Origin of the sequence: Streptomyces colonosanans (assembly GCF_001866645.1) — a bacterium.
In the GTDB taxonomy this organism is placed as follows: Bacteria; Actinomycetota; Actinomycetes; order Streptomycetales; family Streptomycetaceae; genus Streptomyces; species Streptomyces colonosanans.
In genome coordinates this window covers 56,184-113,854 of sequence record NZ_MLYP01000008.1, presented here as the reverse complement: position 1 = coordinate 113,854, position 57,671 = coordinate 56,184, and the positions used below count along the sequence as shown (strand labels likewise).

At 68.7% G+C, this 57,671-nt stretch carries 42 protein-coding genes, 1 tRNA gene and 1 pseudogene (1 of these 44 only partly in view); 16 read left to right on the top strand and 28 right to left on the bottom strand.

Features of this window, described 5'->3' with window-relative positions:
- The 16 genes from BIV24_RS04280 to BIV24_RS04205 all read right to left on the bottom strand — a co-directional run.
- On the bottom strand, window positions 1-646 hold the start of the coding sequence (locus BIV24_RS04280) for an MraY family glycosyltransferase (protein WP_071364830.1). Its footprint begins 680 nt before the window's first position; 646 of the gene's 1,326 nt are visible here — the first part of the coding sequence; it begins with the start codon at window positions 644-646; its stop codon lies beyond the left edge, outside the window.
- A 126-nt stretch (window positions 647-772) separates the two neighbouring features.
- A complete protein-coding gene (locus tag BIV24_RS04275) occupies window positions 773-2,014 on the bottom strand; it encodes a serine hydroxymethyltransferase (RefSeq protein ID WP_071364770.1) in 1,242 nt (413 codons plus the stop codon).
- A gap of 215 nt (window positions 2,015-2,229) precedes the next feature.
- Window positions 2,230-2,907: an arsenate reductase/protein-tyrosine-phosphatase family protein gene (locus BIV24_RS04270; RefSeq protein WP_071364769.1), complete on the bottom strand. Its 678-nt coding sequence runs from the start codon at window positions 2,905-2,907 to the stop codon at window positions 2,230-2,232.
- Entirely contained in the window at window positions 2,904-3,551 is a 648-nt protein-coding gene (locus tag BIV24_RS04265; protein WP_071364768.1) for an L-threonylcarbamoyladenylate synthase, read from the bottom strand. The genes BIV24_RS04270 and BIV24_RS04265 overlap by 4 nt, the downstream gene beginning before the upstream one ends.
- Before the next feature lie 97 nt (window positions 3,552-3,648).
- On the bottom strand, window positions 3,649-4,494 hold the full coding sequence (prmC, locus tag BIV24_RS04260; RefSeq protein ID WP_071364767.1) for a peptide chain release factor N(5)-glutamine methyltransferase: 846 nt from the start codon (window positions 4,492-4,494) through the stop codon (window positions 3,649-3,651).
- Between the two features lie 33 nt (window positions 4,495-4,527).
- Window positions 4,528-5,595, bottom strand: a complete 1,068-nt coding sequence (gene prfA, locus BIV24_RS04255) for a peptide chain release factor 1 (protein WP_071364766.1) — start codon at window positions 5,593-5,595, stop codon at window positions 4,528-4,530.
- A gap of 135 nt (window positions 5,596-5,730) precedes the next feature.
- On the bottom strand, window positions 5,731-5,952 hold the full coding sequence (rpmE, locus tag BIV24_RS04250; protein ID WP_028804216.1) for a 50S ribosomal protein L31: 222 nt from the start codon (window positions 5,950-5,952) through the stop codon (window positions 5,731-5,733).
- Window positions 5,953-6,122: 170 nt separating this feature from the next.
- The gene (locus BIV24_RS04245) at window positions 6,123-7,262 is read right to left on the bottom strand and encodes an LCP family protein (protein WP_071364765.1); all 1,140 of its coding nucleotides are present in this window, start codon (window positions 7,260-7,262) and stop codon (window positions 6,123-6,125) included.
- A gap of 344 nt (window positions 7,263-7,606) precedes the next feature.
- Entirely contained in the window at window positions 7,607-9,400 is a 1,794-nt protein-coding gene (locus tag BIV24_RS04240; protein WP_071364764.1) for a trypsin-like serine protease, read from the bottom strand.
- A gap of 209 nt (window positions 9,401-9,609) precedes the next feature.
- The gene (rho, locus tag BIV24_RS04235; RefSeq protein WP_071364763.1) at window positions 9,610-11,601 is read right to left on the bottom strand and encodes a transcription termination factor Rho; all 1,992 of its coding nucleotides are present in this window, start codon (window positions 11,599-11,601) and stop codon (window positions 9,610-9,612) included.
- A gap of 408 nt (window positions 11,602-12,009) precedes the next feature.
- On the bottom strand, window positions 12,010-12,927 hold the full coding sequence (gene thrB, locus BIV24_RS04230) for a homoserine kinase (protein WP_071364762.1): 918 nt from the start codon (window positions 12,925-12,927) through the stop codon (window positions 12,010-12,012).
- A gap of 242 nt (window positions 12,928-13,169) precedes the next feature.
- A complete protein-coding gene (gene thrC, locus BIV24_RS04225) occupies window positions 13,170-14,228 on the bottom strand; it encodes a threonine synthase (RefSeq protein ID WP_071364761.1) in 1,059 nt (352 codons plus the stop codon).
- Between the two features lie 6 nt (window positions 14,229-14,234).
- On the bottom strand, window positions 14,235-15,524 hold the full coding sequence (locus tag BIV24_RS04220) for a homoserine dehydrogenase (protein ID WP_071364829.1): 1,290 nt from the start codon (window positions 15,522-15,524) through the stop codon (window positions 14,235-14,237).
- Window positions 15,525-15,764: 240 nt separating this feature from the next.
- Window positions 15,765-17,156, bottom strand: a complete 1,392-nt coding sequence (lysA, locus tag BIV24_RS04215; RefSeq protein ID WP_071364760.1) for a diaminopimelate decarboxylase — start codon at window positions 17,154-17,156, stop codon at window positions 15,765-15,767.
- Between the two features lie 25 nt (window positions 17,157-17,181).
- On the bottom strand, window positions 17,182-18,309 hold the full coding sequence (nrtL, locus tag BIV24_RS04210; protein WP_071364759.1) for an ArgS-related anticodon-binding protein NrtL: 1,128 nt from the start codon (window positions 18,307-18,309) through the stop codon (window positions 17,182-17,184).
- Window positions 18,310-18,501: 192 nt separating this feature from the next.
- On the bottom strand, window positions 18,502-18,984 hold the full coding sequence (locus BIV24_RS04205; RefSeq protein WP_079167993.1) for a response regulator: 483 nt from the start codon (window positions 18,982-18,984) through the stop codon (window positions 18,502-18,504).
- Between the two features lie 104 nt (window positions 18,985-19,088).
- Between BIV24_RS04205 and BIV24_RS04200 the strand changes: the two genes are divergently transcribed.
- Together BIV24_RS04200 and BIV24_RS04195 are read left to right on the top strand one after the other, a co-directional pair.
- A tRNA-Arg gene (locus BIV24_RS04200) sits at window positions 19,089-19,160 on the top strand.
- 980 nt (window positions 19,161-20,140) lie between these two features.
- On the top strand, window positions 20,141-20,539 hold the full coding sequence (locus BIV24_RS04195) for a hypothetical protein (RefSeq protein WP_071364757.1): 399 nt from the start codon (window positions 20,141-20,143) through the stop codon (window positions 20,537-20,539).
- Window positions 20,540-20,972: 433 nt separating this feature from the next.
- Here the strand turns inward: BIV24_RS04195 and BIV24_RS04190 are convergent, their stop codons facing one another.
- Window positions 20,973-21,227 (bottom strand): hypothetical protein, encoded by a 255-nt coding sequence (locus BIV24_RS04190; RefSeq protein ID WP_071364756.1) that lies wholly within the window; start codon window positions 21,225-21,227, stop codon window positions 20,973-20,975.
- Window positions 21,228-21,427: 200 nt separating this feature from the next.
- Here BIV24_RS04190 and BIV24_RS04185 point away from each other — a divergent pair, with 200 nt between their 5' ends.
- The 3 genes from BIV24_RS04185 to BIV24_RS31260 all read left to right on the top strand — a co-directional run bounded on the left by BIV24_RS04185 (window position 21,428) and on the right by BIV24_RS31260 (window position 23,877).
- A complete protein-coding gene (locus BIV24_RS04185; protein WP_071364755.1) occupies window positions 21,428-21,658 on the top strand; it encodes a transposase in 231 nt (76 codons plus the stop codon).
- An 811-nt stretch (window positions 21,659-22,469) separates the two neighbouring features.
- A complete protein-coding gene (locus BIV24_RS04180) occupies window positions 22,470-23,054 on the top strand; it encodes a hypothetical protein (protein WP_071364754.1) in 585 nt (194 codons plus the stop codon).
- A gap of 553 nt (window positions 23,055-23,607) precedes the next feature.
- Window positions 23,608-23,877 carry a DUF3761 domain-containing protein gene (locus BIV24_RS31260; RefSeq protein WP_245766666.1) on the top strand — a complete coding sequence of 90 codons (270 nt, stop codon included), beginning with the start codon at window positions 23,608-23,610 and terminating at the stop codon, window positions 23,875-23,877.
- A 387-nt stretch (window positions 23,878-24,264) separates the two neighbouring features.
- Here BIV24_RS31260 and BIV24_RS04175 read toward each other — a convergent pair whose 3' ends face one another.
- The 3 genes from BIV24_RS04175 to BIV24_RS31255 all read right to left on the bottom strand — a co-directional run bounded on the left by BIV24_RS04175 (window position 24,265) and on the right by BIV24_RS31255 (window position 29,249).
- Window positions 24,265-26,817, bottom strand: a complete 2,553-nt coding sequence (locus BIV24_RS04175) for a DEAD/DEAH box helicase family protein (protein WP_071364753.1) — start codon at window positions 26,815-26,817, stop codon at window positions 24,265-24,267.
- The gene (locus BIV24_RS04170; protein WP_071364752.1) at window positions 26,817-28,913 is read right to left on the bottom strand and encodes a site-specific DNA-methyltransferase; all 2,097 of its coding nucleotides are present in this window, start codon (window positions 28,911-28,913) and stop codon (window positions 26,817-26,819) included. Before BIV24_RS04170 ends, BIV24_RS04175 begins: the two co-directional genes overlap by 1 nt.
- 96 nt (window positions 28,914-29,009) lie before the next feature.
- Window positions 29,010-29,249: a hypothetical protein gene (locus tag BIV24_RS31255; RefSeq protein ID WP_079167990.1), complete on the bottom strand. Its 240-nt coding sequence runs from the start codon at window positions 29,247-29,249 to the stop codon at window positions 29,010-29,012.
- Between the two features lie 397 nt (window positions 29,250-29,646).
- Here BIV24_RS31255 and BIV24_RS04165 point away from each other — a divergent pair, with 397 nt between their 5' ends.
- Window positions 29,647-31,485 (top strand): GmrSD restriction endonuclease domain-containing protein, encoded by a 1,839-nt coding sequence (locus BIV24_RS04165; protein WP_071364751.1) that lies wholly within the window; start codon window positions 29,647-29,649, stop codon window positions 31,483-31,485.
- 657 nt (window positions 31,486-32,142) lie between these two features.
- Here BIV24_RS04165 and BIV24_RS04160 read toward each other — a convergent pair.
- Window positions 32,143-32,574, bottom strand: a complete 432-nt coding sequence (locus BIV24_RS04160) for an ATP-binding protein (protein WP_071364750.1) — start codon at window positions 32,572-32,574, stop codon at window positions 32,143-32,145.
- A gap of 209 nt (window positions 32,575-32,783) precedes the next feature.
- Between BIV24_RS04160 and BIV24_RS04155 the strand changes: the two genes are divergently transcribed.
- From BIV24_RS04155 to BIV24_RS04130, 6 genes are all read left to right on the top strand, one after another.
- On the top strand, window positions 32,784-33,635 hold the full coding sequence (locus BIV24_RS04155) for a helix-turn-helix domain-containing protein (RefSeq protein ID WP_071364749.1): 852 nt from the start codon (window positions 32,784-32,786) through the stop codon (window positions 33,633-33,635).
- A gap of 4 nt (window positions 33,636-33,639) precedes the next feature.
- A complete protein-coding gene (locus BIV24_RS04150) occupies window positions 33,640-33,864 on the top strand; it encodes a DUF397 domain-containing protein (protein WP_071364748.1) in 225 nt (74 codons plus the stop codon).
- A gap of 523 nt (window positions 33,865-34,387) precedes the next feature.
- Window positions 34,388-35,164, top strand: a complete 777-nt coding sequence (locus BIV24_RS04145) for a class I SAM-dependent methyltransferase (RefSeq protein ID WP_071364747.1) — start codon at window positions 34,388-34,390, stop codon at window positions 35,162-35,164.
- On the top strand, window positions 35,161-37,830 hold the full coding sequence (locus BIV24_RS04140) for an SUMF1/EgtB/PvdO family nonheme iron enzyme (RefSeq protein WP_071364746.1): 2,670 nt from the start codon (window positions 35,161-35,163) through the stop codon (window positions 37,828-37,830). Before BIV24_RS04145 ends, BIV24_RS04140 begins: the two co-directional genes overlap by 4 nt.
- Complete coding sequence (locus tag BIV24_RS04135; RefSeq protein WP_071364745.1) at window positions 37,827-38,093, top strand: hypothetical protein; 267 nt, start codon at window positions 37,827-37,829, stop codon at window positions 38,091-38,093. The genes BIV24_RS04140 and BIV24_RS04135 overlap by 4 nt, the downstream gene beginning before the upstream one ends.
- Window positions 38,090-39,370, top strand: coding sequence for a hypothetical protein (locus BIV24_RS04130; protein ID WP_071364744.1), 1,281 nt, complete (start codon window positions 38,090-38,092; stop codon window positions 39,368-39,370). Before BIV24_RS04135 ends, BIV24_RS04130 begins: the two co-directional genes overlap by 4 nt.
- 149 nt (window positions 39,371-39,519) lie before the next feature.
- Here BIV24_RS04130 and BIV24_RS35020 read toward each other — a convergent pair whose 3' ends face one another.
- Both BIV24_RS35020 and BIV24_RS04120 read right to left on the bottom strand, forming a co-directional pair.
- A complete protein-coding gene (locus tag BIV24_RS35020) occupies window positions 39,520-40,749 on the bottom strand; it encodes an HNH endonuclease (RefSeq protein WP_245766665.1) in 1,230 nt (409 codons plus the stop codon).
- A 10-nt stretch (window positions 40,750-40,759) separates the two neighbouring features.
- The gene (locus tag BIV24_RS04120) at window positions 40,760-41,383 is read right to left on the bottom strand and encodes a bile acid:sodium symporter family protein (RefSeq protein WP_079167989.1); all 624 of its coding nucleotides are present in this window, start codon (window positions 41,381-41,383) and stop codon (window positions 40,760-40,762) included.
- Between the two features lie 168 nt (window positions 41,384-41,551).
- Here BIV24_RS04120 and BIV24_RS04115 point away from each other — a divergent pair, with 168 nt between their 5' ends.
- Together BIV24_RS04115 and BIV24_RS04110 are read left to right on the top strand one after the other, a co-directional pair.
- On the top strand, window positions 41,552-42,388 hold the full coding sequence (locus tag BIV24_RS04115; RefSeq protein ID WP_071364827.1) for a COG4705 family protein: 837 nt from the start codon (window positions 41,552-41,554) through the stop codon (window positions 42,386-42,388).
- A 1,130-nt stretch (window positions 42,389-43,518) separates the two neighbouring features.
- Entirely contained in the window at window positions 43,519-44,814 is a 1,296-nt protein-coding gene (locus BIV24_RS04110; protein WP_071364743.1) for a COG4705 family protein, read from the top strand.
- 525 nt (window positions 44,815-45,339) lie between these two features.
- Here the strand turns inward: BIV24_RS04110 and BIV24_RS04105 are convergent.
- The 5 genes from BIV24_RS04105 to BIV24_RS04085 all read right to left on the bottom strand — a co-directional run bounded on the left by BIV24_RS04105 (window position 45,340) and on the right by BIV24_RS04085 (window position 55,417).
- Window positions 45,340-46,581, bottom strand: a complete 1,242-nt coding sequence (locus BIV24_RS04105) for a TIGR02679 family protein (RefSeq protein WP_071364742.1) — start codon at window positions 46,579-46,581, stop codon at window positions 45,340-45,342.
- Complete coding sequence (locus tag BIV24_RS04100) at window positions 46,571-50,713, bottom strand: TIGR02680 family protein (protein WP_245766664.1); 4,143 nt, start codon at window positions 50,711-50,713, stop codon at window positions 46,571-46,573. Before BIV24_RS04100 ends, BIV24_RS04105 begins: the two co-directional genes overlap by 11 nt.
- Window positions 50,710-52,179 carry a TIGR02678 family protein gene (locus BIV24_RS04095; RefSeq protein WP_071364741.1) on the bottom strand — a complete coding sequence of 490 codons (1,470 nt, stop codon included), beginning with the start codon at window positions 52,177-52,179 and terminating at the stop codon, window positions 50,710-50,712. The genes BIV24_RS04100 and BIV24_RS04095 overlap by 4 nt, the downstream gene beginning before the upstream one ends.
- Window positions 52,176-53,699, bottom strand: a complete 1,524-nt coding sequence (locus BIV24_RS04090; protein WP_245766663.1) for a TIGR02677 family protein — start codon at window positions 53,697-53,699, stop codon at window positions 52,176-52,178. Before BIV24_RS04090 ends, BIV24_RS04095 begins: the two co-directional genes overlap by 4 nt.
- A 623-nt stretch (window positions 53,700-54,322) precedes the next feature.
- Entirely contained in the window at window positions 54,323-55,417 is a 1,095-nt protein-coding gene (locus tag BIV24_RS04085; protein WP_425442518.1) for an ATP-binding protein, read from the bottom strand.
- A gap of 463 nt (window positions 55,418-55,880) precedes the next feature.
- Between BIV24_RS04085 and BIV24_RS34155 the strand changes: the two genes are divergently transcribed.
- Both BIV24_RS34155 and BIV24_RS04075 read left to right on the top strand, forming a co-directional pair.
- Window positions 55,881-57,005 carry an SMI1/KNR4 family protein gene (locus tag BIV24_RS34155; protein ID WP_071364740.1) on the top strand — a complete coding sequence of 375 codons (1,125 nt, stop codon included), beginning with the start codon at window positions 55,881-55,883 and terminating at the stop codon, window positions 57,003-57,005.
- Window positions 57,006-57,059: 54 nt separating this feature from the next.
- Window positions 57,060-57,275: pseudogene (locus BIV24_RS04075) on the top strand (transposase family protein); the annotation flags it as partial.
- Window positions 57,276-57,671: the final 396 nt, after the last annotated feature.

Below are 57,671 nucleotides of genomic sequence, written 5' to 3'. Positions count from 1 at the left end.
TGTGCGGCAGGAAGCCCAGGCACATGCCCATCAGGATGGCCGAGAACAAGGTCGCGGGGGCGGCGGCCTCCAGGCCGTAGCCGTACCAGATCCGGTACGCGTACATGAAGAACGCGGCTGCCGCGATGCACACCATGCCCGCGGCGAGGCCGTCGAGGCCGTCGACGAAGTTGACCGCGTTGATCGTGATGACGACCAGGGCGACCGTCAGCAGGGTGCCCTGCCACTGTGTGAGCGCGACCAGGCCGACGCCCGGGACCGGTAGCCACAGGATCGTCAGGCCCTGCATGACCATCACGCCCGCGGCGATCATCTGGCCGCCGAGCTTGATCAGGGCGTCGATCTCGAACTTGTCGTCCAGCACGCCGATGAGCCAGATGAGCGCCGCGCCGGAGAGCAGTGCCCGCGGTTCGTTGGAGCTGGAGAAGACCTCGTTGAGGTTCTCCAGGTGGGCGGCCACCAGCAGGCCCGCGCACAGGCCGAAGAACATCGCGATACCGCCGAGCCGGGGTGTGGGTTCCCGGTGCACGTCCCGGGCCCGGATCTCCGGCATGGCTCCGGCCACGATCGCGAACTTGCGTACCGGCCCTGTCAGCAGATACGTCACCGCGGCCGTGATGCAGAGCGTCAGCAGGTATTCACGCACGGGCTTCCCCACAGGTCTCGCTGGGCGTCCTCAACCTCACACCCTAGCTTCGCGTGCATATGGTTGAGGACCAACGGGTAGCGAAGATGGTTGCACGTGCGGCTGTGCAGAGGGCCGCGTCCGCCGTCACCGGCCGGGGTAGGGCGGGAATCTTCCGGTCAGCTCCCGCACCTCCGTACGCGCTCGCGCACCGTCCGTCTCCTCGCGCAGCACGGCCGCGAACAGCGCGGCAATACGTGCCATCTCGGCCTCGCCCATGCCCTGCGTGGTCACCGCGGCGGTGCCCAGGCGCAGCCCGCGGGCGTCGCCGTGGGGCAGCGCGCAGGTGTCCAGGACCAGGCCGGCGGCCATGAGCCGCCCCCGGGCGGTGCGGCCGTCGACACCGAGCGGCGCGGGGTCGACGATCAGCATGTGGGTGTCGGTGCCGCCGGTGACGATCACGAGCCCCTCGGCGGCCAGGCCCGCCGCCAGCGCTCGGGCGTTGGCGACCACCTGGTGGGCGTAGACCGCGAAGGCCGGCCTCGCCGCCTCCCCGAACGCGACGGCCTTGGCGGCGATGGCGTGCATCTGGGCGCCGCCCTGTGTGAACGGGAAGACGGCCCGGTCCACGCGCTCGGCCAGGTCGCTCCCGCACAGGATCATGCCTCCGCGCGGGCCGCGCAGCACCTTGTGCGTGGTGGCGCAGACGACGTCGGCGTACGGCACCGGGCTGGGCGCCGCTCCCCCGGCGACGAGCCCGATGGGGTGAGCGGCGTCGGCGATGAGGTACGCGCCCACCTCGTCGGCGACGTCGCGGAAGAACGCGTGGTCGACATGGCGCGGATAGGCGATGGACCCGCACACCACGGCCTTGGGCCGGTGTGTCCGGGCGAGGGTGCGCACCTGGTCGTGGTCGATGAGCCCGGACTCGGCCTCGACCCCGTAGGCGACGAAGTCGAACCAGCGGCCGGAGAAGTTGGCGGGCGAGCCGTGTGTGAGGTGGCCTCCGTAGGGCAGTCCCAGGGCGAGCACGGTGTCACCGGGCCGCAGCAGTGCGGCGTACGCGGCGAGCATCGCGGACGATCCCGAGTGCGGCTGCACATTGGCGTGCTCGGCCCTGAACAGCACCTTCGCGCGTTCCACGGCGGTGCGCTCGGCCATGTCGACGATCTCGCACCCGCCGTGGTAGCGGGCGCCGGGGTATCCCTCGGCGTACTTGTTGGCGAGCGGGGAGCCGAGGGCGGCCAGCACGGCCGGCGAGGTGAAGTTCTCGGCGGCGATGAGCTGCAGCGTCCTCGACTGCCGGGCGAGTTCCCCGGCCAGGATGTCGGCCATCTCGGGGTCCTGCCGGCGCAGGACGTCGGCCTCGAGGGTGTGGGTGACCGCCATGGTGCACTCCGGGCGTCGGGGACGTACGTCCAATGTAGGCCCGGGGCCCCTGGGACGCCTGGTCGTCGCATCCGCGCAGGTACGCCTGTGAGTGCCGTGACCACGGCGCCCGGCCCGTCATCCCGCCCGGCCGGAGCGGCGCCGCCAGAACGCCGTCCGAGCGCCTCGAACGCGTCCCCGTGCCGTCGGGGGGTACCCGGCCGGGTATCGCGGCGTCAGGCCTGGGCGTGTACGCCCGTCAGTGCCGTCACCACCGGGTCCAGCGCCTGTTGGATCTCGCACCCGATCGACTGGAAGAACGGCAGCGGCGCCCCGTACGGATCGTGCACCTCGTCCGCCTCCGCCGTCGGCGCCAGCAGCCAGCCGCGCAGCGCCGCCGCGGCACGGACCAGGGCGCGGGCCCGCTCGACCACGCCATCCTCCAGCGGGGGCAGGGTCGCCGGGTCTATCGCCCGTACCAGGCGAGTGAACTCCTTCAGGGTGAAGGTGCGCAGCCCCGCCGAGTGGCCCATGGAGATGACCTGGGCGCGGTGGTCGCGGGTCGCCGTCAGCACCAGGTCCGCGCGGATGACGTGCTCGTCCAGGAGTTCACGGCCGACGAACCCGGAGGCATCCGCTCCGAAGTCCGCGAGGACCGCCTCGGCGTTCTCCTCCATGGGGGCGCCCTCATGGCCCCAGGTGCCCGCGCTCTCCACGATCAGACCGCCCCACAGCGGGTCGCCGAGGCGGTCCGCCAGGGCATGACGGGTCAGCCGCTCGGTGATCGGCGAGCGGCACACGTTGCCGGTGCTGACATGGAGAATGCGGAAGGTGTCGTGGCGAGGACCCGGCTCTGTCAGGTCCTCCGTCTCGTCCCCGTTGCCTATGCCACGCCCCGAGTCAGGGGCTGTCAATTCGCCACCTCGAGGTCGGGTACGACCTTGCGCAGCTCATCGGCCGAGACCGCGCCCTGACGCAGCAGGATCGGCACCTCACGCGTGACGTCGACGATCGACGAGGGGACGATGCCGGGGGTCGGGCCCCCGTCGAGGTAGACGGAGATCGAGTCGCCGAGCATCTGCTGCGCGGCGTCACAGTTCTCCGGTGCCGGGTGCCCGGTCAGGTTCGCGGAGGACACGGCCATCGGGCCGACGTCCGTCAGCAGCTCGATGGCGACCGGGTGCAGCGGCATGCGCACGGCGACCGTGCCCCGGGTGTCGCCCAAATCCCACTGCAGGGACGGCTGCTGTCTGGCGACGAGGGTGAGGGCACCCGGCCAGAACGCGTCGACCAGTTCCCAGGCCAGCTCGGAGAAGTCCGTGACCAGGCCGTGCAGGGTGTTCGGGGTGCCGATGAGGACGGGCGTGGGCATGTTGCGGCCCCGGCCCTTGGCCTGGAGCAGGTCGGCCACGGCCTCCGAGGAGAACGCGTCGGCGCCCACGCCGTACACGGTGTCGGTGGGCAGCACCACGAGTTCGCCACGGCGGACAGCGGACGCGGCCTCGCGAAGACCGGTCGCTCGGTCGGTCGCGTCATTGGTGTCGTATCGCCGTGCCATGTCTAGAGGACCTCCTCGTACACGTACTGCTGGATCACGTACTGCTGGCTTGAAGTCTTCGGAAGGGGCGTGCGCCGCGCCGGGCCGCGTGCCGATCTCACGGCAGCGCCTTGCGGGCGGTCGCGAAGCGCGGCCGGTTGTTGAGGTCGGGGTGGTCGGCCGCGTCGGCCCAGCCCCGCTCCTCGGTGAAGATCCACGGCACCTGGCCGCCCTGCGTGTCGGCGTGCTCGATGACGACGACGCCACCGGGGCGCAGCAGCCGGTGCGCGGCGCGTTCCAGACCGCGGATCAGGTCGAGTCCGTCCTCGCCGGAGAACAGGGCCAGTTCGGGGTCGTAGTCCCGGGCCTCGGGGGCGACGTACTCCCATTCGGTCAGCGGGATGTACGGCGGGTTGGAGATCACGAGATCGACCTGGCCGTCGAGGTCGGGGAAGGCCGTCAGGGCGTCTCCCTGGCGCAGGTCGACCCTGGACCCCTCCATGTTCTTGCGGGTCCACTGGAGGGCTTCCTCCGACAGCTCCACGGCGTGCACGCGCGAGCGCGGCACCTCCTGGGCCAGCGCGAGCGCGATGGCGCCGGAGCCCGTGCACAGGTCCACGATCAGCGGCTCGACGACGTCCATAGCGCGCACGGCGTCTATCGCCCAGCCGACCACCGACTCGGTCTCGGGGCGGGGGACGAACACCCCGGGCCCCACCTGGAGTTCCAGGTACCGGAAGAAGGCGCGCCCGGTGATGTGCTGGAGCGGCTCGCGCGCCTCACGGCGGGCGACGACCTCCCAGTAGCGGGCGTCGAAGTCGGCGTCCTTCACGGAGTGCAGTTCGCCCCGCTTGACACCGTGCACGAAAGCGGCGAGCTCCTCCGCGTCATTGCGCGGCGAGGGCACGCCGGCGGCGGCCAGCCGCTGGGTGGCCTGAGCCACCTCCGCGAGCAGCAGGTTCACGCTCGTCCTCCGGTCCTTGTGCGGTGCGGTGTCTTACGCGGCCGCGAGCTTGGCGGCCGAGTCCGCGTCGACGCAGGCCTGGATCACCGCGACGAGGTCGCCGTCCAGCACCTGGTCCAGGTTGTACGCCTTGAATCCGACGCGGTGGTCCGAGATGCGGTTCTCCGGGAAGTTGTACGTACGGATCTTCTCGGAGCGGTCGACGGTGCGGACCTGGCTGCGGCGGGCGTCGGCGGCCTCCCTCTCCGCCTCCTCCTGCGCCGCGGCGAGCAGCCTGGAGCGCAGGATACGCATCGCCTGCTGCTTGTTCTGCAGCTGGCTCTTCTCGTTCTGGCAGGAGGCGACGACTCCGGTCGGAAGGTGCGTGATGCGCACCGCGGAGTCGGTCGTGTTGACGGACTGGCCGCCAGGACCGGAGGAGCGGTAGACGTCGATGCGGAGGTCGTTCGGGTTGATCTCGACGTCGACGTCCTCGGCCTCGGGCGTGACGAGGACACCGGCCGCGGAGGTGTGGATACGCCCCTGGGACTCGGTGGCCGGCACACGCTGCACACGGTGCACGCCGCCCTCGTACTTCATCCGGGCCCACACGCCCTGACCGGGCTCGATCTGCCCGCGGACCTTGACCGCCACCTGGACGTCCTTGTAGCCGCCCAGCTCGGACTCGGTGGAGTCGATGATCTCGGTCTTCCAGCCGACGCGCTCGGCGTACCGCAGGTACATCCGCAGCAGGTCGCCGGCGAACAGGGCTGACTCGTCGCCGCCCGCACCCGCCTTGATCTCGAGGATGACGTCCTTGTCGTCGTTGGGGTCGCGCGGGATGAGCAGGAAGCGCAGCTTCTCGGTCAGTTCCTCGCGCTGCTTCTCCAGGTCCTTGACCTCGGCCGCGAAGTCCGGGTCGTCGGCGGCCAGTTCACGCGCAGTCTCGATGTCGTCGCCGGCCTGCTTCCAGGAGCGGTACGTGGCGATGATCGGGGTCAGCTCCGCGTAGCGCTTGTTGAGCTTGCGCGCGTTCGTCTGGTCGGCGTGGACCGACGGATCAGCGAGCTTCTTCTCCAGGTCGGCGTGTTCACCGACCAGTTCATCGACCGCCTCGAACATCTCCGGCTCCCATGGGGTGTCCCCTGCCCGGCCGGGGCGTGGGGGACGTAGGTACGACTGAAAGGGGCTGCACCGCAAAGCGCCGGTCCCGACGCCCCCGGTACGGGAGCACCGGAGACCGGCGCGGTGGGCTCGCTACTTCTTGGCAGCGGCAGCCTTGCCGAAGCGGGCCTCGAAGCGGGCCACACGGCCACCGGTGTCGAGGATCTTCTGCTTGCCCGTGTAGAACGGGTGGCACTCGGAGCAGACCTCGGCCCGGATGGTGCCGGACTCGATGGTGCTACGGGTGGTGAACGACGCGCCACAGGTGCAGCTGACCTGCGTCTCGACGTACTCGGGGTGGATGTCGCGCTTCAAGGGTGACTCCTAGATTCCTGGAGGGCGCCGGGTCGCAGCCGCGGGATGCGGAAGCGTGAACCGGAGCCGACGTACCAGTCTGCCAGGACTGGCCGCATCCCCCAAAACCGGGGGATCAAGCGATCTATTCCCCTCGGTGCCCGAGGGGCCCGGATCGGCCCGGGAGCGCCTCAGGACCCGGCCACGACGCCCTGGGCCCGGCCCTTCGCGGAGTCCGCGGTCGCGGTCGCCGGGATCGGCCGGTCGTTCTTCAGGGCGTCCCACACGAGCTGGGCCTTGGCCTTCTCCATGAGGACGCGGTTGGGGTTCGCCGGGTCGTACTGGACCGGCATCGTCACCATGGCCATGTGGGACGAGTCGATCCCCTTGAGCCCGCCGGCGAAGGACACCAGGTTCTTGACGGAGGCCAGGTCGGAGTCGGTGGTGACGGCCCTGGTCGCGGTGTCGGCGAGGTCGTACAGCTTGGCCGGGCTGGTCAGGACGCCGATGTGCCCCACCTGGTCGACCAGGGCCTTGACGAAGGCCTGCTGGAGCTGGATGCGGCCGAGGTCGGAGCCGTCGCCGACGCCGTGCCGGGTGCGGACCAGGCCGAGGGCCTGTTCGCCGTCGAGGGTGTGCGTGCCCGCCTTCAGGTGGAGGTGGCTGTTCGGGTCGTCGATGTCCTTGGTGGTGGTCACCCGGACGCCGCCGAGGTCGTCGATCAGCTTCTGGAAGCCGGCGAAGTCGACCTCCACGAAGTGGTCCATGCGGATGCCGGTGACCGACTCGACGGTCTTCACGGCGCAGGCGGCGCCCCCGGTGGAGTACGCGGAGTTGAACATCTCGCCGGAGACCGCCGGGTGCACGGTGCCCTTGCTGTCGGTGCACTCGGGGCGGTCGACGAGGGTGTCGCGCGGGATGGAGACCACGCTGGCCCGCTTGTGGCCCTTGTAGACGTGGATGATCATCGCGGTGTCGGAGCGGGCAGTGCCGTCGTCGGCGCCGCCGCCCAGCTTCCCGTTGCCGCCGGAGCGGCTGTCCGAGCCCAGGACCAGGATGTTCTCGGAGCCGTTGTCGACCTTCACGGGCCGGTGGGTACCGAGGGCCTGGTTGATGTCGACGCTGTGGATGTTGCCATTGAGCTTGAAGTACACGTAGCCGACGCCGGTGCCGCCGAGCACGAGAACACCCGCGGCGGTCCAGGCGGCGACCAGGGCCGCCGTGCGCCCCCTGCTGCGGGGCTTGCGGCGGCGGCCCTTCCCCCGGTGGCGGGGGCCGGTCGTCGTGGCCATGTCGGCTATGCCGGCGTCCGGCGTGCTCTCGGCGGGCATGTGCTCCCTCAGTCCTCGTCCGGTCGAGTACCCCCTCAGGTCAGGACCAGGCCCGGTACGGCCGAGTTTCGACCGATACCGCACCCTCGTCCCTCCGCAGGTCAGACGGGGGAATTCGGCAAAGGGTTGCACAACACCCTGTATCCACCCTGTACGCATAAAACCACTATGCGTAGCGGTACCGTGTCTCGGTGGCGCCTCCGACCTGCGCATTCACGGGGCCCTCCGATTCCGGTCGCGGCGGGCACGGCACGGGGAGCATGTGGTGAAGGTCTCGTACACGGCGAAGGGCCGCCCCCGTCGCGGGAGCGGCCCTGAGCACGGTCGCCGTGGCGCCGGCGGGATCAGCCGAAGAGGTTGAACGCCCCCCAGCCGCCGCCGACCTTGATCCGGCTCCCGAACGGCGCCGAGGCAACGCCGGTGCCCTTGTACAGCCACAGCACGCCGGAGGCGTCCCGGGCCAGCAGGTCGGGCTTGCCGTCGCCGGTCACGTCACCGGAGGCGGCGAAGGCGTTGTACGCGTTCCAGCCGCCGCCGACCTTGATCCGGCTCCCGAACGGCGCCGAGGCAGCGCCGGTGCCCGGGTACAGCCACAGCACGCCGGAGCCGTCCCGGGCCAGCAGGTCGGGCTTGCCGTCGTTGTTGTAGTCGCCCTTGCCGGTGATGGTGTACGCGGACCAGCCGCCACCGATCCGGACGCGGGTGCCGAACAGCCCGTTGCCCTTGCCCGGGTAGAGCCACAGGACGCCGTCCTTGGCCTGGGCGACCATGTCGGGCAGCCCGTCGCCGGAGAGGTCGCCCGGAACCCGGATGTCCTTCATCACGTTCCAGCCGCCGCCGACGCGGTACGACTGGTAGCGGTCGCTGCCGTTGAACGCGAAGTCGTACAGGACACCGTCCGTGGTGCGGTACAGGTAGTCCTGGTAGAAGTCGCGGTTCAGGTCGGCCTGACGCACCAGGCTCAGCCCGCTCCAGTCGCCGAGCGAGACGCGCTTGCCCAGGTAGGGCGCCCGGTCGCCGAGCGAGTAGTACTCGTAGGCCTGGCCGCCGGGCGTGCGGACGAACAGGTCCGCCCGACCGTCGAAGTCGAGGTCGGCGTCGTCGATGCGCGCGTTGACCGGGCCGACGTAGGAGCGGGTCTTGGCGTAGACGCTGTAGGCGCCCTTCTCGACGCAGTCCTTGACGCCCCACGACACGACGCCGGCGATCCGGCCGTTGACCACGAGCGGGCCGCCGGAGTCACCGTTGCACGGGGAGACCGTACCGGCGTCCTGACCGGAGGCCGGGTTGCCGGCGCAGGTCATCTGACCGGGCACGAACTCGGAACCGTAGGCCCCGGTGCAGGTGGCGTCCGACCGCATCGGCACGGTCGCCTTCTTCAGCGTCAGCGAGAGGTCCTCGCTGGTGGAGCTGGTGCGCCCCCAGCCGTACACCGTCGCCGGAGTGCCGTTGTTGTACGAGACGCTGTCGGAGCTCGACGTCAACTGCAGCGTCTTGTACGGCAGCGCCTCGGTCAGCGTCAGCACCGCGAGGTCGCCGCCCGATGTGGTCCTCGGCTTGTACGTGGGGTTGACCCACTGGCGCCACACGCCGGCGACGCGGCCGCCGTGCAGGTCGTTGCCGTCCGGCAGCTGGCTGGTGCCGGCGAGGATCGCGCCGTGCCTCGCCCAGTCCAGGCCGTACACGCAGTGCGCGGCGGTCAGGACCTTCGCCGGGGCCACCAGCGTGCCGCCGCAGAAGTACCCCTCGTCGTCGGACGGGTCCGCGGTGCCCTTGTTGTCGTAGTAGTGCAGCTGCACCATCCACGGCGCCTCGGCGATGGTCGCGTTCGAACCACCGATGATCTTCGGGTCGGCGGTGCGGGACGCGGCCTCGGGGCTCTGGTCGGCCTTCGGCTCCGCAGTGGAAGCGGTGGGAGCGGCGGCCGGGTCGTCCTTCAGCGCGGTCCGGGACCCCTGGATCCGCTTCAGCAGGTCGGTCTGAGATGCGCTGGGCTTCTCGGTGACGGCCGGCCGGGGCGGGACGGGGGCGGTACCGGACGCCTGGGCGGGCGTCGCCGCGAGGACCGCGCCACCCAGGGCAAGTGCGGCGGCAGCCGCGGGAAGAGCCAGGTGCGGTCTTCGGGAAGATGATGCCACTCAGTTTCTCCTGTCGCCGTAGGTTGCTCGCGGGAGAGGAGAACCCAGCGGACGCGGAGCCGCCGAAGGCAGCACGTATCCATCCCCATGGGCGTATCCGAAAATACGTTCCCCCCCACTTTGGTGCGCTGATCCTACAAGGACGAAGTCCCGCCCCCGTCACTGGTGACGGGGGCGGGACTTCGGACAGTGCCAGGAACGGCCGTGGCTCAGTCGTTCGGCGTCGGCGTCGTCTTCTGGATCTGCATCAGGAACTCGACGTTCGACTTGGTCTGCTTCATCTTGTCGAGGAGCAGCTCGATCGCCTGCTGCTGGTCGAGCGCGTGCAGCACCCGGCGCAGCTTCCAGACGACGTTCAGCTCCTCGGCGCCGAGCAGGATCTCTTCCTTACGGGTACCGGACGCGTCCACGTCCACCGCCGGGAAGATGCGCTTGTCGGCGAGCTTCCGGTCGAGCTTGAGCTCCATGTTGCCGGTGCCCTTGAACTCCTCGAAGATGACCTCGTCCATGCGCGAGCCGGTCTCGACCAGCGCGGTGGCGAGGATCGTGAGGGAGCCGCCGTCCTCGATGTTGCGCGCGGCACCGAAGAAGCGCTTCGGCGGGTAGAGCGCGGTCGAGTCGACACCACCGGACAGGATGCGGCCGGAGGCGGGCGCGGCGAGGTTGTACGCACGGCCCAGACGCGTGATCGAGTCGAGCAGCACGACGACGTCGTGGCCCAGCTCCACCAGACGCTTGGCGCGCTCGATGGAGAGCTCGGCGACCGTGGTGTGGTCCTCGGCCGGGCGGTCGAAGGTCGAGGAGATGACCTCGCCCTTGACCGACCGCTGCATGTCGGTGACCTCTTCCGGACGCTCGTCGACGAGGACGACCATCAGGTGGCACTCGGGGTTGTTGTGGGTGATCGCGTTGGCGATCGCCTGCATGATCATGGTCTTGCCGGTCTTCGGCGGGGCCACGATCAGACCGCGCTGGCCCTTACCGATCGGCGACACGAGGTCGATGATGCGGGTGGTCAGCACGCCCGGGTCGGTCTCCAGGCGCAGACGGTCCTGCGGGTACAGCGGGGTCAGCTTGGTGAACTCCGGGCGGCCACGGCCGTGTTCGGGCGCCATGCCGTTGACGGAGTCGAGGCGAACCAGCGCGTTGAACTTCTCGCGGCGCTCGCCCTCCTTGGGCTGACGGACCGCACCCGTGATGTGGTCGCCCTTGCGCAGGCCGTTCTTGCGGACCTGGGCGAGGGAGACGTACACGTCGTTGGGACCCGGCAGGTAGCCCGAGGTACGAATGAAGGCGTAGTTGTCGAGGATGTCCAGGATGCCCGCGACGGGGATCAGGACATCGTCCTCGGCCAGCTGCGGCTCGGCGATCTCGTCGCGGCCGCGACGGCCCCGACGGTCACGGTAGCGGCCGCGGCGGCCCCGGCGACCGCCCTCGTCGTCGTAGCCGTCGTCCTGGCGGTCCTGGCGGTCCTGCTGGCCCTGCTGACGCTGCTGGCCCTGCTGACGCTGCTGGCCCTGCTGCTGGTCGTCGCCCTTGCCACGGCGGTCACGGCCGCGCTCGCGCCGGTCACGGCGGCGGCCCTCGCCGCCCTCACCGGCGTCGGCCCGGGTCTCGCCCTGCGACTGCGCCTGGGTCTCGGCCTTCGGCTCGCTCTTCGCCTCTGCGGTGACCGTCTCGGGGCTGCCGGCCTCGGCTGTGGCACGGCGCCGACGGCGCTCGGCCGGGGCGTCGTCCCCGGCGCCCTGGCCGGGGATCTCGATCTGCTTCGGGGCCACGGCCTGCGTGGGGGTACCTCCCTGCTCGAGCGAAGTCGAGAGCTTGGGGGACTGCTTCTCGGCCTTGGGCTCGGCCGGAGCGGCGGCGTCGCCGGTACGGGTCCGGGAGGTGGACCGGCGCTTCGGCTTGGTCTCGGTGGTGTCCCCGGTGGAAGACGCGGCCTTGGCCGAGGCGCCCTGGGAGGCACCCCCGGCCTGCGCCTCCTTGATGACCTCGATCAGCTGGCTCTTGCGCATACGCGCCGTGCCCCTGATGCCGAGGCCGGATGCGACCTGCTGCAGCTCGGCCAGCACCATGCCCTCGAGGCCGGTACCGCGGCGCCGCCGGGAGCCGGCACCGGTGGCAGGCGCGGAGGCGTCCGTGGCGGGCGCGGCAGCGGTCTCCTCGACACGTGCGCCCATCAGATCGGTGGTGTCGCTCACGAAGGGTCCTTCCCTGGAGCGGACGTCGGCCTGTCTGGCTCGGCGACCGGTTGTGCTGTCCGGCTTCGGTCCTGTCTGTGTGGACCGTGCCGGGGCGGTGGTCCGCCAAAAGCGGCGGGAGAAACATCTGGTGATTGGCGCTTCCCGAAGCCGCGACACCCGGTTTTGTGTCACACGGCTCGGTCACGCCGATTCCGGAGCGTGCTCGGCAATTCGCTCAGTACCCGCGTAGGACGTACTACTCGCGTACGCGATACGGAACACAGTGCGACTTGGGAGGCTCCCGGAAGAATGGTTGTCCCGGACGGGGACACGAAGCACCGCGCCATGGCTGGGTCGGGTGCTGACTTGAGATTAACACTACCGGATCCAACAAACATTCCCCCTCTCGAAACCGGCAACCGTGTGTCAGGGCGCAAGCGGCAGCACGCTCGCTCCCTGGCCGTCCAGTTCCAGTCGGTTGGCGGCCCAGCCCGCGCCCGCGAGGTCGGCCACCTTGTCGGCGCTCGCGCCGTCGGCCAGCGCCAGGACCGTGGGTCCGGCGCCGGAGATCACTGCGGGGATCCCGTCGGCCCGCAGCCGCTCCACCAGCGCGGCGCTCTCCGGCATGGCCGGAGCGCGGTATTCCTGGTGGAGGCGGTCCTCGGTGGCGGGCAGCAGCAGCTCGGGGCGCCTGGTGAGGGCCTCGACGAGCAGGGCGGCACGGCCCGCGTTGACGGCGGCGTCGACGTGCGGCACGGTGCGCGGGAGCAGCCCGCGCGCGGTCTCGGTCAGGACCGGCTTCCCGGGCACGAAAACCACCGGAACGATGGAATCTGCGGGGTCCAGGCGGATCGCCCGGGCGGCACCGCGGTCCATCCAGGAAAGCGTGAAACCGCCGAGAAGACAGGCCGCGACATTGTCCGGGTGGCCCTCGATCTCGGTGGCGAGTTCCAGGAGCGCGGCGTCGTCGAGCCGACTGTCGCCGCCTATTGTCACGGCGCGGGCGGCGACTATGCCGGCGCAGATGGCCGCAGAGGAAGAGCCGAGGCCGCGCCCGTGCGGAATGCGATTGGCGCAGACGATTTCCAGACCGCGCGGCTGCCCGCCCAAAGACGCGAAGGCGGCGCGCAGGGACCGTACAAGGAGATGGGTCTCGTCACGCGGCAGCGTCTCGCTGCCCTCACCCGCGATGTCGATGTGCAGCCCGGAGTCGGCCACCCGGACGACCACGTCGTCGTACAGCCCCAGCGCGAGGCCGAGGGCGTCGAAGCCCGGGCCGAGGTTGGCGCTGGTGGCGGGGACGCGCACCCGGACGGCGGCGGCGCGGAACGCTGGACCGGCCATCGCTCGCTGACTCTCCTTGAGCTGTGTGATGGTCGAATGACACTCGATGCGTACGGAAGACCCGAAGGCCGCAGGGACGGCGCGGCACCGCGGCATATGCGGCGGGCGGGTTCAGTACAGCCTATCGAAGGAAGGTTCTGTGGCGACATGGGGCGCACAGGAGGCGCACGATGCGTGTCGCAAGCCCGCTGTGCACCCGTCGCCGGACGCCTTACGGGAGTTGTCCCCCGTAAGCGCCCCGGTTACGCCAGTCCGAGCCGTTCGGCCGCCGTCGCCGCGTCCACCGGGACCGTGACCGGCTGCGGGGCGCCCGCGACGGCCCAGTCGGGATCCTTGAGCCCGTTGCCGGTGACGGTGCACACGATCCGCTGCCCCGGGTCGACCCTGCCCTGCTCGGCGGCCTTCAGCAGGCCGGCGACGGACGCGGCGGAGGCGGGCTCGACGAAGACGCCCTCCTGCGCGGCCAACAGCCGGTAGGCGCGCAGGATCTCACGGTCCGTCACCTCATCGATGAAACCGCCCGATTCGTCCCTGGCCTCCAGCGCGAACTTCCAGGACGCGGGGTTGCCGATGCGGATCGCGGTGGCGATGGTCGACGGGTCCTTGACGACCTCGCCGCGCACGATCGGGGCCGAACCGGACGCCTGGAAGCCCCACATGCGCGGGGTGCGCTGTGCGATGCCGTCGGCGGCGTACTCCTTGTAGCCCCTCCAGTAGGCGGTGATGTTGCCCGCGTTGCCGACCGGCAGGACATGGATGTCGGGTGCATCGCCGAGCATGTCCACGATCTCGAAGGCCGCCGTCTTCTGGCCCTCGATCCGCACCGGATTGACCGAATTGACCAGCGCCACCGGGTAGTTGTCGGACAGCGCCCGGGCGAGCGCGAGGCAGTCGTCGAAGTTGCCGTCGACCTGGAGGATCTTCGCGCCGTGCACGAGGGCCTGGCCCATCTTGCCGAGCGCGATCTTGCCCTGTGGCACGAGCACAGCCGACACCATGCCGGCGCGTACGGCGTAGGCGGCGGCGGACGCGGACGTGTTGCCGGTGGAGGCGCAGATGACGGCCTTGGCGCCCTCCTCCTTGGCCTTGGAGATGGCCATGGTCATGCCGCGGTCCTTGAAGGATCCGGTGGGGTTGGCCCCCTCCACCTTGAGGTGGACGTCGCAGCCCGTGCGCTCGGAGAGCACCTGCGCGGGCACGAGCGGCGTACCACCCTCACGGAGCGTCACGACCGGCGTGCTGTCGGACACCGGAAGCCGGTCCCGGTACTCCTCGATGATTCCGCGCCACTGGTGGGTCATTGCTGGTTACTCTCCTTCAACCCGCATGATGCTGGCGACACCCCGCACGGTGTCGAGCTTGCGCAGCGCCCCGACGGTCCCGCGAAGGGAGGCGTCGGACGCACGGTGGGTGACGACGACGAGGGAGGCCTCGCCCCCCTTGCCCGTCTGGCGAACCGTATCGATCGAGACGTCGTGCTCGGCGAAGACGGTGGCGACCTGGGCGAGAACGCCCGGTTTGTCGGCGACGTCGAGACTGATGTGGTACCGCGTGACGACGTCGCCCATGGGCGAGACGGGCAGGGCGGCGTACGCGGACTCGCCGGGTCCGGTCGTGCCGCTGAGCCGGTTGCGGCACACGGCCACGAGATCCCCGAGGACGGCGGACGCGGTCGGTGAACCACCGGCGCCGGGCCCGTAGAACATGAGCTGACCCGCGGCGTCCGACTCCACGAAGACCGCGTTGTACGCGCCGCGCACGGAGGCAAGCGGGTGGGTCAGCGGAATCATGGCGGGGTGCACGCGCGCGGTGACCGAGCCCCCGTCGGGGGCGCGCTCGCAGATGGCGAGCAGCTTGATCGTGCAGCCCATCTGCTTGGCGGAGGCGAAGTCGGCGGCGGTGACCTCGGTCATGCCCTCGCGGTAGACGTCGTCGAGGCGCACGCGCGTGTGGAAGGCGATACCGGCGAGGATGGCGGCCTTGGCGGCGGCGTCGAACCCCTCGACGTCGGCGGTGGGGTCGGCCTCCGCGTACCCCAGGGCGGTGGCCTCGTCGAGGGCTTCCTGGTACCCGGCGCCCGTCGAGTCCATCTTGTCGAGGATGAAGTTGGTCGTCCCGTTGACGATCCCGAGGACCCGGTTGACCTTGTCGCCGGCGAGGGACTCGCGCAGCGGCCGGATCAGCGGGATGGCACCGGCGACGGCGGCCTCGTAGTACAGGTCCTTGTCGGCCTGCTCGGCGGCGGCGTGGAGGGCGGCCCCGTCCTGGGCGAGGAGGGCCTTGTTGGCGGAGACCACCGAGGCGCCGTTCTCGAAGGCGGTGGTGATGAGGGTCCGTGCGGGCTCGATACCCCCGATGACCTCCACCACCACGTCGATGTCGCCCCGTTTGACGAGGGCGGTGGCGTCGGTGGTGACGAGGGCGGGGTCGATGCCCTCGCGCACCTTGGAGGGCCTCCTGACAGCGACCCCGGCAAGCTCCACGGGGGCCCCGATCCGGGCCGCGAGGTCGTCGGCGTGCGTCGTCATGATGCGCGCCACCTCTGAGCCGACAACCCCACAGCCCAGCAGCGCCACCTTCAGCGGACGCGTACGCATCATCCGACCTCGTTTCCTCATGCGGTCTACGCTTTGACCAGTGTTTTGACCAGTCTCACTCACCGGACGGGAGTTTCTGCCCTTGGTCCGGATCGTGAGACATTTATTTCGTTTTTTCGGCGGCGGACGACAGGAGATATTCCGCCGCACTTCGATGCCCGGTAAGAGCCCGTCCGGGCCCTCGCCGGGCTGCTGCACGACCGCACCCCTTGTCGCGAGCGGTCACCCGTCGCCGGACAATCACCCGACGTCGAGACGCAGGAGATCCTCCTCGGTCTCGCGGCGAACGATCACCCGGGCCTCGCCGTCGCTCACGGCCACGACGGGTGGACGGAGCGCGTGGTTGTAGTTGCTGGCCATGGACCGGCAGTACGCGCCGGTGGCGGGCACGGCGAGCAGGTCACCGGGTGCCAGGTCGGAGGGCAGGAAGGCGTCCCGCACCACGATGTCGCCGCTCTCGCAGTGCTTGCCGACGATACGGACCAGCATGGGCTCGGCGTCGGAGGTGCGGGAGGCGAGCGCGACGCTGTACTCGGCGTCGTACAGCGCGGTGCGGATGTTGTCCGACATACCGCCGTCGACGGAGACGTACGTGCGCAGCCGTTCGAGGGGCTTGATGGTGCCGACCTCGTACAGCGTGAACGCGGTCGGGCCGACGATGGCGCGCCCGGGTTCGACGGAGATGCGGGGGGTGCGCAGGCGGGCGGCCTCGCACTCGCGGGAGACGATCTCGGTCAGGGCCTTGGCGATCTCGTGGGGTTCTCGAGGGTCGTCGTCGCCGGTGTAGGCGATGCCGAGGCCGCCGCCGAGGTCGATCTCGGGAAGCTCGACGCCGTGCTCGTCACGAATGTCCTTGAGCAGCCCCACCACGCGGTGGGCGGCGACCTCGAAGCCCGACGTGTCGAAGATCTGCGACCCGATGTGGCTGTGGATGCCGATGAGTTCGAGCCCGTCGAGCCGGAGGACACGGCGTACGGCCTCGGCGGCCTGCCCGTCGGCGAGCGGAATCCCGAACTTCTGGTCCTCGTGCGCGGTGGCGATGAATTCGTGGGTGTGTGCCTCGACGCCGACGGTGACCCGGATCTGAACCCGCTGACGCGTGCCGAGGGACGAGGCGATGTGCGCGACCCGCACGATCTCCTGGAAGGAGTCGAGCACGATCCGCCCGACACCGCTCTCGATCGCCCGGGTGATCTCTTCGGTGGACTTGTTGTTGCCGTGGAAGGCGATGCGGTCGGCCGGCATGCCGGCGAGGAGGGCGGTGGTGAGCTCGCCGCCGGAGCAGACGTCGAGGTTGAGCCCTTCCTCGTGGAGCCAGCGCACGACGGCTCGGGAGAGGAAGGCCTTGCCGGCGTAGAACACGTCGGCGTCCGGCCCGAAGGCGGTGCGCCAGGCCCGCGCCCGGGCCCGGAAGTCGGCCTCGTCGATGAAGTAGGCGGGGGTGCCGAACCGCTCGGCGAGCGTCCTGACGTCGACTCCGCCGACGGTCACGATGCCGTCGGCATTGCGGCATACGGTCTGGGCCCACACCTTGGCGTCGAGGGCGTTGAGGTCGGTCGGCGGGGCGGAGTAGTGGCCCTCGGGCAGGACGTCGGCGTAGCGGGGCCCGGCGGGGTGTGCGGAACGGCTCATGTCGGTCTGGGCTTTCTCGCGAGTCTCAGAGGTATTCGGGGGCGCTGATGCCGAGCAGGGACAGGCCGCCGGCCAGCACCGTCCCGGCGGCTTCGGCGAGGGCGAGCCGGGACCGGTGGGTGGCCGAGGGTTTCTCGTCGCCGAGCGGGAGCACGCTGTGCTGGAAGGCGAGCAGGGCATCGGCGACGGCGATGAGATGCCGGGCGAGCCGGTCGGGCGCGCGGTGGGCTGCCGCCTGGGTGAGGGCGTTGGGGTACTCGGCGAGGGAACGGACGAGGGGGGCGGCTTCGGGTACGTCCGGTACCTCACCGGGGACGCCGTCGAAGCCCAGCCGAGCGGCGTTGCGGCCGAGCGCACGGGCACGGGCGTGGGCGTAACGGACTCGGAAGAGAGGGTTGCTCTCGCGTTGCAGCAGGTGGTCGGCGGTGATCCGGGGCCGGTCGTGGGCGGCGGGGTGCAGCAGGGCCCAGCGGGCGGCGTCCGGGCCGAGGGGGGCGGGGTCCTCGGGCGCCGGGACCGGCCGCAGATCGCACGGCTCGCCGGGCCGCGCGTGGCCGACCTCGGCACGACCGCCCTGGGTGGCGATGATCCGGACGAGGGTGTCGGCGATGACTTCGGCGCGGATGTCGTAGGGGACGCGGAGGGGGACGACGTGGTTGAAGAGGGTGAGGGTGTGGCCGTAGGGGCTGCTGTGGCCACTGTCGCCGCTACCGATGACGGCTTCGCCGGCTTCGTTGTCGGCCTCCGCGTCGTTGTCGGCCTCCGCGTCGTTGTCGGCCTCCGCGTCGTTGTCGGCCTCCGCGTCGGCTTCGTTGTCGGCCGCGTCGCCGCGGTGGAGGATCTCGCGGACAAGGGCGGCGGTGGCATTGGCCGGTTCGAGGTGGATGTTGAGGAAGCCGGGGCCGGTGATCTCGACGTCGGCAACGCCCGCCGTGTCGCTGATGTGGGGTCGCAGGATCTCGGCGACCTGGAGGGCCGACCGCCCGGCGGGCCGGGCGAGCTGGAGGGCGATGTTGGTGGCGTAGTCGCCACAACCACCGGGCCCGGGCGGAGCAACCACGGTACGTGCGGGCACCGACACGCTCAGCTCCCCGCCATCCACAGCACGACGCACCGCGCACAGCACGGTACGGGAGAGCTCGACGGGGGTCACGGGACAAGGGTATGGGAGGAGGGTGGTGGGCATGCGAGTGGATTAAGGCGGGGCTGGGTGTGAACGGGGGTGTGAACGAGGCGAGGTGAGCCATGGCGACCGGCACCCGACGAGCCGCGCGCCCCGCACGCCCTGCGCGGGGCGTGACCGATGCGCGACCGGTCACGGTCAGTCACGGTCGATCATGGCCGTTCAGCCGCCCGCCCACCCCGCATGTCCGGCGCGTCCCGCACGACCGACGTGCCCACGGCTCTCCATCAACTCCTTCACGACCCGCACGAGTTCGGACGGATCGAAGGGCTTGGCGAGAAAGGCGTCGACGCCGACATCAAGGCCGCTCGCGACCTCGTACTGCGTACAGGCGCTGATGATGGCGAGGGGCAGATCGCGTGTGCGGGGGTCGGAGCGGAGCCGCGCGGCGGTCCGCAACCCATCGAGGCGGGGCATGACCACATCGAGGGTGACCACATCGGGCCGCACCTGATGCACGACGTCCAGACACTCGGCACCATCGGCCGCGGTCACGACCTCAAGACCCTCCAACTCGAGGTTGACCCTGATCAGCTGCCGGATGACCTTGTTGTCGTCCACAACAAGCACCCGGCCGGACGCGCCTGGCACAACTCGAGAGTAGGTGGGCGCAAGGGGCCGCGTCCGGGTTTTCCCCACTTCCACCCCGCCCGAGGACCACCCGCTACGGGACCACCCGGTAAACCATTCATGACGACCCCGAAAGAGCTGGTAGGGTTCTACCCGTCGCCGCAGAGAGCAGCCGACACGCCCCCGTAGCTCAGGGGATAGAGCAACGGCCTCCGGAGCCGTGTGCGCAGGTTCGAATCCTGCCGGGGGCACTCGCCCAGGACCAGCGAAAATCATGCGCTGACCAGGGCGGATGCCGACATGAGAGAGCGGGAGTCAGTCTCACTGACTCCCGCTCTTTGTCATTGTCTCTCAGTGATCGCGACACACCTCCGACACACTCGTCCGGCCATGCTGCCCTTCTTCGCCAACGCCTTCGCGATCACCGCCTTGGCCGCTTCCTCGTGGCCGTCGATGCAGCCACGCCCGGGTCGACCGACTCGACGAGGCCGAAGCCCCAAGCGAGGAGTCGGCCACACGACGTTCCGCCGCATCACCGAGGCTCTGAACCTCAGCGGATTGCAACGCGACGAGCTTCGCCGGCTCCTCATCGACAGGCGACCGAAGTAGTACGCGGCGCCCCTGTGGCACATCCCTGCTGAAGCCTGAGTAACAACTTTCTCTACTGGTTCAAGAGCTCGCTTCGCTCGCCGTCGCTCCCGGCCTCCTGAACTGCAAGCAGTCCGATCGGAGATCGGAGGTGCCGCGCACAGCGCGGCGTCGCCGCCGCCGCGCCGCACCTCCTTGCCTTCGTCACCGGGGCCGCGCGCCGTCGCCCGCCCGCGCCCACAAGGGGGCGAAGACCAGGCCGGGACTGGGCTGAGACGGCACAGCCGAGGTCAGAACAGTGCCTCCGGTGGGGGATCGGCCGGCACCGGGATGGAGGGGGCGCCGTCCCCGACTGCGAGTTCGTTGTGGTGCGCGTGGGGTGCTCCCATCCCGTCCAGCGCCGACCCAGGCAGAGCCGAGCAGACGCGGCCCCTGGCGTCCAGGTCGTTCGTACATTGGCGCGCTCCACCTGGACGCCAGGAACCACGCCCGCTCCACGGCGTGTGGGTCGACGGCGGACGGGATGGGAGCTGGGGAGGGTGATGGATTGAGGTGGGGTCGCTGACACGCGCTATTCACGGGCGGGCGAAAGGCTTCCGGCAAGGCGCTGTGCCAAGGGTTGGATACAGTCCAGACTGGACCCATGGCCAAGGGCGAGCATCGTGCAACCTTCAAAGAGATCATGGATTCTCTGGACCCCAGGAGCACCCATGAGGTCTGGCTCTCCGTCGTGAACACTGGCGTGATCGACGGTTGGGCCGGAGGTACCTGGCACCTGACCGGAAAAGAACTGGACGTACGAGTCGCCCGACGACTCGCGATCAGCGCCGACTTCATGGTGTTGGGACGCGGGGGCAGCACTCAACTGGAGGATGTGCCCACCGAGCAGCGCGCCGCAGTCTGGGAGAAGGCCAGCCGACGTTACGAGGGTCCCGGCGGCAAGGTCGAAGGTCCCGAATGGCCGGAGGAACCGCTCTACTGCGCCTTCAAGTTCGTCTCGGAGGATGGACGAAACCTGCTGCTGATTGACGAGTCGTGCTGAAGTGACGCAGCGCCGAGGGAAACCCCGGCCACATACCCGTTGCGTGCCCGAATCAAGGGGAGCGGCGGCGAACGACGGAGAGTCACAGCAAGGGCCGACCATCGCCGCAAGTCAGCGAAGTGCCAGATCAGTCTTGACCAGCAACCGGACTCTTCCAAACAGGCGCTCCACCGACCTGCATCGGCGTGTGAGCGCTGGGCCGCAGGATCCGCAAGAAGCGCTAGCTTCTGCTGACATCCACGGGTGACATCAACAGCACCGGACGCGGGCACCCATACGCGGCCCGGCACGTTCGACCCGACCGGGTACTGACGCCACCGGGCAGGGCTCGGATCGAACTCCTAAAGCGGGTGTCCCAGGTTCGAATCCTGCCGGGGGCACCATCACAACGGCAACATTCGACGGCAGCCGCCTCCGGTGCCGACAGGCCGAGTCATCGAGTGGGCTTCATGACGAGCCCGAGTGCGACCAGTCCAAGGCCGACCGCGAGCAACGACGGGGAGCGTGAGTTCCAGCTCACCAGCATGAGCAGGGCTCCGGCTCCCCACAGTCTGGGGTGCCGCACCAGCCGGGGAAGCCACTGACCCGGCATACGGCCGAGAAACAGCGCATGCACTCCCAGGACGGCCCAGCCAATGGCCACGGTGACCAGCACCAGGCCCAGAACACCGAATATGAACATCCCCATCCCGTCTCCCGGGCCAATCACAGCTCCGCCAGCAGTCTCTCAGGCAGTCGACAGACGGTGTGGGAGAGTCGGTCCCTGCGGGCGGATCGTCTCCCGCAGGGAAGACGTGCGGGCCGACAGCTGCACATCACCTTGAAGCTTCCCCTTGATCGTGGACACCTGGAGACTGGGACCTGAGGTTCCAGAGGAAGTAGCACCAGGTGGGAAACAAGTACACGAAGCGGTACACCGAGGAGTTCAAGCGGGACGCGATCGCGCTCGTCGACTCCTCGGGCAAGACGGTCACCGCCGTGGCCCGGGAACTCGGCATCAGCTCCGAGTCCCTGCGCGGCTGGTATCGCAAGGCCAAGACGGACCAGGGCGAGGGCGAGTCCGGCGAGTTGACCATCGCGAGGCATCGAGACCATCTTCTTGTCAGCGGGCGACGATGACGTCGCCCGGATCTATGCCCGGCTCGGCTTCCGAGCCATGGCCACGGCGCTGATCGCCGAGCCCGCCGAGTAGCCCCTGGCCGGCAGGCCGCCACCCGTGACGCTTCGACGGCCGTACGGGTTGGGCGGATTATGACGTCAGCTTGGGCCCGTGCGGCCTTGTCTCATCCTGCCTTCTGCGGCCTGTCTCGTGCACATCTCGGCGGACTGATCGAGGAGTTGGCCACTCCCTGGACCGCTCGGTGCGAGTCCGCGCTGCGCGAGTGGCGAGGAGGCGAACGCAAGCGGGCAGCCGGAGCCGGGCCGCACCGCCATCTGGTCTTCACCGACCGCGTGCTGGTCACTTTGGCCATCCTGCGCTTGCAATTGCCGCATGCGGTGCTTGCCGAACTGTACGGAGTGAGCCGACCCACGCAGGCGACCTGCCAGCCCGCACGCCTCAACCTCAATCGCGAACCAAGTCGTAAGCGCCACCAGCCGGTGTGGAAGTCGGCCGCGGACGAAATCGAGGAGACGAATCCCCAAACCAGCGGCGAGAGCGCAGCGACCGGGATAGAAGGCAGTGGCGCGCTCCACCTGGACGCCAGGAACCACGCCCGCTCCACGGTGTGTGGGTCGACGGCGGACGGGATGGGAGCAGGGGTGAGTAGTGGGTTGAGGCGTGGAGCGATCTGTCACCGTCGGGGAATGTTGCACTTGGCCAGGTCACGACTGCGACCATTGAGGAGTGACTTCAACTCCCCTATGGGTACCGCTAGTAGTCGCTGGTGTCGGCGTCGTAGCGACGCTGGTCGCAGGGACTGTTGGCGCTTTGATCACGCAGCGCTGGTCAGACCGTCGTGAAACAGTCGCCTGGGAGCGTGAGCGACAGCGCGAGCGCGAAAGCTGGGCTCGCGAAGACGAGGCCCGCACCTTCGAGCACCGCAGACAGGCGTACGTGGAGTTCTATGAAGCGGTAAAAGCTCTGGCCAGGACCGCTTACGACCATTGCTACGGCTTCACAGAAGAGCCTGAGCTGGAAGAGGGCTGGCAGTCTGATGCTTTCGCCAAGCTCGCGCAGTTGCAGTTCTACGCCGATCGGGCCGTGGCCGCTGCTGCTTCCGCTGCCTACGGTGCCGCCTGGTCGTGGGGTCAGTACGGGGTACATGATGCTCCCGACGACCCTAGCTTCTACGAGCGGCAGCAGAAGTTCGACGAGGCTGAGCTTGAGATGCTCCTCCTGATGCGAGAGAGCCTGTCGATTCCGGAAGCTGACCTGACACTTCCACCTCCCGGCTACAGCCACCAGGGGGACCAAGGCGGAGACGAAGGGCCAGGCGACGAGAGCTACGGATCAGAAGGTGCCCGTGCCCCTGCCGTGCCCGTTCGACCGGTAACTGACAGGGAACCACGGTGATTGACGGACAGCGCACATGAGAGCGGCCCCCGACCGATCTACCTGGTCAGGGGCCGTTCACCTGCGGTGGGTGTGGGATTTGAACCCACGGTGACTCGCGCCACGACGGTTTTCAAGATCGACACAGTTTTGACCTGGCCAATTGCCTCCCCGTTGGCATCATTCTGGCCATACCCTTAGCTGTCATGGACCAGGGACTTGCGGCTCTACTGGGAGCATCTGTGGGCGCAGTCGCAACCACTGCCGGTGCCGGATTGGCTTTTGGGGCAGCAGTCAGGCAGACGAGGATCCAGGCACGAGCTGAGCACGCGCAATGGCGGCGGCAGGTACGTCGAGACGCGCCTGGTCGGTCGGCGCACCCGCCGTCATGGCCGGCGGTCGTCGGCTCAGGTTCATGCGGACCGTTCGATGGTGGCCGCCGTCGACCAACAACCGGATCCGCGATTCAGCCCCGGCGACCCACCGCGTGAGCGGCAATCCCAAACGAGCCACCAAGCGGTTGAAACCCGGATAGAGTCCCCTGCACTTGTCCGACTTCAAAGGGGGGGTCCCTTTGCGCGCTCGTCTTGCCGCCTCAGCCATAGCTGTCGCCGTTGCCGGCGTCTTCTTCAGCGCACCGACCGCATCCGCGGCAACGTTGCCGTCCACCAACACCGCCCACCACTGCGTCCGCCACACCACGGGCGTATGCGGCTGGACACACCACCAAAAGCCCAAGGACAAGTACGAGACCGCGAAGTGCGTGGATGCCACGCTGTCCTACTCGCGGCACTCTCAGGGCACTTGCTCCCACCACCATGGCGTCCGCTACTGGTTCAAGTAGGCCGCCGAGCAAGTGCAGCAAGAGGCGGGGCATGAAGTGTGGGTGAGTGTCTAAATGCGTGACAACGCCGACAGACAGCGGCGGACGAGCGCGGACGCCTGCGGACAATCGCAGCAGGTGAGAGGTACACCGGCCCAAGGTCCGGCACCCGCCCGAGTTGCTTCGGGACGAAGAGGTCGTGGGTTCAAATCCCGCCACCCCGAACCTGGTTAGTGGCCCATTCGCATGATTGCGAATGGGCCCTCTTCTTGCCGTCCTTCTGCTTGCTCCCGCCCAGAGCCTTCCGGGCTTCCGCAGCGCTCGCCGACTGCAGGCGCGTGGAGGGCGAGGGTTGTGCGCCCATCCCGTCCACCATCAGCCCAACAGAGCCGAGCAGACGTGGATAAGTTAGCCGCAAAACTCCTTCAGTCGCCCCCATAGCCCAGCCGCGTCCTCGACGTCCTGCTCACCGGCGAGGAGGTATTTCCACGTGACCCCTTGGACCTGCGGGGAGGAGTTGGCTGTATTGGCCCACTTCTTCGCTGCGCGCCGTTTGGCCTGGACTTCCGCAGTGGGCATGTCCTTGTCGCTCTTCGTCTCCACGAGCCAGCCGAAGCGTTTCCCGTCGATCTCCTCGATGACGACGAAGTCCGGGTTGTAGTTCCGGCCGTCCGTGGTCCACTGGATCGGCACGTCGTTGTTGTGCAGGCGCGCCCAGACGACGACGGAGCTGCTGCTGTCGATCAGACCCGCCGCCTGGAACTCGGGAGTGCTGTCGAACCAGGCGTGGCTGTACAGGTTCTTCTGCCATCCGTTGAACGCCAGGGCCTTGTCGAAGGTGCCGTCTGCGTGTCCGGCTTCCTGTTTCCGCTGCGCTTTGCGGGTTTTGTCGATCGCCAGCCATTCGACATCGTCGGTGTACGTGATCTGGGTGGGGTTGAAGTCCCGGAGTGTCTTGCTGATCTGCCTGGCGAGTCGCTGCCCGCATACCTCGACGAAGGCCGACAGCAATTCCTGGGCCTCGTCGCCCATGGCCTCGATGACGCAGTCGACGATCCTCTCTGCGGCCCCGAGTTCGTTCTTACGGTTCGGTACATCCTTGGCCGACATGACGCGGCGTATGAGTGCCTTGCGGGTCTCCGAGAGCGGGATGTCCAGGGGCAGAGCGGCCTTTATCGAGTCTCGGGCTGTCTCCGCGCGGACCTGGGCCTTTTGCCAGTTGTGGCTCGCGGACAACTTGGTGCGGCGCAGATCATCGGAGTGCTCGGTGGCCAGAGCCCGCCCGAGGCGCTGGAACGGCCCGTAGTCCTCCGGGTCGATGTCGTTCAGGCTGACCGTTGTCGGCTGGGATACGGACATGAGACGGGGGATCACGATCGGCTCCCGGTCCGGCAGCGGCGGGTACTCAATGATCGTGTCGGACTGGGCGTCCTTCCTCGCCTGGCGTGCCCGGCTCTCCTGGTCCACGATCTTGACGTTGGGAGTTGCGGCTGCCGATCCCGGGGCTGACTTGAGATCGCCCAGCTCTGGCGACAACAAGAACCCTTCGCTGATTGCAGGTTCTCCGGTCTGGGCGGGTTCGGAAGGCCGAGGAGCCGGGATGACCGGGCCGGGCGCGGGGATTGCCGTCTGGCGGACCTCCAAGCTGCCGTCGGCCGCTCTCCGTAACTGCGCGTAGGTACCGTAGTCGATGAACGCCTCGTTGAGGACGCTGCGCTTCTTCAGCAGGTCACCGTACTTCTCGTGGGCCAGGACCTCTAGGGTGTCGAGGAACTCCACCTGTGTATAGCGCCCGAAGGGAAGCCGCATGCCGCGGCCGAGGGTCTGCTCGGTCAGCACCGTGGAAACGGAGGCGCGCATGGATGCGATGACGTAGACGTTCTTGACGTCCCATCCTTCCTTGAGCATCCCTATGCTGATGATGATCCGCACGGGCGAGTCGGGTTCCTCCACCGCCTGCAGGTCAGCGAGGGCCTTCTCCTTCTCGTCGCCTCTCAGCTTCGAGTGCACGAGCAACGTCTTGCCGACCCAGGCGCCAGCGTCGAAGGAGCTGGAGTCAAGGACGTCTTGGTACTCCCTCGCCTCTTCAATTGATCCGGCGATGACCAGCATGACCGGGTTCACCGGCGGCAGGTCATGCTCGGTGCAGTACGCGTCGGCCGCTGCGCCCTTGTACCGCAGAAGGTTGACGCCATCGAGGAGCTTAGTTTCCGTGTCAGTGCGGTCGTCGCGGCGCGCGACCATCACCGGGGTCTTGACCAGTTCGTCCGCGATGGCTGCAGCAAGCGGATACCTGAACGCGATCAGGTCTTCATCGGCCCTGACCGGTGTGGCGGTCAGGCCGACCACGAGTTCCGGCTTGAGGTCGGTGAGGGTCCGGGAGAAAGCCGGCCCGCGGTAGCAATGGTGCTCATCGGCGAGGATCACCAAGTCGTTGAGACGGGCGAGGCGTTCGAAGAACGAGGCGCCCAGGTTCTCGGAGTGGACATGGGTGGCGCGACCCTCGCCCGTGGACGTGGTCAGCGCCTGAACGGTGAAGATGTACAGCTTGGTGACTCTCGCATCGTCCATGGCAACCCTGGTGGCCGGCTCGTTGAAATTGTCGGCCGTGACGACGTACGGGTCCGAGCGCATCACCGGCCGAAGTGATTTGGGGTTGCCGGGCGTGAAATTCTGAACCGACTTACCGCGGATGGTGCGGCCGGGTGCCAGTAGGAGGAAGTTCCGTGCCGGACTCTCGGCGCCTGCCAGGTACTCCATGAGCCCGGCCATCACATAAGTCTTCCCGACACCGGTCGCCGAGTCGACGATGCATTCGAAGGGGTCGGTGCTCTCCTGGACGTCGTAGTGATCGGAGGCGCGGAGGATCACCGACTCGATGGCCTTGCGGTTGGGTTCACGCAGGTCGAGACGGTGTGCTACCTCGCCGAGGAGATCGGCCTGAAATCGCAGTTCCCCCATCAGACCCTCTCCCTCTCGGCTGCTGCGGCGGCGGAGTCACTCGTCTCCGTGGTGGTACGGGGAAACGGTACGGTCCGGCCGGCCCCGAACGGAGCCTTCGAGGCGGACCTGCGGCGGTAGTTGTCCAGGACCTTGTCCGGGATCAGTTCGAGCTTGGAGCCGGGTCGGTCAACCCTCAGTGTCTCGGTTGCCTCGCTGTCGATCTGGGTGGCCCAGATCTCGACGACCTCCCCCTCGGGCAGCCGGTCGAGGACGGACGCGATGGTTCCTTTCCCGACCATCCCGTCGATCACGAGATAGCGGGTGCGGCCCTGGCGACCGGCGAAGATGTCGTCAGGCTCATAGGGCACAGACAGTTGAGCGCACATCGCCTCGGCGATCGCCCCCTGGGTTGCCCAGTCGGCGAGCACGACGATGCCGGCGACCTCCTCGAACATGGAGTCCCCGACGCGCAGGTGCGTGAAGCCGCCGCCCCCATGCCAGTTCAGGGTCGTGACGTTCTTGGTCTTGGTAGCGGCCTTCAACGCCTTGATTGTCTTCTCGTCGAGCTCAACCGGACTTGCCTTTGCCACCTTGCTGAGCAGTCGGTTGAACTCCTGCGCTTCCTCAGGAGACATCCTTTCGGGTAGCTCCACGTCGTCTTCGTCGTCACCGGCGACCGCGGCTATTCGCTCGGTGATACTGGTGACGCCTCCGGGATCCTCTCCATTGACGACCTTCGTCAGGCGAGGAAGCAGGAATCGGCTCACGTTGGAGGCGAGCAGCTCGCAGGTCACCCATCGGCGCGCCATCTTGTGGGCGACCGCCGCTGTCGTGCCGGATCCACCGAAGCAGTCCAGGACAATGTCGCCTGGGAGCGACCCGATATGAACAATGCGGGCGATCAGCTGCTCCGGCTTAGGGGTGGCAAAGGGGTGCTCGTCCGGGAAGAGGGCACTGATCTCCTTCTTCCCGCGTAGATTGCCGCCGACTTCACTGCCCAGCCAAAGAGTCTCCGGGACGCGGCCATTGTCCTCCAGGTGCCTCTTACGCTGGAGTCGCTCCCGAAGACCAAGCATGACAAGGTCTGGCCAGAGGCCTGCGTCATACCGCGCTCGTGCCTTCGCTGCAGCCTCCTCGAGCGGAACCGAAAGCGTGATCGCGGGCACTGCGGGCTTCACTTTGTCCGGCGTGGTCCCGCAGATCCTGGCCCGCTCTGTCTCGTCATGAATGTCGCGAAGTTCATATGGGGCATACTCGGACATTTGCTCTAGCATCCACGCCTGCGCCTTGCGCCAGCAGCAGCCCGGCCGCGGATACATCAATTTCCCCGTGACCGGGTGCTCGATCGCGTAGACCATCGGCTGGTTCGTCGATGCCTTGCCCGCGGTTGCGTCACCGTCACGCCAGGGGATCGGGTCACCGTCCCTCGACTTGTAACGGGAGGTGTTCGAGACGGCGAGCCTCGGCATCCGGTTAGGTCTCCACAGCCCGCTCTTGCGGTAAACGAGGATTGTGTCTTGGGACGTCGAGAGCAACTTGGCGTCGCCTCGAGGTGAGGCCACCTTCTGCCAGGCGATTTCGGCAACGAAGTTGTCCTCTCCCAGCTCCTCGTCCAGGACCACGCGACACCGGTGGGACTCCGTGTGGTCCAGATGAACCCACACGGAGCCGTCCTCGGCCAGCAGCGGCTTGATCTGGCGGATGCGATCCCTGAGAAGAGTGAGCCAAATTGAGTGCGCGATGCTGTCCTCGTACTGCGTGAACGCCTGACCGGTGTTGAACGGGGGATCGATATAGACCAGCTTCACCTTGCCGAGGTAACGGTCGGCGTATGCCGGGATCTTTGCCAGAGCATCCAGAACGTGCATGGCGTCGCCGGTGACGAGGACATTGTCCTCGGTCGGCTTCGGCAGCTCCGTCGACCGCTCCTGCGGCGTGGCAGCCGCGAACCGCTCGACCTCGTGAAGTAACCGGACCTCGGAGACTCGGTGGTCCGACGCGTCGACGAAGGTGTAGTCGTACCGACCGTCCCCTGTAGATAGGAGGGTCTTGTCCTTGTCGGTCCAGGTCAGCTCCAGTCGCCCGCGGTGACGAGGCGTTAACTTTGTTGCCATGCACGCTCCTTGAGCCTCGAGTCGTGATCTCATCTTGGCGCAAAGATCGTACTGGGCATACAAAACGGTTGCCCTTCATCGGGACGCTGCTGAGGCTCATCGGCGTCCGTCGAGACGGTTGCCGGCGAGCGGGCTGCGGCCGGTGGCGAGCTGGTCGGGGTCGGCGAGTTCGGTGAGGGCGTGCACGGCGGCGTCCATGCGGTCGGGGCTGTCCATGCCGGTGACCCAGGCGACCATCTGGTCTTCGAGTTGGAGGAACCGCCAAACGCCGCCACCAAGGTGCGGGTTATTGCAGTAGTGGTGGTCCTGGTTGCGGGTCCTGATGCCACCAGGCAATCTGGGACAGCAGTCGCCCTAAGCCGTCTTGCGTGCCGTGGACCATCTGCGGACGGGGAATCACCCGAAGGGCCATGAGGGCCCCGCGACCTGCGGGAATCCTGAACAGTGCAGGGCCCTCCGGAGCTGTGTGCGCCGCTTCGAAGGCTGCGCGTGCGCAACTCCATCCGAGACCCCGGGCTTGGCTAGAGGTCGAACGGGTCGGGCCGGACCACGGTCGACGACTGAGTACAGCTGTCGAACCCGCAGGCACGTAGGGCGTGACCTGACCTGATTGGGGCTCAGGTTGTTCTGCATCTCCGGCACTCGCCGCCATGCCGTCTAGTAATTTTGAGCGTGCCAAGAGATAGCCAGCTCAGGCGCCACCGGGGATGGCCGACTGCCGTAAGGAGCCGATGTGGCCGACGAAGCGTTCGGCATCGACAAGCGCCCGCTGCGCGACCTACTGCAGCAGGTTGAGGTCGGCAAGGCCCAACTGCCCGAGTTCCAGAGAGGCTGGGTGTGGCCCTACCCGAACATTGCCAGCCTTCTAGCATCGATCTCGCTGAGCTATCCCGTCGGCACCGTCATGTTGCTCAGGGCCGGTGGAGACGTTCGGTTCAAGTATCGGCCGATCGAAGGGGCCACCCCGGCTGGCGAGCCTGAGCCTGACACGCTTGTGCTCGACGGACAGCAGCGGCTGACGTCGCTGTTCCAGGCTCTGAAGTTGAAGGGCCCGGTGGTCACACAGGACTTGCGCAAGCAGCAGGTGTCTGGCTGGTTCTACGTCGACATGGTCCAGGCAATCGACGAGAACGGCGACCGCGAGGACGCCATCCGTTTTGTGCCCGAATCACGCAAGGTGCTCAACTTCCGGGGCCAAGTCGTCGAGGACTACTCGACCCCCGAGCGCGAGTACGAAGCACATCTCTTCCCGCTCCAGGCGGTCTTTGACGGCGGCGACTGGGGTTACGAGTTCACCGACTACTGGGACGGCGACAAGGACAAGCGGAGGCTGTGGCGCGAATTCAACGAGGCATTCGTTCGACCCTTCGATCGCTACCACGTGCCGGTCATCGAACTTGGGCAGACGACTCCTCGCCAAGCTGTGTGCCAGGTGTTCGAGAAGGTCAACACTGGCGGTGTCACCCTGACCGTCTTCGAACTGCTGACCGCTACTTACGCGGCGGAAGAGTTCGATCTGCGCAACCACTGGGAGCAAGAGTGCCGCTCTGCCTGGAAGGCACCTGAGTATCGCATCCTTCGCGAGGTCTCCAACACCGACTTCCTCCAGGCAGTCACCCTGCTGGCCACGGCCGAGCGGCGCCGGCACGAGGCCGAACGGGGGATGGAGGAAGAGCGTCTGCCGCGCATTGGCTGCAAGCGCAAGGACATGCTCGCCCTCTCATTGGAGGACTACATACGGTTTGCGCCATCCGTCATCGCCGGATTCAAGGCGGCGGCGAAGTTCCTCCACCAGCAGTACCTCTTCGATACGAAGTTCCTGCCTTACGGAACCCAGTTGATACCGCTCGCCGCGATCCTGGCTCTGGCCGGGGACGCCGCACAGAGCGCCGGAGCCCAGCATAAGCTCGCCCGCTGGTACTGGTGCGGCGTGTTCGGGGAGCTCTACGGCGGCTCGACCGAGACCCGGTTCAGCCAAGACCTGCCGGACGTCGTCGACTGGATCCGCGGGAATACGGTCGAGCCCCGAACCGTCACCGCGGCCCAATTCGCCCCCGGCCGTCTGCTTACCCTCCGTACCCGCAACAGCGCTGCCTACAAGGGGATTTACGCTTTGCTTCTCAAGGCTGGAGCCGTGGACTGGCGCACCGGGGAGAAGGCTGAAGTCACCGGGTACTTTGACGAGTCAATCGACATCCACCACATCTTCCCTAAGGCCTGGTGCGACAAGGCGGGATACCACCCGACTGACTACAACTCGATTATCAACAAGACACCACTGACTGCCCGTACCAATCGCATCATCGGAGGTGCGGCCCCCTCCGACTACCTCGGTCGCCTAATCAAGGCCGCCGAGACCCCTCACGAAGGCGTGGCCGAGCGCATCAGCTCCCACCTAGCCCAACCGGAACTCATGGCTACCGACGACTTCGACGGGTTCTTCACCGCTCGCAAGACTGCGCTGCTCCGCAGCATCTCGGCCGCAATGGGCAAGGCAATCCTGGACGACGAATCGACTGCCAATGCCCCCGGGATCAACCTCGACGTGGCGGACGACACCGACGACCTGTGATCCCTACTTCCGTGGGTCCATGGCCGGATCAGCAAGCCGGTGAAGCGGATAGCGGATCCATGTCCGTCCTTGCAGTCGGATACGTGTCGAAGGCCGGAGGCAGCAAAAGTAGCGCAGCGCTACGTACCAGGTCAGACCAGGGATGACGCTGCAGGCGGCAGGCGCCTTCTAAGCGCCTGGTCGCTCGGTGCGTGCCACAACCGTGCGCATGGAGCGGCCAACCACGGTCACTAGCGGTCGGCGTCGGCCGAGATGCGCCGGTGAGCTGCGAGCCTCTTCTGAGCTGGCTTCCGGGACAGCACCTCAACCGCACCTCGCCATTCGCATGCTCGTTCATGGGGTGCGGTGGGCCCAACCAAGTTCGGGCCGCGCCGGCCACCCGATTCGGGCTACTCCCCGGCCCAGTCCGCCGCCGGGGCGCCCGCGGCAGCCGTTGGTCCGCCGTGGCGCTGGCCCGCGGACCCGATCTCCGAGTGAGCAGCGAGTGAGGGACGTGCACAGAAGGAGCGGTATGGACGTTCGCCCAGTTCAGAGGCTCATTTCCGTACTCCTGGCGCCTGCCCTCAGGAGCCGTGTGCGCAGGTTCGGATCCTCCCGGGCCCTGCATGAGGTGTCGTTTCTCTTACTCCTGGCCGTCGATTCGCTTCGCGTAGACCTTCAGGTTGCCGGAGTGGCATACACGGCGGCCAACTCACACCACACGACCTTTCCCCGGTTGCCGTCTCGCGTCAGCGGCTGCCAGCCCCACAGGTCGGCGCACGCCCGGACCAACCCCAGCCCCCGCCCTCCCTCCACGTCGGCGACCTGCTCAAGCGGCACGGGCGGCTCCGGCGGCTCAGGGTCGGCGTCCCAGGCCCCGAGCCGCAGCACACCTGCCGACCAGCGCACACGCAGTGCCGCCGGGCCCTTTGTGTGACGTACGGCGTTGGAGACCAGCTCCGTCGCAAGGAGTTCAGCAGTGTCAACCAGGCGGATCAGGCCGTGCATGGTGAGGATGAGGCGGAGGGTGCGGCGGCTGATGGTGACGGCGCGTAGGTCATTCGGGATGTAGAGGCAGTACTCCCAGGGCTCGGTCAGGTTTTCGGGCATGTGTCAGCTCCGTTTTGGGTGGGAGTGGGGTTGTGGGGCGAGCGGTGGCATTGCCGCAGCCGTCATGGCACGACGGATCGGTGCACTTCCGCAGCGTGTGCGTTACGTCACTGACGGTATGGCATAAAATTGTTCCACTTCAAGCCAGTCGCGTAACCTGGCCCCGAACGTGTCACCGCGCCAAGGCCGTTGGAGGCGAGGAGAGAGTCATGCCGCCCAGACTGCAACCGACCGCTCGCCAGGTACGCCTGGGCGCTGAATTGCGGAAACTACGTGAAGCCGCGGGGCTCCGGGCCCGTGAGGCCGCCGTGCTGCTCGGGTCCAACTCGGTCCAGATGAGTCACATCGAGTCCGGGATTGCGGGCGTCAGCGAGGAACGCGTACGGCGTCTTGCCGCTCATTACAGCTGCACGGACGATGAGTTGCTCTCAGCCCTCGTGGCAATGGCTACTGAACGAACGCGCGGCTGGTGGGATGAGTACCGCGATCTGCTGCCCCAGCCGTTCCTCGACCTCGCCGAGTTGGAGCACCACGCCAGCTACCGATGGGACGTGGACTTCCTGCACGTCCCAGGGCTTTTGCAGACCGAGGACTACGCCCTGGCCCTCTTCTCGTACGTGAACCCGGAATTCCCGAAGAGCGATGTGGAGCGCTGGGTGGAACACCGGATGAAGCGCACAGTCATCATCGAACGGCCCGACCCGATCCCATATGAGACGGTGATCCACGAGGCAGCGCTGCGCATCAGGGTCGGCGACCGAGCCGCAGCACGGGCTCAGCTCGCCCGCGTCCTGGAGCTCTCTGAAGCCGACCACGTCACCGTACGCGTCATCCCCTTCGATCTGGACGGCTTCGCCGGAGCCGGAAGCGCCATGGTGTACGCAGGTGGTCCGGTCCCCAAGCTGGACACTGTCGTGCGTGACGGACCCAATGGCCCTGCGTTCATCGACGCAGAAGCCCAACTCGGCCGCTACCGAACTCTCTTCCGTAGGGTAGAGGCGGCGTCGCTCGAACCCGAGCGTTCGCGTGACCTCATCCTCCGGATGACGAAGGAGCTGTGAGTCCATGATGACCCGCAATACCTGGCAAAAGTCGTCCTACTCCGGCGGTGGCCAGGGCGACGCCTGCGTGGAGGTTGCACATCGCCACACCCACATAGCCATCCGCGACTCGAAGGTTCCGGCCAGGGCCAGCCTCTCCATCCCGACCGGAGCCTTCACCGCCTTCATCGAGGCCCTGAAGGACGACACCTGCTCCACGGTGACGCACTTCACCGGCTTCCGAGGCTGATCCACCCCGAGCCGCGCCCAGCTCGCACGCGAACACCTTCAACGCCGCCCTCGCCGCCAGCGACTGGAGCAGCGTCGGCGTCGCCGGGATGCGGATCAGGTGGTCGGCGTACGGCACCACCGCCTCATCCCCGATCAGCAACTCCTCCTCGCGATCCTGGCACTAGCCAGCTCCTCCTCTGTGTGCATGGCCGCCTATCCGCACAAGACCTACAGCGGCGTCCACCTCTACCCCACCGCCCTGCCGCCGGCCGACGAGGCAGCACCCGGTGGCAGCGCAACAGCCCCGTCGGCTCGCAGCCTTGACCTGAAAGCTGCCTCCACCTTGCGGGCGACGAAGCTTGCCAGGGTTTTCGCCCTGGTGTTCCGCCTCTACGCCCCTGCTGGCCGCGCAACCTCGATCAAGCCCAATCCCGGCCGGGTGACGCCCTGTTGCCGTGCAGTCACCCGCGATAGCCTGCACCTGTCCTGTGTGGCACAGGCGCCGACACAGGTGGCGACACACGAGCGGCAAGAGGGGGATCGTGGAGCGGCGCGACGTGCGGGGGCACTACGAGGGACTGGCAGCCGAGTACGACGAGCACTGGGTCTACGGCCCGGACTACATTCCCTGGATGGCCGGCCGGATCGCCGAGGCACTGCGGCTCAGCCCTGCGGACCGGATCGCCGACATCGGCTCCGGTACCGGTCTGTTCGCCAGGGAAGTGGCCAGTCAGCTCCAGCCAAGCCATTCGATTCTGTGCGTCGATCCTTCCGAAGCGATGCTCCGTCAGTTGGGCACCCCGCCGGCGCCTGGCCTGACGCCGATCGTCGCTTCGGCCGAGGACATCGCAGAAGGGCACGCCGGTCTGCCGTACGAGCAGCTCGACGCGATGTGGCTCAAGGAGTCGGTGCACCATGTGGCCGATCAGGCGCGCACACTGCGGGGCCTGGCCAACCGCCTGGCCCCCGGAGGACGGCTGCTGGTGGTGATGCTCCCGACCACGATCCAGTACCCGCTGTTCCAGGCGGCCCTCGACCGCTTCGAGGAGCTTCAGCCAGACCCTGCCGATATCCAGGCGCACTTGAGTGCGGCCGGGCTGGACGCCAGTCTCACCCACGTCGAGCATGAGTTGCGCATCGACCGGGACAAGTACTTCGGCATGGTGCGCGCCCGCTACATGTCCTTGCTGTCCACGTTCAGTGACAGTGAGATCGAGAAGGGCATCGAAGAGATGCAGGCGGCTCACCCGGAGCCTGTCCTGGTGTTTCCCGACCGGTTTGCGTTCGTCCTCGGGCAGCGGCGAGTGGAGGGCACGTGAGCACCGTGGTCGACGAACGGCTACGGCGCCTGAGGAATGAACTCGACGACCACTCGCGGATCGCCGATCGATTAGGGCTCGATCTGGAGCGGCCGCTGCGGTCCCTCAACGACGGTTATCCGGAGAACGCGGTCGCCCTGGTCGGGAAACTGACCGAGAAGCTGCTCAAGGAGCTGTGGCGGCACCACAGCGTCGAGGGCGACCCTTCGACGAAGGCACTGAACGACCTGGTCAAGCGGTGTCGTCCTTACATCCGCAGCAGTACGGTCCTGGACGCACTCGACGACATCCGGCGGCTGCGCAACCGGTCCACGCACGACGGGTACGACATCAGCGACGAGGACGGCCTGCTGGCGGTCCGCAGGCTCGTCGACGTGCTGGTCTGGTTCACCGACACGGGGAGCGCGGCACTGCTCGGCGGTGAACCCGACATGGCCCCCGAGGTGGCGCGCCGTTGTGAGTTCCTTGCCGGGCTGTACGTCACCCTCGGCTACCGACAGGCCAAGCGGTTCGTCCTCAGCCCCGACACCGTGTACCAGCTGTTCTGCCGCGAGTCCGGGATGCGGCTGGAGTACGTGGAGCTGATGCTCTCCCAGGACGCTGACGACCTGAATACTGTTCTTGCCTCCAATGGTGGCGAACTGCTGCGGACGCGGCTGCCCAAGCTCACCCGGTTCGTCGTCCTTGACGACGACAGCGACGGCAGTGCGGACTCCGGCGCGCTCCATCAGATGCTGGGCCTGGACTTCCGAATCGTGCGCTACGACGGTTTCGTCGACGCCATCGTCAATCTCGACAACCACCTCGCCCCTCTCGTCTCTGCCATCAACCATGCCGATTCGCGGGCCACCGTCGCTGCGGCGACGCTGACCGCCGACCCGCGCACCGGCGAGTCGCAGGTGGTGCAGTCCGGGGACGCGGCGGAGCTACTCGCGCGGCTTGCGCGCGGCAGTGCGAACGTATTGGTGACCGGTCGTCCCGGAAGTGGAAAGAGTACGCTCCTGCGCGCGCTGGCGGCTGACCCTGAGGTCCGTCGCTTCCGCTTCTACTTCGACCTCGGTCTCAAGCCGAAGAACGAACGGTTCTCCGAGTACGCAGGCCGTCTGCTGGCGCCGGCTATGACGCCGTCGGACCGCTCCCGCGCCTACGACCTCTTCCTCTACCTGATCCGGTCCGGGACCGCGCTGTGTGTACTCGATGCCGTCGACGAGGGCGTCGAGGAATCGAGCCCCGCCGGCTTCCTGCGGCTCTTCACCGATCTCGCCGCCGTCCTTTCCGCGGAATCAGCGGTGGTCATGAGTTCACGAGTCTCCTTCCTGGCGGACTCACCCCAGGTGCGCCAGCTGCTGGACAGTGGCGCCGGCCGCTCGGAGCAGCTGGTCGAGCAGATGTACGCAAACGGCCTGGACCCGGCACGCGTCCCGCATTTCCATGTCGTGCGCCTGGCCGAGCCTGAGGCCACTCCTCTGGAGAAGCAACTCACCGCCGCGCTGGAGCTTCCGTCGGGGCAGGCACTGGCGGACATCCTCGGCGCACACATCGAGCGGACGCTGGCGGAGCACGGGCATCCCGATCTGGAGCGCCGCCTGCCCGCCACGTTCGGGCAGGCTTTCCTCACGGACCGGACGGTCTTCTCACTCGTTGACCTGTTCCGGCAGTTGGGCGCCGAGGCCTTCACGGACGGACGGCTTGATCTCGACGCCTGTGTCCTCGCACCACTGCTGCGCCCCGCCGGGGACGAGCATGTCGCCTTCGTGCACACGGCATACCAGGAATTGCTGGCCGCCCGGTATCTCGCCGAGCCCGCGAACCGGAACACGGCAGCGGACCTTCCGCGCGGTGCCTTCCTGACCGAGCAAGTGCGCGCCTTCCTCGCCGGCATGCCCGGCACACCGCAGGCCGAGGACTGCGTGTTGCCCGCTGGGTCCTACCTTGTCGGCCCGGCCGAACGGCTGTTGATCCGCCGCATCGAGCGCCCCGTACGCTTCGACCGCCAGGCCGTGACCGCCGCTCGCTACCGCCGATTTCTCGACGCCCTCAACGCGGACGGCACCTCGCGATGGGACCGTCCGGACCAGCCCGCCCACATCACACACCGCCCGCCGACCGACCGGCTACGGCACCCTGACTACTACGAGAACCCCCGTTACGACGCCCACCCGGCCGTCTGCGTCAGCTGGTGGGGCGCGTACGCCTTCGCTGCCTTCGAAGGCAAGCGGCTCCCGACCGCGCTTGAATGGGAGGCTGCCGCGCGCGGCGTCGACGGGCGGCTGTTCCCGTGGGGCGACACACCTGCCGGCACCCACGTGAACTGCGCCGACTCATGGGTCGGCCATCCCCTCGTGACCTACCAGGCGTGGTACCGGGACTTCGCGGGCGACAACGTACGCCGGGCAGGGGTCACACCTGTCACGGAACGCCCCGGCAACTGCTCACCGTTCGGCATTCTCGACATGGTGGGCAACTGCTGGGAATGGACCTCCACCAGCCTGGCCGACCTTGGCGAGGCCGTCATCTGCGGCGGCAGCTATGACAACCCGATGCGCGCGGTCCAGGCCAGCAGTAAGAGCGTCTACCGAAAGCACGGTGCAAGCAACGCGGTCGGCTTCCGATGCGTGCAGGACCTCGACAGCGACACCGGCGGAACAGAGGAGACGGCAGCATGAGCGGTGGCGGGCCCCGCCACGGAACCATCGTCGACACACGACCGAGCGGTGGAGGACCGCGCGGTGTGCTCAGCTCCTACATCGTCCAGGACGACGAGGACGAGCGGTACTACGGCTTCGACTACCGGCAGATCGTCACCGAAGGATTCCGGACCATCCGCCCCGGCGAACGCGTCCGCTTCCACATCAGCGCCGAAAGCCCCGACCGGGCAGAATTCGTCATCCGCCTGAACCAGCCCGACCCGGCAGAGTACTACCGATGACCGCCGACGTTCCGCTGCTCGACGAAACCAAAGGGGCGCGCCAGGAGCTGACCGTCGTCCTCCCCGTGCAACTGCTACGCGTCCCCGACTGGGCCGAAGGACCCTTCCCGTTCGAGCTGGGCAGCCGCCGCACCGACGCCCAGACCCGGTCCACCTACTTCGCCCCCGCCTCCGCACGCGCCCTGTACGGGGCGCCCGGACGGCCCCGCCGGTGGCACCGGCCGCTGGACGTCAAACACGACGGAATGCACCTGCTCGGCATAGAACTCCTGCGCGCGGCCACTGCTCGGAACCCCGAACACGCCCTCGTTGTCCTGCACTTCAGCGTAGACCGACCGCTACTGCCGGTGCTGCGGGCTCTGGCCGGACGGCGGCCAGCCTCGGCTGACGAACCGCTCACCGGGCCGTTCGACCCGGCCGGACTCCTTGTTGGCATCGCCGACGTCCGTACCCCGGGCACACCGTTTGCCACCGCACGGCCCTACACCATCGCCTTCATGACCCCAACGGCCCAGCACGCTCCCGCCCTCCGCTCCGGCCCGGAAGGGGAACTGCCCGTCACAGCGGACCGCTGGCTCTGGCAACTGGCCTCACGTTCCACACCGGAGGACTTCCCTCTCCCACCGGAGACCGCCGAGGACCAACTCGAGCACACCGTACGGATCTCCGCGGACTGGAGCGCCCTGGTGCTACGGCAGGGAGCTGCCTTCCTCGGTCATCGACCCGACACCGGAGCGGGTGACTTCTTCGACTTCGGGGCACTGCACTCCCGTACCGTCTATCTCGACGCCCTGCTCCTCGGTGCTCTCCAGCGCGATCACATCGACGAACTCACCGACGAACTCTCTGAGGTGTTCGACTCCGCACGACTGGCACACCGCGTCGCCGGTCTGGAGAGAAACATCGCCGTCTTTCGCAGCACCTACTGGCGACAACACCTCACCGCCCACGGCCCAGCGAACGATCTGCTGCTCGCCTTCCAGAACCAGCACCGGCTACCCGCTCGCTTCAACGAGATCCTCGCCGAAGCCGCCGACTACAGCAGGCTCGTACAGACACAGGAGAGCCAGCAGATCAGCGGCGCCCTGGGCGTCCTCACCATTCTCGGCCTCCCCCTCGGCACCGCTCTCAGCATCCTGCAGGTCCTCGGCGACAACTCCGCAACACACCTACTCATAGCACTTGCACTGTCCGTCGCCGCCACAGCAGCAGCCTTGACAACACGGTACGGGCGCTTGGTCCTGTCGTCGCTCCAGGGCGGGGAGGGCAAGCCCTAGGTGTATTGCCCTGTGAGGTTGGGGACGCGGCTGGCGGTAGGGCGTGAACTTGACCCGCGCTACCGGCACGACCCAAACGCGAGGCCCTGTGTCGACCTAGCTCAGGGCGGTCGGGCGGGAAGAACTGAGTGTGGAGGCAGAAGACCAAGTCAGTCGGCGGCAGGCTTACGAGCATTGAGGTTGCACAGATTGCGGTGATAGCCGAGGTGCGCCTCGTCCATCGGATGCCTGGGGTCGCGACGGAGCGGGCGGGGTTCTCTGCTGCCTCTCGTCCCCCTGACCAGGCCGTCAGGGGCAACGTAGATCTCCAAGCCGTCGAAGAGGACATGGCAGTTGGCACACAGGCACAGGAGGTTCTGCAGTTCGTCGGGGCCGTGGTGGGGCCTGCCCAGGCCTCTTATGTGAGCCGCCTCGCTGTACGGGCGGTTCAGATAGCGGAGCGCCGTGCCACAGATCTGACACTGATCGCCCTCGAGTTCCTTGACCTTCCTGGCCAGAGCTTCGTCGCGGACGATGACGGAGCGGGTCGCGTCACGGCGCAGTGCGGGGCCGGTCGCCCGCCCGTACTCGTCCACGCCGGCACCGCTGCTCTCATCCTCCGACGGACTCAACAGGCTGCCGGCTGTGGTGTATCCGTCCAGGCCTATTCGCTCGAAAAGGGCCTGGCGGTCGACGTCCTCGAGATACGTCTCGCAGATCGTGGCGATGGCGTCGAGGCGGGTCACCGGGTCTCGAAGGAGACCAGCGGCCTCTTCCTTGAAGCCGGCCTGCGGGTGGTGCGCGTCGAGGATGCTCACCTTCGGCATCTCCTTGGCCAGCTCGGTTGGTATGCCCTGGACCTCCCACAGCCCGCTGCCCCGGAGATGCCAGAAGGGATACTCCGGTGTGGCCTTCGCGTTGGAAAGTCCGAACTCGACCAGGAGCGGACCGACTTCGTCTCGAAACTGTGGCCACGGGGTCATGCGGGGCCGCTCGTCAGCTTCGCGGGATATCGCCCACAGGAGGCTCAACGGCTGGTGACGGCTGGGTGCCGGGTTCCCGGGGCCGCGGGAGACCTTGAGTTTCCGGAGGCGCTCCAGCAGGGCCGCACGGTTCTGGGATCTCTCCCCGGTCTCCACCGCGAAGCCGAGCTCGCGTAGGCGTCGCGCCACCGTGGCCGCGCCGCCGCTGAAATCCCCCGAGCTCAGGAAGTCGCCGGTGGCGTGCCCGTGGGCGACACCGGCAATGGCCTTCGAGTCGTAGCGAAAACCGTCCAGGACCAGCTCGTACGACCTGGCCCGGCCGAAGCCGTACGTCTGAAGGAAGTTGTCCCGACCCAGGCGACGGAACTCTTCGGTCGCCGCGATGATGTCTTCGTACTCGACGTCCCCAAGCCCCATGCATCGAAGGCTAGTCGGACAGTACGACAATCCACACGGGCCAGGCCGAGGGCGCCGCCAGCACGACGCCGGCGAGGGTGAAGCCTGCGCCGGCGGTGTGGAGGCTCGTGGTGAGGGAGTCGGCGTAGCCGTCGCTGAGGAGGGTGGAAGCGAGCACCAGGCCCACCATCGTGGGCTGGTCGCCGTCACCCTTGCCGGTCCACACGGTGGCGCCGGCCGCGACGGGCATCGTCACGATGAGGATCATCGCGGTGACCAGGCCGCTGCCGCCGTCGGTGTCAGGCGTGCGGTGCAGCAGGAACGCGACGAGGGGGATGACCAGCAGCGGGATCGCCAGATGCAGCACGAGCCCCGCGAGCAGCGCGCTCGGGCGCCGCAGCACATGGCCCAGCTCACGGACAGGGACCCGGAGTCCGGCCGAGAACAGCACCAGCGACAGCAGACACAGGGTGGCGGACACCGGCAGGTGGATGAGTGGCCCGAGCGGCAGGGCATGCGTGTGGCGCAGCCAGAGGCCGGGACCCGGCACGAACAGGGCGCAGGCGTAGGACAGCAGCACGGCCCGACCCAGCCGGCGCCGCAGCCAGGCGGTCGCGCGGTCAGTGGGCGCGGGGGCGGTGGCCGGAGCGTTCAAGGCGGCCTTCTTCCGTCACGTGGGCAGGGGAGGGACGGAGGGCCGCTATGCGGAGACGGTCTGTGCGCGTGCACATGGCGCCATGGTGTTCGTACGGAACGGGCGGGGTGAGCGAAGCGCGCCAGCAGTCAGGATGCGTTCAGGTGCCTGGTGGCACGGTCGGACAACGTGACCTATGAAACGTCGGAGAGCCAGGTGGTTCCGGAGGACGGCCAGACGCCCCGTGCGCGTCATCGGCCGCGCGGAATCAAGGTGCCCGAGGTCACCGTCTACTTCTGGATCACCAAGGTGCTGTGCACGACTGTCGGCGAGACCGCGGCGGACCTGCTGAACGAGAAGGCGGGTCTCGGGCTGACCGGTGTGTCGGTGCTGATGAGTGCCCTGCTGGCCGTCGTCCTGGTGGTCCAGTTCCGCTTCAGCGCCTACCGGCCGGGCGTGTACTGGCCGGCGGTGGCACTGATCAGCGTCGTCGGCACGCTGATCAGCGACAACCTCACCGCCGCAGTGGGCGTGCCGCTGGAGACGAGCACCACGATCTTCGCGATCGTCCTCGCGGTCGTCTTCGTCGTCTGGTACCGGCGCGAGCAGACCCTGTCCCTCCACCACATCGACACCACCAGCCGCGAGTCCTTCTACTGGCTGGCGGTGATGTTCACCTTCGCCCTCGGCACCGCGGCCGGTGACCTGGTGTCCGAGCGCATCGACCTCGGCTACTGGCTGTCCGCCGTCCTGTTCGCGGCAGCCATCGCCGCGGTGGCCATCGCGCACTTCGGGCTGGACCTGGACGCGGTGTGGAGCTTCTGGATCGCCTACATCCTGACCCGTCCGCTCGGCGCGTCCATCGGCGACTACCTCTCCCAGCCCACCGCTGATGGCGGCCTCGGCCTGGGCACCGTCGTGACCAGCGTCCTGTTCCTCGCGATTATCCTCGGGCTGGGCATCCGCCTCTCCGTCACCCGCAGGGACGTCGCCGAACCGGAGCAGGCGACGGGACACGCGGCCTGAGCCACACGTCGGTTCGGTGGGTCCGGCCGCACGCGTTCCGGCCAGATCGGCATGGCACGTGTGCCTGGCACTGTGACCGATCAACAGGCGGTGCAGACAGGCACAATGGCGTCGTAAATCCGAACAGCCGGATCATCGTTGCCTTGGATTGCGACGACCGCCGAACCGCTGACGACATCGTCGACCCGCTGGGCGACGAGTGCCGCTTCTACAAGGTCGGTCTGCAGCTCCTACAGCGGCTCAAGTCAAAGAGGTCTTCCGGTGACGTGAGGCGCGTGTGTGCATGGATCCATGCTGCTCGTGTTGCGAGAGTGATCAACGGGCCGCAGTCAGGATGTGTTCAGGTTCCCGCTGGCACAGTCGTGCGGTATGACCCATGAAACGCCTGAGAGTCCGGTGGTTCCAGAGGTGGACACCCGGCAAGGAGACCAGAAGCTAGTCGGCGAACAATCGACTGAGGCGGGCTCGCACCACCTCACCGGCGCTGGATGGGGCAGGGGGATCTCTGTTCAGCCAGGCGGGGAGGACGTACGGGGGATTGGGCGATGCGGATTCCTGCGCTCCTCAGGTTGAATTCCGGGACGAAGTTCCCAGAATTCTGGCCAACGCCGCCGCCCAGAGCTCGAATTAACTCCACGAATCCCTTTGGCCCGGCTAGGAGGTTGAGACCTTCCGGCCGACCAGCAGGGGCGCGGTCTGACCTGAGAAGCCGAAGGCTTCCGAAGGCGGCTCATGCTCGCCTGCTGATGACTTCGGCACCGAGAGTCTGTCTGATCTCGGCGGCTCCCATGAGGGACATCGGCGCCTTTCCGGCGCCTTCCCGTCAGGCGGCGCAGGCAGTAAAGGCGTGTTCTGCATCACACAGGAATATCTCAAGATCCCGCATAACAAGGTGTATCACTCCCGGGTCATAACAGGCATACAGAAAGTCCTCGCGCAGGCCGAGGAAAGAACGCGTCACGGACTACGCCTCCGGCGGCGCGTCCCGAGTGGACTTGGCGAGCAATGGGAGTCATCCCAGCGCCCGCCAGGTCCGAGGCCGCGCTTGTCTACACACATGTAGACAGTTACCGTTCCGCAGACGTGAGGGGCGCCCCCTCTGTGCTGCCACCCGTCCATGTGAGGATTGCATGACAACTTCGACGACTACCGCGACTGCTCGTCATGCCGCGGGCAGCCGCCTGTTGAACAAGGTGCCCGAGGTCACGGTCTGGTTCTGGATCATCAAGATCCTCTGCACGACCGTCGGCGAGAGTTTCGCCGACTACATCAACGAGACGCTGGGCTTCGGCCTGACCAACACCATGCTGTTGTTCACCGCGGTATTCGCGATCGTGCTGATGGTCCAGTTCCGCACGAAGCGCTACATCCCGTTCGCGTACTGGCTCACCGTGGTGGTGGTCAGTGTCACCGGCACGCTGTACACCGACATGCTCACCGATAAGCAACACGTCCCGCTATGGCTCAGCTCGACGGTGTTCTCGGTCCTGCTGGCCCTCGTCTTCGGGGTCTGGTGGCTGCGCGAGCGGACCCTGTCGATCCACAGCATCACGACCTTCCCGCGTGAGGCGTTCTACTGGCTGACCGTCCTGGTGACGTTCGCGCTGGGCACCGCCCTCGGTGACTGGACGCTGGAGCTGACCAACTGGACGCCCGCGCAGTCGGTGCTCCTGCCGCTGGGCCTCATCGCGTCGATCACCGCGCTGTGGAAGTTCGGCGCCAACCCGGTTCTTTCGTTCTGGCTCGCCTACATCCTCACCCGCCCTCTCGGTGCCAACATCGGTGACTGGCTCGCCTCCCCGAAGGCCGCGGCCAACCCCGGCGACCCGGTTGGACTCGGCCTGGGCACCTTCGCCACCAGCCTGATCTTCCTCGGCGCCATCCTGGCCACGGTCATCTACCTGACGATCAGCCGCAGGGACGTCGGCGAGACCTCCGTGACGACGCACGAGCCGTCGGTCACCAACGCGCGCAAGGAACGCATCGCGCTCGGAGGCTTCGCAGTAATCGCTGCCGGCACCGTCGCGCTGATGATCTGGGCCCACAACCAGCCCCACGTCACCTGCGACCCGACCGGTCAGAGCGAGACGATGCCGGCTTGCCCGAAGACGGCTCTGACCGGCAAGCAGACGACCGAGGCAGTGGCGAAGTACGAGAAGCTTGCCCAGACGGCAATCGCTCAGGACCGGGCCGGGACGGTCGCGGCCTCCCATGCCACCGTGCAGAAGATGCGCGACGACTGGGACGCCGACGCCACCTCGTTGCAGGCGGTCAACAACACGACCTGGACCCTGCTCGACCACCAGATGGATGAGGTCCTCAAGACGTACGCCATCGACCACGGCAACATCCAGCCCGCTCCAGCCGCCGAGCAGGAGAAGCAACTCAACACCCTGCTGGGCGACCTTCAGAGCCACCGCTTCTGAGCAGGGCGGACTGCGTTGGTGGCCGGTTCGATGGGCCTGCACAGGACCGGTCACCAACTGCGCTGTACCGGTGCACCAAGGCCCAACGCCCTCCGTGTCGGCGTCACTGCGGCCCGCCCGCCCTGGAACGATGCGTCTCATGCAACCCCTGCCAGACCCTGCCCCGCCGACCTGATCCCGGACACGACGGGCCAGGAGGCATTCAACGCCGCGTACAAGGCGCCACCTCGCCGCATCTGTCATGACACCGTCGGCCGGGACGGCGGAGAGCAGGATGCAGATGGAGCAAGTCCATCTGGACCGAACAGCCCCTCCCCACCGCCTCAGTTTGATTCAACCTCGCACGTCACCTGACCTGCCGAGCTCTTCCAGGACGTGCTCCCGCCGCTGCGTGCCTACCGGTTCAGCTGCACCACCGTTTGAATGACCAGCTGCCCGCCGCCGACCAGCGGTTCCGCCCGTCCCCATGCTCCGAGCGCCCCGCCAGCCCCCTGATCATCCGAGCCGGTCTGGCGGTCATCGGTGTCAGGTGCGGGTGAGGTCGGCCAGGAGCGCGGGCAGCAGGCGCTCCTCCATGACGGCTTGACCCGACTCCCTCATGGCCCGCGCCAGTCGGGGGTCCCAGGGGCTGGCCGCGGGCGGGCCGCCGAGAGGTGTGGACTGGCCCTGGGCGAGGGCTTCCCGGTAGTCGGCGGTGGTCATGCGCCAGGGGCGGGCCCCGTGGCGTTCCACGGCGGTCGCGGTGATGCGCAGGCCCACCCAGTCGAAGTCGGCCCGCCAGTACAGCCGGGCTCCGGCGCGTACTGCGTCGGCGAGCAGTTGGTGACAGGCGGCGGACGGTACGCCCTCGGTGCACACCAGGGCCGCGCTCCCGGCTTCGAGTTCGGCGGCGGCCGCGCGCAGGACGGCCGGGTTCTCGCACACGAAGATGTCACCGGCGGCGGGGACGATGGGGTCGGATGCGAGCTGGTGGAGGGTGAGCCGGAACGGGATGCCGAAGTCGGCGGCGTCGCGCAGCCAGTCGCAGACCACCGTGTCGCCCTCGGGGCGGATGCCCAGGACGAGGACCTGGCTGGCGAGGTCGTCGGCGATGGCGCCCGCGCTCTCCCACAGGGCACGGCGTCCGGCCCTCTCGCGCGGGACGTCGTCGCCTGTGCGCTGGGCGAGGGCGCGCAGGACGAGCTGTTCGAGCGGGGTGCCGGGGACGAGGGCTTTGGTATCGCCGGTGGCCCATTCGGCGAGGACCGGAAGCGGCAGGATGCGGGAGGGGTCCTCGGGGAGTTTTTCCAGGACGCGCACCGCCGCGTCGATCAGGGGTGCGTCCCCGCGTCGCAGCAGGCGGGTCAGGGTGCCGTCGGCGGCGAGGCGGTCCAACCAGGCCGCGAACCAGCTCTCGGCGGCGAGGCGGCTGGAGCGGGCGCAGGCCAGGACCTGTCCGCGGCGGGTGTCCTCGTCGGCGCGTTCCGCGGGCCGGTCGCGCAGGGGGCCGTTCAGGTGGCCGAGGGTCTGGAGCAGGCCGGTGCCGTAGCGGTCGTACAGGTAGGTGTCGAGGGCGGTGAGAGGGACGGCGAGGCGCTTGGCGGTCTCGGGACGGTAGCGGCCGGTGACGCCGATGACGGTACGGCGCTCGGCCTCGCTGGGGGTGGAGAGGCCGATCTCGCCGTCGAGCGCGCCTGAGGTGCGTTCCAGCTTGCGGCGGGCGGTGGCCAGGAGCCGGGTCCAGCCCTCACCGCGCAGGTCCTCGTAGCCGTGCTGCTCAGTCGGCAACGGCGGCCTCCTTCGGCCCGGGTACGCGGCGGGTGCCGGGTGAGCCGAGGGCGGCGGTGAGGTCGTCGATGTCGTCGGCGAGCAGCTTCTCGCCGTCCCAGAGGAGCAGCAGCGCGGAGACGGTGTGGTCGATCGCCGAGTGCGCGAGGTCGTAGTGGGCGGCGGCGGGAACGGAGGCGTGTGCGGCCCACAGGTCGTAGCCGGTCATGAACAGGTCGAGGTCGAACTGCGCGGCCAACGACATCAGTTCGCCGCGGCCGGTGTCGTCGACGCCCGCGAACGCCTCGTCCAGGGCGAGCAGCCGCGGGGCGCCCGGGTGCGCGGAGTTGAGCATGGCGTGCGCGGCGGCGAACAGCGGCAGGTGCAGCGAGACGGACTGCTCGCCGCCGGAGAGGCGGCTGTGCCGGGCGCGGGTGAGCCGCTCCTCGCTTCTGTCGGGGCGTACGAGCTGGAAGGCGAACTGCCGCCAGCGGCGGTAGTCCAGCACCTGGGCCAGCAGTTCGCGGTAGGGCAGGTCGCGCTGGTGGGCGCGGGCGTTCTTGATCTGCGCGGCGAAGTGGGCGCGGATCCGGGCGAGCCCGTCGGGGCCGAGCCGCGCGGCGTCCGCGTCGAGGAGGGTGCAGACGGCGCGCTGCTCGTCGTCGAGGCCGTCGGCGAGCAACCAGCTCACACCGACCGTCGTACCTGAGGACATCCTGCGTTGGCGCATGTCGGTGTTCATGCGCCGGATGAGGTCGCGGGCGTCGACCGTGCGATCGTGGATCTGCTGGGCGAGCCGGGTGAGCAGGGCGTCCTCGAGGATGCGCTGCTCGGAATCGCTGAGCAGCTCGGCCTGGTCGCGGCGGTGCTCGGCGATCTTCTGGGCGAAGGAGGCGACGGGCAGCGGGCCTTCCTCGTCGGCGACGCGGACGACGATGATGCCGTCGGAGCCGTCCCATTCGGGCCGGTAGTCCTGTCCGGCGGCGGCGAGCTGGGCCTGCAGGTCGTCCAGGGCCTTGGTCAGGCGGGTGACGGACTGCTTGACGCTGTTCTCGGTGGGGGCGAGGTCACGGGTGGCGGCCTGGATCGCCTCGTGGACCGCTACCGCTGCGGCGGGCAGCTCCTGGCCCGCCCAGTCGGCCTCCTGGGCGGGCCAGTTGAGGCCGGGCGGGCAGCGCAGGATGTCGAGCAGTTCACGAGCCGCGTACGGGGCGAGGCCCCGAGCGGTTTCCTTCTCCTCGGCGGCGGCGACGGAGCGGGTCTCGGCCGCCGCGGTACGCCGGGCCTCAGCGGAGGCGGTGGCGGCGATGGCGGAATGCAGGGCGGCGGTGGCCGTCTCGGCCTCCCGGACCGCCCCGTCGAGGGCGTCTTCGGCCTGATGCACCTGGCGCATCACCTCCTGCGCCTCCGCGCCGACGGCCTCCTGGAGGGCGTCGAGCCCCGCCGCCTCCTCGGCGTGGCGGCGGCGCGCGGCGCGCTCGGCGTCGAGGGCGGCTTCCTCGTCCTCGGCTGCCGCGCTCAGCCGGTCGGCGGCGGCTTCGGCGGCCTGCGCCTGCCGAGCGTGTTCGCGGCGGCGGGCGGCGAGTTCGCGTACCGCCGTCTCGAAGGCGCGGGTGGCGGTCTCGACGGCGTCGACACGATCAGGGGCGATGCCGTGCTCGGCGGCGGTGCGGCGCAGGGCTCGCTCGGCGACTGAAGAGGCTGCCACGGCCTCGTCGTACGAGGCCTGGGCGGCGTCGGCGGCCTCGCGGGTGGCACGCAGCCGCGCCGCGGCCTTGTCGAGTTCGCGCAGCGCGGTGGTGATGCCGGTGGTGCGGGGCAGGGCGGCACGGGCGGCGGCATACGCCTCCAGCCGTGCATCGGTACGAGCCTGGGAGCGTGCCAGCTCATCGAGTTCGGCGGCGAGTTCGGCGAGCAGGGCCTCACAGGCCGCGATGCGGGCGGCGCGGCGGCGCTCGCGGGCGGTGGCGCCGACGTACTCGGCGTGCTCCTTGATGTGCGCGCCGACGAGGACGCCGGCGACGTACCGGCCGTCCGGGGTGATCTGCGCGGTGCCGGAGCCGGCGCCGGGGGTGACGGCCACGGAGCGCAGGACGGCGGTGGTGCGCGCGGAGGGGATCGGCGTGCCGTCCTCCGGGCGCAGCAGGTCGGCCAGGCTGGGTCCGTCGACGGGTGTGCGGGCGTGCAGGTAGCCGTCGCTGTGCCCGGCCGGCACGGGCGTGTCCTCGGCGGTGACGAGGGCGTCGAGGAGGCCGGAGGCCTCCAGGGCTGCTTCCAGACCAGCCTGTTGCTCCTCCGTCAGATGCTCGGCGAAGTCGACGAGTTGCCACAACGGCAGGCCGACCTCCTGGGCCCGGTCGGCGGTGCGGCCGCGGGCGGCGGGAGGAGCGTCGTCGTGCTCGGCGGCGATGCGGTCGCGCTCGGCCTTGGTTTCGGCCCGGCGGCGTTCGAGGTCGGTGCGCCGACCGCGCAGGGCGGCCAGGGCGTCGCGCAGCTCCTGCACGGCGGGGGCGGCGGCCTCGGCGTAGGTGTCGGCGAGGGTGGCCGCCTCCCCTTCGCCGGTGACGTTCTCGCCGGTGAGGTCGAGGGCTTCGGCGAGGCGGTCGGCGGCGCCCTCGGGGAGGAGCGGGCCATGGGCCCGCGTCCACTGGGCGAGCGCCTCCCGCGCCGTGGCGCGGGCGGCCTCGACCGCCCGCTCGGCTTCGGTTCCGGCGGTTTCGGCGCCACTGACCGCGTCCCGGGCGCGGTCGAGGGCGCTGCGGGCGAGGTCGCGGGTCTGCTCGGCGCTGCGGCAGTCCTGCTGGGCGGCGCGCAGGGCCCGCACGCCGTCGTGGCGAGCGGTGGCGAGCGCGGCGGACCGCTCGGCGAGCCGGGCGGGCTCGGCGTCGGCCGGGGACCAGGCCATGCCCGCAGTGCGGGCGTGGTCGGCGACGGCGGCGGCATCACGGGAGGCGGCGCCCTCGAGCTCGGCGGCAAGCTGGGCCGCGTGTTCGGCTTCGGCGTGGGCGCGGCCGGTGGCGGCGGTACGGCGTTCGCGTTCGGCGGTGGCCTGCCGGGCGGTGTGCTCGCAGGTACGCACCAGACGTTCCAGGTCGGCGAGCTGCTCGATGGCCTGGTACGCGGCGGAGGAGCGCAGCTGGTCGAGGCGGGCGCGCAGGGCGGTGAGCGCGGCGTCGGTGGTCTCGGCGCCGGTCTCGGCGGCGGCCTGCTGCTCGCGGGCCGCCGCCAGCTCCGCCACGGCGTTGTCCAGGGCGACGGTGCGGGCAGCGGTCTCGGTGCGGCGGGCGGTGAGTCGGTCGGCGGCCACGCGGGCGTGGACCCGCAGGTAGGTGGAATAGCCGGCGAGGAAGGCCCGGGTGGCATCGTCGGCGGCGGCCAGTCCCTCCAGGGTGCGCTGCACGGACTCCATGTCGTCGAAGGAGCGGGCGGCTTCGGCGATGAGGTCGTCGTCCAGCGGGCGCAGGCCCTCGGTGAGAGTGTCGGAGAGCTTGGCCGGGTCTAGGTTCTTGGCGAGCTGCGGGCGGCGCAGCGTGAGGATGAGGGTGAGCAGTTGCTCGTACCGCTCCCGGCCGAGGCCGAACAGCCGCTGGTCGACGGCGGCGCGGTAGTCGGTCGGGGAGGCGATCAGCTCGTGGCCGAGCTCGGCGGCGAGTTGCTTCTTCGTCATCGGCCGGTCGTCGTCGGTGAGGAGGGAGAAGTCCTCGCCGACGCGGCCGTCGGTGACGAAGTGCCAGCGGGCGGGAGTGTCCCGGTGGCGCTGGGCGTGCAGGCCGATGCCGCAGGTGACGGCCTCGCCACTGGTGCGGTGGGTGAACTCGATCCAGACGTAGCCGAGTGCGCTGTCCTGCCCGCGGAAGAGCAGGTTGGACTTCATCGTGCGGTCCTCGGCCGCGAACGGGTTGAGCCGCTTGGGATCGATACGGCCGTCGAGGACGAACGGGAAGAGCACTTCGAGGGCCTTGGTCTTGCCGGAGCCGTTGGGCCCGCGCAGCACCAGCCAGCCGCCGGCGAAGGAGAACTCCTCGTCCCGGTAGTCCCAGAGGTTGACGATCCCGGCGCGCGTGGGGATGTAACGGGTGGCCGGGGTGGGAGCGAGGGTGCTGGCCGGGGTGGGAGCGAGGGTGCTGGCCAGGGCGGGAGCCGGGGTGCTCACGGCGTCGGTTCCTTCACGGTGTCGTCGGCGGACAGGGCGGTCTGGGCGGCGGGCCGCGGGGCGGGCACACGGGACTTCACGCGGACGCTTACCCCGCGGTAGCGGGCAAGGAGCGGAAGCACGAGCACTCCGCCGTCGACGCGGGCGACCAGCGACAGGGCGGCCAGCAGGTCCAGGACCTGGGCGAGCAGCCGGTCCGGGTCCTCGCGCAGGTCGGCGGCAAAACCCTTGCCGTACTCGCCGATGATCTCCTTCAGCCTGCCGCGCAGCCAGGAGTCGGTGACGAAGGGGTAGCGGGTCTCCTCCGCCTCGTCGTCCTCCTCGTCGGCGGCCTCGTACAGCGTCTCCTCCTCGGGGGCGGAGAGCTCCGAGAGCAGTCCGCGTGCCGGAAGGGCCGCGTCGATGCGGCGGGCCCGGGTGGCGAGGCGTTCGGCGGCCGTCGGGGCGGGCAGCAGGTCGGGGGCGTGCCGCCCCGTGCGCCGGGCGGCCTCGCTGATGCGGGCGCCGAGGAGCAGCGCGGCCTGGGCGACCGTGCCGCCACCGGGGAAACGGATGTCGGACAGTTTGCCGGAGGTGTCGACAAGCGCGACGCCCTCGGCACGGCGCTCCACGGCAAGGCCGGTCAGACGCTCCAGATCCTCGGCGAGCGAAGGAGCACGCAGCTGGCCGAGCAACTCTGCCTCGGCGTCGGCGTAGTACGCGACCGGGTTCTCCAGGACGAGACGGCGAGCACGGCGGGCTTGATCGCGGCGCTGCGCGTTTCGGCCCGTGGCCAGGCCGAGCGCGCTGCCGGAATCGAGAAGCGCGGTCACCGAGGTGAGGTGTTGCAGGACTCGGGTGGGCTGGTGGACGGCGGTGAGGATCTCGCGGTCGATGTCGTACAGGGCCTCCGCACGCTCGGGGTCGCCGGCCCAGGCGGTGGCGGAGCCGTCGGTGAGGGCGAGGGCGCCGCGCTCGGTGAGCCAGGTGACGGCGTCGACGAAGGCGTCCCGGTCGGTCTTGCGCGTGGTGTCCAGGCCGAGGCCGTCGATGCGCGCGGCGTCGGCGGCGACCGCGTCGGCGAGTTCACCGAGGGCGACCTGCGCACCGTGGCGGCCGAGGGCGGCGAGGGTGAGGACGAGGAAGGCGTAGCGGCGCCGGTCGAAGGGGCGGCCGGCGCGGGTGACGGCGGGCCGCGTCGCGTCCAGGTGGTCCTGCACGCGCAGCAGCCGGGCGGTGTCGGCCGTGGTGACGAGCCGGTAGCCGAGGACCTCCATGAGATCGGTGCGCAGCTGCTCGGCCCAGCGGCGCACGGTCGGCAGGGCCGTCCGGTCCGGGTACGAGGATGTGATCAGCGGATGCCGCAGGACCAGCCGTACGGCCTTCTGGTAGTCGGCGAGTTCGAGAGGTGAAACGTGCTCGGCAACACGCTCCCCCGCCCGTCGCCCACCGCCGCCCGGGGCGGAGGTGCTTCGCGCTGCACTCATGCCGTGACCTCCAGTCGCAACCCGTCCAGGTGCAGGTTGCCGCGGACGGTGTGCACGGTGGTGGAACCCTCGACGGGGGTGAGGGTGAGGCGTACGCCGTGGGCGGAGCCGGAGGCGGCGCGGACGCCGCGGCTGGCCGGGACGCGAGCGGCGAGCGCCACGTCCATCAGCGCCAGCAGGACCCGCGTCTCGGCCTCGTCCAGCACCCTGCCGTGCGCTCCGTCCGCAGCGAGCGAGGCGGCGGCCGTGCGGCGCTCCGCCTGCTGCTTCAGCTGCTCGGCGCGCAGCCGTTCCCGCTGGGCTTCGTTGCGTTCGATACGGCCGGGGCCGTGCAGGCCGGGGCTGCGGCCGGACTGGACCAGGGTGCGCGCCAGCTCGACCGGTTCGGCCTCCCACCAGGACGTACGTCCCGGGATCAGCTCGGGGTCGGCGTACGGGACGGCGATGTGGCGGGGCGCGCCGAGCCCGAAGGCGGCCTGGAAGAGGGCGTGCGCGTCCTCGTCGCTCTCGCAGGAGGTGAACCACTGGGCGAGGTGCCGCAGTTGGCTCTCCCGGCTCACCCCGCCGCGGCGGGCCTCGGTGACCCGGCGCAGTAGGTCGAGGACGGAGCGGATGGCGGTGACGGTGGCGTCCTGCAGCCGCTCGGCCTCGCTGTGCTCGCGCTCCGCGAACCAGTGGACGATGCCCTGCCACCGCTGCCGCCAGTCCTCGAGGCGTTCGGCGGGGCTGCGGAAGAGCCGTTCGTCGGCCTCGGCAGCGTGCTCGATCATCCGGTCGACGCCGATGGCGACGTTCTTCTCGACGGCCTCGGCGAGCAGCGGGGCGTAGCGGCCGAGTTCGGCGGTGAACTCCCGCATGTGCGTGAGCAGGGCGTCCTTGTGGGCGAGGAACACCTCGGGCCGGGTGTCGTTGGTCCGTGCCAGGTCGCCGAGCATCAGGTAGAACCGGGCGGCGCGCTGCGCCATCTCGCCCAGCACGGAGTCCAGGCGGCTGAGCTTGCGGTACACCTCCTCGGCGTCGCCGGCGGCGTTGGCGTCGGCCAGCGCGTGAAGGTCGGTGAGGATGTCGGGGAAGACGAGCCGGGAGAGCTGGGCGTCCTCCAGCCGCGCGCCGAGTACGTCTTCGACGGCCCGGTACGCCCGGTAGCCCGCCTGGGTGAATTGGTAGACGTAGTGGCGGTTGCGGTACTCGGCGAGGTTCGCGGCGCGCGTCCCGTCGTACGACCGGTCGAGGACCTGCCAGTCGGCGAGCGCGTCGAGCAGCGGCTGCACGTCCCCGACGGCCGCCACGCCAGGATGGTCGGCGGCGAGCCGCTTCAGGATCCCCGCCACGTCCGAGGCGTGCAGCAGCACCTGGTAGTTGGCCCGCCCCCGGTCGAAAGCACGCAACAGCCACAGATATTCGTGGCGCTTCTCGGCTGCGGCGAAATGGAACAGCCGCAGCCGGTCGTCCAGGGTGAACGCGTCGATACCGAAGGCGTCCTCGTCGGCGGATTCCGAGGCCGCGGACTCGTCGGTCACAGGTGCGAGACTCTCTCGTTCGGTCAGGGACGGCATGAGCGACACCCAGTCTGCCGTACAGGCCACCGGCTCCATCAACGCGCTCCTCGCGCTGTGCTTCCTGTGCTACCGTGCGCCACCCCGTACTGCCCATTCCCCCCTGCCGGATCTCCACCTTCGCAGCGGACAGGTCGTGGCACCGGAAGCTGGAGGCGCTCACAGAAGCGGTGGGCGGGCTGTATCTGACCACCGTGCAGGGGCCTGCCGGCAGTAGCGGCCCACGCCAGTCCCACCGCCCCAAGGAGCCGGCCAAACCCACGAAGAAGGAACTCGCCCCGCTGATCGCCGCCCTACCCCAGAAGGAAAGTGACGCTCTGCTGCTTCGGCTCGCCCTCGGCCCGGACACCGGGTTGCGCACCGAACTTCTGCACCACCTGCGCGGTACCACAGCCCCCACCACGGTCTTCGGGCGCCGATCAGCGGCCCACCTCCTGGACGCCACCCTATACACGGCGCACCGAACGCCGACAGCGCCGAACGCGAACAGGGGGAGTGCGGGGTGCAAGCGAAGGGATGGGCCTGGGTGGATGCCTACCGGCACTGGGCATCCTGAGCCGCTTACCCCATGCCTCACCGTCTCTCCGCTACTGCCAGGCGCGGACCAGATCTTCAGGCCCCCAGTGCGCCGCAAGCGGCAGACTGCCGACCACACCACTGCGGGACACCGCGACCAGCGGCGTATCCGGCCCGGCACCGGGCACCGCGAGTACGTCCCGAGCCAGGGCGTCGTATTCGCGCCGGCCGAACGGCTGGGACTCCAGCCACTTGATGGAGCCGACGAAGTGCACCGCGCCCGCCACGGGGGTTGGGGTCTCCCCTGCTCGAACGGAGTTGAGAGCTTGGGGAAGGTCGGTACCGACCAGGTCGATCTCGGGGTTGTTCTGCCGGTTCCACCAGCCGCCGACCGCTTCAGTCTCCGGCCATCGCTCGTCGGGCAACAGCCGCAGCAGCGACTCGCGGATGAGCGGCTCGACCGCGCGCCCCCGCCAAGTGGTCCAGGACCGCTCGATGCGCTCCAGGGCAAGATCGCCCCGGCCGCGCTCGATGAGCGGGATACCCCGCTGCAGGAACGCCAGCCAGAAACGAAGATACGGATCGGCGATGCGGTAGCGCTTGTTCTTGGTGTCGGCCTTTGCGGACAGCGGCAGGTCGGCCGCCAGAACCCGCTTGGCCTGCAGAGTGTTCAGCAGCGGGGACAGCGTGCCCGATGGCAGGGCACCTGTTCCCCCGGCCTGTGCAGCGATGGTGGAGAAGGTCCGCTCGCCGCTGCCCACCGCCTCCAGCACCGCCCGCGAGTGTGACGCCTCGGGGAACTCCCCCAGCAGCGACAGCTCGCCCGCCACCAGTAGCGGAGACAGCGGATTCGCCACCGCCTCGCGCAGGAAGTCGGCCCGGCCCACCCCTGGCCGCCACGACTGTACGATTTCCGGAAAGCCTCCGGTGATCAGCAACGCGTCCACCGCGTCTGCCGCATCCAGCCCGGTCATGGCCTGCACATCGCCCAGGTGCAGCGGCCGTACGGTCATCTTCGCCGCCCGCCCGAAGAAGGGGCGACCGTACGACTGCAGCGCCTCCATCACCGACATGTCGCTGCCGACCAGGATGAGCAGGACCGGCTTGGCGGACAGGTGACGGTCCCAGACGGTCTGCAGAGCCCCCTCGAACCCTGTCGGAAGCATGGACGGGCGCGCCCCACCATTTCGAGTCTTGGGCAGATGCGCCGGCATCGGTCCAACCAGAGAATCCCGCAGGTCACAGCCAGTCCAGCGCGACCAGCCCTTGCTTGCGGCTACCGCCGGGAGCCGAACCTGCGGTCAATCGCCGCCGACCTACCGATTCAGCCGGACAACCGTCTCGATCACCAGCTGCCCGCCGCCGACCAACGGTCCTCCCTGTGTACATGCTCCGAGCGCCCCGCCTGGGGCACTCCAGCTCGGACAGCCTGATCAAGTCGCTGACCTGCAAAAGTGCCAAGTACAAAGGCCCGAACTCAGTCCCACTGAGTCCGGGCGTTTGTCGTTACGTGTCACTGATCGCGAGTGAGTAGCGAGTGAGCCCCGAGCCCGTCCAAGCCAGTGTCTACTGACCAGGGGACCGCCGCCCAAGCGCAACCGTTCGCCGCCGGTAAGGGTCCATAGACCCGTGAATGCTTCAGACCCGCACGTCTACGCCTTCGCCGAGATCTTCGGCGAACCGCCGGCCGACTTCGCCGTCCCTGTCGACTGGGCAGCAGTCGAGACCTGGTTGGGGATGCGCCTGCCCGCCGACTACAAGGCCATCGCCGCCGCGTACGGCCCACTCGACATCGGCGCGTGGCTCTGGCTTCACATGCCATGCGTCAACCGCGGGTGGTTCGACTATGGGGCCTGGGTGCAGCAGGCTCGGCGTGACGCCCCTGGTGTCCTTCCCTTCGGCGCCACCCGTACCGCCGACACCCTCTACTGGGACACCACAGCATCCGACAACCCCGACCATTGGCCGGTCGTCATGCACTGTCAGGACGACGAGAACGCGGGCCGCGACCCTTGGCGGCGCTTCGCGACCCCGCTCGTGCCGACGCTGGCCCGGCTCGTGGCCGACGGCATGCGCCCAGTGGCTGCCCGAAGTGGCATGCAAACTGACCTGGAGCGCACTCCGTGGACACCGCCGCCTCGGCGACCGGAGCCAACCGCTCAGCAGCGGGCGGCGCTCACCGCAGGCAGCGGGCTGGAGGCCCTGATCGCCCTCGTCCCACCGCCGGCAACACCCGCGCTCGGTAAGCACAACTGGGACTGGCTGTACGAACGGCTGCATACACGGCTGCCCGGCGACTACGTACGGCTGATGGAGCGGTACGGGGCCGGCTCCTGGGTCGGCTGGCTGCGCTTCAACACCCCACTCGACGAGGACCAGTACGCGCTCGCACCCTGGGCCGAGTGTTACGCGGACACCTACCAGGGGCAGCGAGCCGAGTTCCCGGAATACCACCCCCTGGCTGTCTATCCCGAGCCCGGGGGAATCCTGCCCTTCGCCGGCTCCATCGACGGCGACCAACTGTGCTGGCTGACCGAAGGTGCCACGCCGGATGACTGGCCATTGATCGTTGTACCGCGCCATGCCGACCAAGGCCCACCGCTCAGCACCGGCCTCACCGACACCCTGCTGGAGTGGCTGCGCGGCCGGTTCGCGACCGAGGGCCTGCCCCCGCTCGGACGCCGCGACGAGGACCCCCTCGATTACATCGATTTCGCGCCCTACGCCGCAGAACCGGCCGCTGATGACCAATGACTCGGCGCCATATCGGCCGGGCAGACTTCTGCATGCTCGGCGCGCAGTTCATTCGCGGAGGCGGCCTGCTTCGCGGACAAGGGGTACCAGGGCGCCAGCCCCGCGGTCCGGGTGCCCCACCGCGGCCAGTGGGCGCACCTGCCCGCAGGTCAGCAGGCGGTGAACGTCTCCCATGCGAAGATCCGGGCTCTGGGCGAGCAGGCCATGGCCACGCTGAAGGGCTGGCGGCTGCTGCGGAAGCTGCGGTGTTCCACCACCCGCTCCCGTTGAACCTGATCTTCGAGCCGGAACAGACCGGGAAGTGGCAACGGACCTTGCCCAGGCTGGGCCCATCGAACGCCACCCCACACCCCCGGTGACAAGGACGCTCCTCTGCGTCACAGGGGAGACATGCTACTTGCAGGCATTGAAGAGGCGCATGGTCGGGACGAGACTCCAGGCCCCTTCCCAGCGCACGCGTTCTGCGACGGTAGTGCGGTCTTGGTCTTCAGGGGCGAGCGCGTACCCTGCACGGCCGCATGTAACTGCGGATCACGAAGACGCTCGCCGACAGGCTCGCCCAGCCCAGATTCCGCCAGGAGCCAGGATGCCGAGCGGTCGGCGGCGATCGAGGAACAGGCCCGCATCGCCGACACCGAGCGAGAGGTGGCGCAGCCGACCGACCTC

Excerpts from the sequence above, each read along its gene's own strand:
- BIV24_RS04275 (WP_071364770.1), bottom strand. The coding sequence starts at position 2,014 with ATGGCGGTCACCCACACCCTCGAGGCCGACGTCCTGCGCCGGCAGGAC.
- BIV24_RS04265 (WP_071364768.1), bottom strand. The coding sequence starts at position 3,551 with ATGGCACGGCGATACGACACCAATGACGCGACCGACCGAGCGACCGGT.
- prfA (WP_071364766.1), bottom strand. The coding sequence starts at position 5,595 with ATGTTCGAGGCGGTCGATGAACTGGTCGGTGAACACGCCGACCTGGAG.
- BIV24_RS04245 (WP_071364765.1), bottom strand. The coding sequence starts at position 7,262 with ATGCCCGCCGAGAGCACGCCGGACGCCGGCATAGCCGACATGGCCACG.
- thrB (WP_071364762.1), bottom strand. The coding sequence starts at position 12,927 with ATGGCCGGTCCAGCGTTCCGCGCCGCCGCCGTCCGGGTGCGCGTCCCC.
- thrC (WP_071364761.1), bottom strand. The coding sequence starts at position 14,228 with ATGACCCACCAGTGGCGCGGAATCATCGAGGAGTACCGGGACCGGCTT.
- BIV24_RS04220 (WP_071364829.1), bottom strand. The coding sequence starts at position 15,524 with ATGCGTACGCGTCCGCTGAAGGTGGCGCTGCTGGGCTGTGGGGTTGTC.
- lysA (WP_071364760.1), bottom strand. The coding sequence starts at position 17,156 with ATGAGCCGTTCCGCACACCCCGCCGGGCCCCGCTACGCCGACGTCCTG.
- BIV24_RS04195 (WP_071364757.1), top strand. The coding sequence starts at position 20,141 with ATGGCCAAGGGCGAGCATCGTGCAACCTTCAAAGAGATCATGGATTCT.
- BIV24_RS04190 (WP_071364756.1), bottom strand. The coding sequence starts at position 21,227 with ATGGGGATGTTCATATTCGGTGTTCTGGGCCTGGTGCTGGTCACCGTG.
- BIV24_RS04175 (WP_071364753.1), bottom strand. The coding sequence starts at position 26,817 with ATGGGGGAACTGCGATTTCAGGCCGATCTCCTCGGCGAGGTAGCACAC.
- BIV24_RS04170 (WP_071364752.1), bottom strand. The coding sequence starts at position 28,913 with ATGGCAACAAAGTTAACGCCTCGTCACCGCGGGCGACTGGAGCTGACC.
- BIV24_RS04160 (WP_071364750.1), bottom strand. The coding sequence starts at position 32,574 with ATGCCCGAAAACCTGACCGAGCCCTGGGAGTACTGCCTCTACATCCCG.
- BIV24_RS04155 (WP_071364749.1), top strand. The coding sequence starts at position 32,784 with ATGCCGCCCAGACTGCAACCGACCGCTCGCCAGGTACGCCTGGGCGCT.
- BIV24_RS04150 (WP_071364748.1), top strand. The coding sequence starts at position 33,640 with ATGATGACCCGCAATACCTGGCAAAAGTCGTCCTACTCCGGCGGTGGC.
- BIV24_RS04135 (WP_071364745.1), top strand. The coding sequence starts at position 37,827 with ATGAGCGGTGGCGGGCCCCGCCACGGAACCATCGTCGACACACGACCG.
- BIV24_RS04130 (WP_071364744.1), top strand. The coding sequence starts at position 38,090 with ATGACCGCCGACGTTCCGCTGCTCGACGAAACCAAAGGGGCGCGCCAG.
- BIV24_RS35020 (WP_245766665.1), bottom strand. The coding sequence starts at position 40,749 with ATGGGGCTTGGGGACGTCGAGTACGAAGACATCATCGCGGCGACCGAA.
- BIV24_RS04110 (WP_071364743.1), top strand. The coding sequence starts at position 43,519 with ATGACAACTTCGACGACTACCGCGACTGCTCGTCATGCCGCGGGCAGC.
- BIV24_RS04095 (WP_071364741.1), bottom strand. The coding sequence starts at position 52,179 with ATGAGTGCAGCGCGAAGCACCTCCGCCCCGGGCGGCGGTGGGCGACGG.
- BIV24_RS04085 (WP_425442518.1), bottom strand. The coding sequence starts at position 55,417 with ATGCTTCCGACAGGGTTCGAGGGGGCTCTGCAGACCGTCTGGGACCGT.